At 58.7% G+C, this 56823-nt stretch carries 49 protein-coding genes, 2 tRNA genes and 5 pseudogenes (1 of these 56 only partly in view); 34 read left to right on the top strand and 22 right to left on the bottom strand.

The genetic code is table 11. The features are described from left to right. The 3 genes in view from prmC to hemA are tightly spaced (each overlapping or abutting the next) and all read right to left on the bottom strand, a layout consistent with a single transcriptional unit that may run on beyond the window. Positions 1–740: the 5' portion of a peptide chain release factor N(5)-glutamine methyltransferase gene (gene prmC, locus AC07O1_RS12730; protein ID WP_495089004.1), read on the bottom strand. It extends 91 nt beyond the left edge of the window; the window shows 740 of its 831 coding nt (coding positions 1–740); the start codon lies at positions 738–740; its stop codon lies off the left edge, out of view. Continuing rightward, entirely contained in the window at positions 741–1823 is a 1083-nt protein-coding gene (gene prfA, locus AC07O1_RS12725; protein WP_494991783.1) for a peptide chain release factor 1, read from the bottom strand. It lies immediately after the preceding gene. Further along, on the bottom strand, positions 1820–3109 hold the full coding sequence (gene hemA / locus AC07O1_RS12720; protein WP_494991782.1) for a glutamyl-tRNA reductase: 1290 nt from the start codon (positions 3107–3109) through the stop codon (positions 1820–1822). The genes prfA and hemA overlap by 4 nt, the downstream gene beginning before the upstream one ends. Before the next feature lie 191 nt (positions 3110–3300). Between hemA and AC07O1_RS12715 the strand changes: the two genes are divergently transcribed. The 8 genes from AC07O1_RS12715 (at position 3301) to ychF (ending at position 10219) form a co-directional block, all read left to right on the top strand. Beyond that, positions 3301–5025 carry a tetratricopeptide repeat protein gene (locus tag AC07O1_RS12715; protein WP_495089003.1) on the top strand — a complete coding sequence of 575 codons (1725 nt, stop codon included), beginning with the start codon at positions 3301–3303 and terminating at the stop codon, positions 5023–5025. 4 nt (positions 5026–5029) lie between these two features. Beyond that, complete coding sequence (lolB, locus tag AC07O1_RS12710; RefSeq protein WP_495089002.1) at positions 5030–5647, top strand: lipoprotein insertase outer membrane protein LolB; 618 nt, start codon at positions 5030–5032, stop codon at positions 5645–5647. 1 nt (position 5648) lies between these two features. Then, positions 5649–6500 (top strand): 4-(cytidine 5'-diphospho)-2-C-methyl-D-erythritol kinase, encoded by an 852-nt coding sequence (gene ispE / locus AC07O1_RS12705; RefSeq protein ID WP_495089001.1) that lies wholly within the window; start codon positions 5649–5651, stop codon positions 6498–6500. Positions 6501–6537: 37 nt separating this feature from the next. Continuing rightward, positions 6538–6612 (top strand) — tRNA-Gln (locus AC07O1_RS12700). 47 nt (positions 6613–6659) lie between these two features. Next, positions 6660–7601 (top strand): ribose-phosphate pyrophosphokinase, encoded by a 942-nt coding sequence (locus AC07O1_RS12695; protein ID WP_003208392.1) that lies wholly within the window; start codon positions 6660–6662, stop codon positions 7599–7601. A gap of 141 nt (positions 7602–7742) precedes the next feature. Next, on the top strand, positions 7743–8342 hold the full coding sequence (locus AC07O1_RS12690; protein ID WP_494991778.1) for a 50S ribosomal protein L25/general stress protein Ctc: 600 nt from the start codon (positions 7743–7745) through the stop codon (positions 8340–8342). Positions 8343–8511: 169 nt separating this feature from the next. Continuing rightward, the gene (pth, locus tag AC07O1_RS12685) at positions 8512–9096 is read left to right on the top strand and encodes an aminoacyl-tRNA hydrolase (RefSeq protein ID WP_495089000.1); all 585 of its coding nucleotides are present in this window, start codon (positions 8512–8514) and stop codon (positions 9094–9096) included. 22 nt (positions 9097–9118) lie between these two features. Continuing rightward, positions 9119–10219, top strand: a complete 1101-nt coding sequence (gene ychF, locus AC07O1_RS12680; protein ID WP_494991777.1) for a redox-regulated ATPase YchF — start codon at positions 9119–9121, stop codon at positions 10217–10219. 88 nt (positions 10220–10307) lie between these two features. On the opposite strand, the gene AC07O1_RS12675 is transcribed toward ychF, so the two are convergent. Next, positions 10308–10877 (bottom strand): MarR family winged helix-turn-helix transcriptional regulator, encoded by a 570-nt coding sequence (locus tag AC07O1_RS12675; RefSeq protein WP_495088999.1) that lies wholly within the window; start codon positions 10875–10877, stop codon positions 10308–10310. A gap of 120 nt (positions 10878–10997) precedes the next feature. Between AC07O1_RS12675 and AC07O1_RS12670 the strand changes: the two genes are divergently transcribed. Further along, positions 10998–11228, top strand: a complete 231-nt coding sequence (locus AC07O1_RS12670) for a thioredoxin family protein (protein WP_495088998.1) — start codon at positions 10998–11000, stop codon at positions 11226–11228. Between the two features lie 77 nt (positions 11229–11305). Beyond that, the gene (locus AC07O1_RS12665; protein WP_495088997.1) at positions 11306–11584 is read left to right on the top strand and encodes a Rho-binding antiterminator; all 279 of its coding nucleotides are present in this window, start codon (positions 11306–11308) and stop codon (positions 11582–11584) included. Between the two features lie 49 nt (positions 11585–11633). On the opposite strand, the gene AC07O1_RS12660 is transcribed toward AC07O1_RS12665, so the two are convergent. Further along, entirely contained in the window at positions 11634–12851 is a 1218-nt protein-coding gene (locus AC07O1_RS12660) for an MFS transporter (RefSeq protein WP_495088996.1), read from the bottom strand. 334 nt (positions 12852–13185) lie between these two features. Here AC07O1_RS12660 and AC07O1_RS12655 point away from each other — a divergent pair, with 334 nt between their 5' ends. Continuing rightward, positions 13186–15243: a methyl-accepting chemotaxis protein gene (locus AC07O1_RS12655; RefSeq protein ID WP_495088995.1), complete on the top strand. Its 2058-nt coding sequence runs from the start codon at positions 13186–13188 to the stop codon at positions 15241–15243. Positions 15244–15326: 83 nt separating this feature from the next. On the opposite strand, the gene AC07O1_RS12650 is transcribed toward AC07O1_RS12655, so the two are convergent. Beyond that, the gene (locus tag AC07O1_RS12650) at positions 15327–16232 is read right to left on the bottom strand and encodes a LysR substrate-binding domain-containing protein (protein WP_494991774.1); all 906 of its coding nucleotides are present in this window, start codon (positions 16230–16232) and stop codon (positions 15327–15329) included. 252 nt (positions 16233–16484) lie between these two features. Between AC07O1_RS12650 and AC07O1_RS12645 the strand changes: the two genes are divergently transcribed. The 7 genes from AC07O1_RS12645 to AC07O1_RS12615 all read left to right on the top strand — a co-directional run bounded on the left by AC07O1_RS12645 (position 16485) and on the right by AC07O1_RS12615 (position 24786). After that, positions 16485–17603 (top strand): ABC transporter ATP-binding protein, encoded by a 1119-nt coding sequence (locus AC07O1_RS12645; RefSeq protein WP_495088994.1) that lies wholly within the window; start codon positions 16485–16487, stop codon positions 17601–17603. Positions 17604–17616: 13 nt separating this feature from the next. Beyond that, the gene (locus AC07O1_RS12640; RefSeq protein ID WP_494991772.1) at positions 17617–18537 is read left to right on the top strand and encodes an ABC transporter permease; all 921 of its coding nucleotides are present in this window, start codon (positions 17617–17619) and stop codon (positions 18535–18537) included. After that, entirely contained in the window at positions 18534–19343 is an 810-nt protein-coding gene (locus AC07O1_RS12635; protein WP_495088993.1) for an ABC transporter permease, read from the top strand. Before AC07O1_RS12640 ends, AC07O1_RS12635 begins: the two co-directional genes overlap by 4 nt. Positions 19344–19372: 29 nt before the next feature. Next, positions 19373–20419 (top strand): ABC transporter substrate-binding protein, encoded by a 1047-nt coding sequence (locus AC07O1_RS12630; protein ID WP_495088992.1) that lies wholly within the window; start codon positions 19373–19375, stop codon positions 20417–20419. 60 nt (positions 20420–20479) lie between these two features. Continuing rightward, positions 20480–21943, top strand: a complete 1464-nt coding sequence (locus AC07O1_RS12625; RefSeq protein WP_495088991.1) for an amidase — start codon at positions 20480–20482, stop codon at positions 21941–21943. Between the two features lie 77 nt (positions 21944–22020). Next, positions 22021–22097: transfer RNA gene (locus AC07O1_RS12620), tRNA-Met, on the top strand. A gap of 463 nt (positions 22098–22560) precedes the next feature. Then, positions 22561–24786 carry an autotransporter family protein gene (locus AC07O1_RS12615; protein ID WP_495088990.1) on the top strand — a complete coding sequence of 742 codons (2226 nt, stop codon included), beginning with the start codon at positions 22561–22563 and terminating at the stop codon, positions 24784–24786. A gap of 80 nt (positions 24787–24866) precedes the next feature. Here the strand turns inward: AC07O1_RS12615 and AC07O1_RS12610 are convergent. The 3 genes and pseudogenes from AC07O1_RS12610 to AC07O1_RS12600 all read right to left on the bottom strand — a co-directional run. Then, a pseudogene (locus AC07O1_RS12610) lies at positions 24867–25310 on the bottom strand (N-methyl-L-tryptophan oxidase family protein); the annotation flags it as partial. A 78-nt stretch (positions 25311–25388) separates the two neighbouring features. Further along, the gene (locus AC07O1_RS12605; RefSeq protein WP_495011210.1) at positions 25389–25700 is read right to left on the bottom strand and encodes an isochorismate lyase; all 312 of its coding nucleotides are present in this window, start codon (positions 25698–25700) and stop codon (positions 25389–25391) included. A gap of 111 nt (positions 25701–25811) precedes the next feature. Further along, positions 25812–26699, bottom strand: a complete 888-nt coding sequence (locus AC07O1_RS12600) for an EamA family transporter (protein WP_495088989.1) — start codon at positions 26697–26699, stop codon at positions 25812–25814. Between the two features lie 117 nt (positions 26700–26816). Between AC07O1_RS12600 and AC07O1_RS12595 the strand changes: the two genes are divergently transcribed. From AC07O1_RS12595 to AC07O1_RS12585, 3 genes are all read left to right on the top strand, one after another. Beyond that, a complete protein-coding gene (locus AC07O1_RS12595; RefSeq protein WP_495088988.1) occupies positions 26817–27602 on the top strand; it encodes an AraC family transcriptional regulator in 786 nt (261 codons plus the stop codon). Positions 27603–27758: 156 nt separating this feature from the next. Further along, entirely contained in the window at positions 27759–29603 is a 1845-nt protein-coding gene (gene ggt / locus AC07O1_RS12590) for a gamma-glutamyltransferase (protein WP_495088987.1), read from the top strand. A 152-nt stretch (positions 29604–29755) separates the two neighbouring features. Further along, entirely contained in the window at positions 29756–30208 is a 453-nt protein-coding gene (locus AC07O1_RS12585; protein WP_495088986.1) for a GNAT family N-acetyltransferase, read from the top strand. A 258-nt stretch (positions 30209–30466) separates the two neighbouring features. Here the strand turns inward: AC07O1_RS12585 and AC07O1_RS12580 are convergent. Together AC07O1_RS12580 and AC07O1_RS12575 are read right to left on the bottom strand one after the other, a co-directional pair. After that, a pseudogene (locus tag AC07O1_RS12580) lies at positions 30467–30715 on the bottom strand (D-alanine--D-alanine ligase A); the annotation flags it as partial. A gap of 60 nt (positions 30716–30775) precedes the next feature. After that, positions 30776–31255, bottom strand: coding sequence for a GNAT family N-acetyltransferase (locus AC07O1_RS12575; protein WP_495011212.1), 480 nt, complete (start codon positions 31253–31255; stop codon positions 30776–30778). Between the two features lie 359 nt (positions 31256–31614). Here AC07O1_RS12575 and AC07O1_RS12570 point away from each other — a divergent pair. The 4 genes and pseudogenes from AC07O1_RS12570 to AC07O1_RS12555 all read left to right on the top strand — a co-directional run. Further along, positions 31615–31793 (top strand): annotated as a pseudogene (locus AC07O1_RS12570) (CrcB family protein); the annotation flags it as partial. A gap of 12 nt (positions 31794–31805) precedes the next feature. Beyond that, positions 31806–32150 (top strand): DUF190 domain-containing protein, encoded by a 345-nt coding sequence (locus AC07O1_RS12565; protein WP_495088985.1) that lies wholly within the window; start codon positions 31806–31808, stop codon positions 32148–32150. A gap of 113 nt (positions 32151–32263) precedes the next feature. Further along, positions 32264–33073, top strand: a complete 810-nt coding sequence (locus AC07O1_RS12560) for an AraC family transcriptional regulator (RefSeq protein ID WP_495088984.1) — start codon at positions 32264–32266, stop codon at positions 33071–33073. A gap of 76 nt (positions 33074–33149) precedes the next feature. Continuing rightward, entirely contained in the window at positions 33150–33518 is a 369-nt protein-coding gene (locus AC07O1_RS12555) for a cupin domain-containing protein (RefSeq protein ID WP_494991758.1), read from the top strand. A 48-nt stretch (positions 33519–33566) separates the two neighbouring features. On the opposite strand, the gene AC07O1_RS12550 is transcribed toward AC07O1_RS12555, so the two are convergent. Next, positions 33567–34946: an MFS transporter gene (locus AC07O1_RS12550; protein ID WP_495089049.1), complete on the bottom strand. Its 1380-nt coding sequence runs from the start codon at positions 34944–34946 to the stop codon at positions 33567–33569. Between the two features lie 133 nt (positions 34947–35079). Between AC07O1_RS12550 and AC07O1_RS12545 the strand changes: the two genes are divergently transcribed. Beyond that, positions 35080–35964: a LysR family transcriptional regulator gene (locus tag AC07O1_RS12545; protein WP_495088983.1), complete on the top strand. Its 885-nt coding sequence runs from the start codon at positions 35080–35082 to the stop codon at positions 35962–35964. A 249-nt stretch (positions 35965–36213) separates the two neighbouring features. Here AC07O1_RS12545 and AC07O1_RS12540 read toward each other — a convergent pair whose 3' ends face one another. Further along, positions 36214–36813, bottom strand: coding sequence for a flavin reductase family protein (locus AC07O1_RS12540; RefSeq protein WP_495088982.1), 600 nt, complete (start codon positions 36811–36813; stop codon positions 36214–36216). A 125-nt stretch (positions 36814–36938) separates the two neighbouring features. On the opposite strand from AC07O1_RS12540, the gene AC07O1_RS12535 reads away from it, so the two are divergent. Beyond that, positions 36939–37460 (top strand): GNAT family N-acetyltransferase, encoded by a 522-nt coding sequence (locus tag AC07O1_RS12535; RefSeq protein WP_495088981.1) that lies wholly within the window; start codon positions 36939–36941, stop codon positions 37458–37460. A gap of 136 nt (positions 37461–37596) precedes the next feature. Here AC07O1_RS12535 and AC07O1_RS12530 read toward each other — a convergent pair. The 3 genes and pseudogenes from AC07O1_RS12530 to AC07O1_RS12520 form a co-directional block, all read right to left on the bottom strand. Beyond that, positions 37597–38028 (bottom strand): annotated as a pseudogene (locus tag AC07O1_RS12530) (methyl-accepting chemotaxis protein); the annotation flags it as partial. Positions 38029–38184: 156 nt separating this feature from the next. Further along, positions 38185–38823 (bottom strand): annotated as a pseudogene (locus AC07O1_RS12525) (PAS domain-containing protein); the annotation flags it as partial. A 256-nt stretch (positions 38824–39079) separates the two neighbouring features. Next, entirely contained in the window at positions 39080–40393 is a 1314-nt protein-coding gene (locus tag AC07O1_RS12520) for an MFS transporter (RefSeq protein ID WP_495088980.1), read from the bottom strand. A 369-nt stretch (positions 40394–40762) separates the two neighbouring features. Here AC07O1_RS12520 and AC07O1_RS12515 point away from each other — a divergent pair, with 369 nt between their 5' ends. From AC07O1_RS12515 to AC07O1_RS12505, 3 genes are all read left to right on the top strand, one after another. Beyond that, positions 40763–42181, top strand: coding sequence for a short-chain fatty acid transporter (locus AC07O1_RS12515; RefSeq protein WP_495088979.1), 1419 nt, complete (start codon positions 40763–40765; stop codon positions 42179–42181). 223 nt (positions 42182–42404) lie between these two features. Continuing rightward, positions 42405–44105 carry an acid phosphatase gene (locus AC07O1_RS12510; protein WP_495088978.1) on the top strand — a complete coding sequence of 567 codons (1701 nt, stop codon included), beginning with the start codon at positions 42405–42407 and terminating at the stop codon, positions 44103–44105. Positions 44106–44261: 156 nt separating this feature from the next. Then, entirely contained in the window at positions 44262–45434 is a 1173-nt protein-coding gene (locus tag AC07O1_RS12505; protein WP_495024438.1) for a hypothetical protein, read from the top strand. Positions 45435–45511: 77 nt separating this feature from the next. On the opposite strand, the gene can is transcribed toward AC07O1_RS12505, so the two are convergent. Further along, positions 45512–46156 carry a carbonate dehydratase gene (can, locus tag AC07O1_RS12500; RefSeq protein ID WP_494991750.1) on the bottom strand — a complete coding sequence of 215 codons (645 nt, stop codon included), beginning with the start codon at positions 46154–46156 and terminating at the stop codon, positions 45512–45514. A 150-nt stretch (positions 46157–46306) separates the two neighbouring features. Between can and AC07O1_RS12495 the strand changes: the two genes are divergently transcribed. Continuing rightward, positions 46307–46711 carry a serine kinase/phosphatase gene (locus tag AC07O1_RS12495; protein WP_495011221.1) on the top strand — a complete coding sequence of 135 codons (405 nt, stop codon included), beginning with the start codon at positions 46307–46309 and terminating at the stop codon, positions 46709–46711. Between the two features lie 141 nt (positions 46712–46852). Here the strand turns inward: AC07O1_RS12495 and rimI are convergent, their stop codons facing one another. Both rimI and AC07O1_RS12485 read right to left on the bottom strand, forming a co-directional pair. Next, positions 46853–47305 (bottom strand): ribosomal protein S18-alanine N-acetyltransferase, encoded by a 453-nt coding sequence (rimI, locus tag AC07O1_RS12490; protein WP_494991748.1) that lies wholly within the window; start codon positions 47303–47305, stop codon positions 46853–46855. Further along, positions 47298–48068 carry an energy transducer TonB gene (locus AC07O1_RS12485; RefSeq protein ID WP_495088977.1) on the bottom strand — a complete coding sequence of 257 codons (771 nt, stop codon included), beginning with the start codon at positions 48066–48068 and terminating at the stop codon, positions 47298–47300. The genes rimI and AC07O1_RS12485 overlap by 8 nt, the downstream gene beginning before the upstream one ends. A gap of 178 nt (positions 48069–48246) precedes the next feature. On the opposite strand from AC07O1_RS12485, the gene mksB reads away from it, so the two are divergent. Genes mksB through mksF form a run of 3 tightly spaced genes read left to right on the top strand, consistent with a single transcriptional unit; the run spans position 48247 to position 53052 of the window. Further along, positions 48247–49524: an Mks condensin complex protein MksB gene (gene mksB, locus AC07O1_RS12480; protein ID WP_494991746.1), complete on the top strand. Its 1278-nt coding sequence runs from the start codon at positions 48247–48249 to the stop codon at positions 49522–49524. Then, a complete protein-coding gene (gene mksE, locus AC07O1_RS12475; protein ID WP_494991745.1) occupies positions 49514–50215 on the top strand; it encodes an Mks condensin complex protein MksE in 702 nt (233 codons plus the stop codon). Before mksB ends, mksE begins: the two co-directional genes overlap by 11 nt. Further along, positions 50212–53052, top strand: a complete 2841-nt coding sequence (mksF, locus tag AC07O1_RS12470; RefSeq protein WP_495088976.1) for an Mks condensin complex protein MksF — start codon at positions 50212–50214, stop codon at positions 53050–53052. The genes mksE and mksF overlap by 4 nt, the downstream gene beginning before the upstream one ends. Before the next feature lie 83 nt (positions 53053–53135). Here the strand turns inward: mksF and AC07O1_RS12465 are convergent, their stop codons facing one another. Genes AC07O1_RS12465 through AC07O1_RS12455 form a run of 3 tightly spaced genes read right to left on the bottom strand, consistent with a single transcriptional unit; the run spans position 53136 to position 56701 of the window. Beyond that, the gene (locus tag AC07O1_RS12465) at positions 53136–55439 is read right to left on the bottom strand and encodes a PqiB family protein (protein ID WP_495088975.1); all 2304 of its coding nucleotides are present in this window, start codon (positions 55437–55439) and stop codon (positions 53136–53138) included. Beyond that, entirely contained in the window at positions 55432–56055 is a 624-nt protein-coding gene (locus AC07O1_RS12460) for a paraquat-inducible protein A (protein WP_495088974.1), read from the bottom strand. The genes AC07O1_RS12465 and AC07O1_RS12460 overlap by 8 nt, the downstream gene beginning before the upstream one ends. Further along, positions 56042–56701: a paraquat-inducible protein A gene (locus tag AC07O1_RS12455; RefSeq protein ID WP_495088973.1), complete on the bottom strand. Its 660-nt coding sequence runs from the start codon at positions 56699–56701 to the stop codon at positions 56042–56044. Before AC07O1_RS12455 ends, AC07O1_RS12460 begins: the two co-directional genes overlap by 14 nt. Positions 56702–56823 lie beyond the last annotated feature (122 nt).

Raw genomic sequence — 56823 nt, 5'->3', positions numbered from 1 at the left:
TCACGCACTGCCAGCGCCTGGTCGTAGCCATGTTCAAGCATCAACCAGCCGCCCGCCTCGAGGTGTTGCGGTGCCTGGGCGATGATCAGACGCAGATCGTCGAGTCCGTCCACACCCGCCACCAGCGCACTGGCCGGCTCGAAACGCACATCACCGGCCACCAGATGCGGATCGGCATCGGCAATGTACGGCGGGTTACTGATAATTAGCTGGAAACGATGATCTTGCAGTGCGCTGAACCAGTGACTGTTGAGCACCGTGACATTGTTCAGGTTCAGCCGCTGACGGTTGCGCTCGGCCAGGGCCACGGCTTCGAGCACCCGATCCACCGCCGTGACGTGCCAGGCCGGACGTTCACTGGCCAGGGCCAAGGCAATCGCGCCGCTGCCGGTGCCCAGATCGAGCACCTTGGCAGGTGTGGCCGGCAACAGTTCCAGCGCGGCCTCCACCAGCAGCTCAGTGTCCGGACGCGGAATCAGCGTATGCGGCGCGACTTCCAGGTCCAGCTTCCAGAAACCCTGCTGGCCGAGAATATAGGCCACTGGCTCACCAGCGCGGCGGCGCCGTAAATAATCGGCAAAGGTCAGCGCAGCTTCGCTGCTGACGATCCGCTCTGGCCAGGTGTGCAGAAAACTGCGGGACTTGCCCAGAGCTGCTGCCAGCAATAACTCGGCATCCAGACGGGCCGTGGGCGAATCAGGCAGTTCGGCCGAGCGTAACAAGCTGGCAATAATCGTCATTTACTCACCTATCGATGCCAGTTGATCGGCCTGATATTCGGCCAGCAATGGCTCGATCACCGCTTCGACGCCGCCCGCGAGGATTTCATCAAGGGAATACAGGGTCAGGTTGACCCGATGATCGGTAACCCGGCCTTGAGCAAAGTTATAGGTACGGATCCGCTCGGAACGATCACCCGAACCTACCAGCAACTTACGCTCGCTGGCGATGGCATTGGCCGCGGCGCTGGTCTGCTGGTCGTTCAACTTGGCCGACAGCCAGGACATCGCCCGCGCACGGTTCTTGTGCTGAGAACGTTCTTCCTGACACTCAACCACAATTCCCGAAGGAAGGTGAGTGATGCGGATCGCCGAGTCGGTCTTGTTGACGTGCTGACCACCGGCACCGGAGGAGCGATAGGTATCGACCCGCAGGTCCGCCGGGTTGATCTCGATGGCTTCCTGTTCATCCGGCTCAGGCAATACCGCCACGGTACAGGCCGAGGTGTGAATACGGCCCTGAGACTCTGTCGCTGGAACCCGTTGCACGCGATGGGCACCCGATTCGAATTTCAGTTTGCCATAGACGTTGTCGCCTTCGACCCGGGCAATGACTTCTTTATAGCCGCCGTGCTCGCCTATGTTCTCCGAGAGAATTTCCACCCGCCAGCCGCGACGCTCGGCGTAGCGTGAATACATACGGAACAGGTCGCCGGAGAAAATCGCCGCTTCGTCACCGCCGGTGCCGGCACGTATCTCGAGGAACACGTTGCGCCCGTCGTTGGGATCCTTGGGCAGCAGCATGCGTTGCAGGTCGCCTTCGAGCTCGATCAGCCGCTCTTTGGCTTCGCGCACCTCCTCGACCGCCATTTCGCGCATGTCCGGGTCGCTGTCCTTGAGCAGCGCCTGGGCGCCTTCGAGGTCAGCTTGAACCTTGAGCAGTTGTGCATAGGTGGTGACAATCGGTTCAACTTCCGCGTATTCCTTGGAATAGGTACGGAACTTGTTCTGGTCGGAAATGACTTCGCCATCGCCGAGCAAGGCGGTCAATTCCTCGAAACGGTCCTGGAGGATGTCCAGCTTATTGAGCAGTGACGCTTTCATTGCGGTTTTTTATCCGAAAAGCTATCCGATGGGCCCTCACCGAGGGCAAAGAGTTCCTGAGCCATGGCCAGCGCATCGAGGCGGCCTTCGGCGGAAAGCTTTTTCAACTGCACGCTCGGGGCATGCAGCAATTTGTTGGTCAGGCCGCGGGCCAGATGCACCAACACGTCTTCGGCGTTGCTGCCATTGGCGAGCATGCGCTGGGCCTTGAGCAGCTCTTCATCACGCAGGCGTTCGCTTTGCTGGCGGTAGGCCTTGAGTACATCCACCGCCGCCAGTTCACGCAATCGCACCATGAAGTCGTCGGCGCCGATGGACACCATCTCTTCCGCCGCTTGCGCAGCACCCTGACGACTCTTGAGGTTTTCGGCGACCACTTCGTGGAGATCGTCGACGCTATAGAGGTAAACGTCGTCCAACTCGCCGACTTCCGGCTCGATATCGCGCGGCACGGCGATGTCAACCATGAAGATCGGTTTGTGCTTGCGCAGCTTCAATGCACTCTCGACCGCGCCCTTGCCCAGAATCGGCAACTGGCTGGCAGTGGAGCTGATGACGATGTCGCTGCGAACCAATTCTGCCGGGATATCCGAGAGCAGCACCGCGTGGGCACCGAACTGTTCGGCCAAAATGCTCGCGCGCTCCAGCGTGCGGTTGGCGACCACGATACGCTTGACGCCAAGCTCATGCAGATGTCGGGCGACCAGCGTGATGGTTTCGCCGGCGCCAATCAACAGAGCCTGGCTGCGTTGCAAGTCACTGAAAATCTGTTTCGCCAGGCTGACGGCGGCAAAGGCCACCGACACCGGGTTTTCACCGATGGCGGTGTCGGTACGCACCTGTTTGGCCGCATTGAACGTCGCCTGAAACAAGCGCCCAAGCAGTGGACCAATGGTGCCGGCCTCGCGAGCCACGGCATAGGCCGACTTCATCTGGCCGAGAATCTGCGGTTCACCCAGCACCAGCGAATCCAGCCCTGAAGCCACACGCATCATGTGACGAACGGCCGCATCATCTTCATGCACATAAGCACTCGCACGCAGCTCCTCGAGGCTCAATTGGTGATAATCGGCCAGCCAGCGCAGCACAATGTCAGCCGAAAGGTGATCCTGTTCTATATACAGTTCACTGCGATTGCAGGTGGAGAGGATCGCAGCTTCGCGGCTATCGGTGAGGCGGCAGAGCTGCTGCAAGGCCTCAACCAACTGCTCAGGGGTAAAGGCCACGCGCTCGCGGACGTCTACTGAAGCAGTCTTGTGGTTGATACCGAGTGCAAGAAAGGCCATTCAAGGTCGCTGATGATGTCGAGAAGCCGTCAATTGTCCTACTTCGCCAGATCCAGAACAACCATTGCCGCAACGAATCCCCCTGCACGAAGCGTTCGAGCGCCCTTTAATATGAATTAACGGGGCGGTTATGTTTGGCCGAAGGCTTGTGTCATGATGATCCGACCGCAGGTTAGTCGTCCTCTTCCTATATGAATAGATCCTCCGCGTTGCTCCTCGCTTTTGTCTTCCTAAGCGGCTGCCAGGCCTTGGCACCCGTATCATCGGACGGTACGCCACCGGTCGAAGGCAGCACTCCGGCCCCTGAAAAGCCCAAGGTTTACAGTTCGTTCAGCGAAGATACGATATTCAGTCTGCTGAGTGCGGAACTGGCTGGCCAGCGCAATCGTTTCGACATTGCACTGGACAACTATGTGACCCAGGCCATCAATACTCAGGATCCGGGAATCTCCGAACGGGCGTTCCGCATCGCCGAGTACCTGGGTGCCGATCAGGCAGCGCTGGACACCGCTCTGATCTGGGCGAAAAACGCCCCGGACGATCTGGAGGCGCAACGTGCCGCAGCCGTTCAATTGGCCCGCGGCGGGCGTTATGACGATTCCATGGTCTACATGGAGAAAGTCCTGCAAGGCAAAGGCGACACCCATTTCGACTTTCTTGCCTTGTCTGCCGCCGATACCGACCAGGACACCCGCAACGGCTTGATCAAAAGTTTTGACCGGTTATTGCAGAAACACCCGAAAAACGGTCAATTGATCTTCGGCAAAGCGTTGTTGCTGCAACAGAATGGTGAATCCGGGGCTGCACTGACCCTCCTTGAAAAAAATCCACCGGAAGATGGCGAAGTAGCACCGCTGTTGCTCCACGCCCGCCTGCTGCAAAGCATGGGTCGTGGCAAGGAAGCCTTGCCACTGCTGGAAAAAAGCATCCGTAAATACCCGGACGACAAACGCCTGCGCCTGACTTATGCACGCATGCTGGTCGAACAGGACCGCATGCACGACGCCAAAGTCGAGTTTTCCAGGCTGGTTCAGCAATACCCGGAAGATGACGAGCTGCGTTACTCACTGGCGCTGGTCTGCCTGGAAGCCAAGGCCTGGGAAGAGGCCAAGGGCTATCTGGAAGACCTGATCGCCCGGGAAAGCCACGTCGATTCGGCACACCTGAACCTGGGCCGCATCGCCGAAGAACGCAACGACCCACAAGGTGCACTGATCGAATACGCCCAGGTTGCACCGGGCAATGACTACCTGCCGGCGCAATTGCGTCAGGCCGATATTCTGATGAACAACGGTCGCACCAGCGAAGCCGAAAGCCGTTTGGCCACTGCCCGCGACACTCAACCCGATTACGCGATACAGCTGTATCTGATCGAGGTTGAGACCTTGTCTGCCAACAATCAGGGCGATCGCGCCTGGAAGGTATTGCAGCAAGCCTTGCAGCAGTACCCGGACGATCTGAATCTGCTATATACCCGCGCCATGCAGGCGGAAAAGCGCAATGACCTGGCGCAGATGGAAAAAGACCTGCGGCTGATCATCAAGCACGATCCGAACAATGCGATGGCGCTGAATGCTCTGGGCTACACCTTGTCGGACCGTACAACGCGTTACGCCGAAGCCAAGGCGCTGATCGAACAGGCTCATCAGCTGAATCCGGAAGATCCGGCGGTACTCGACAGCCTCGGCTGGGTGAACTTCCGCCTGGGCAACCTCGATGAAGCCGAACGCTTGCTGCGCCAGGCCCTTGAGCGCTTCCCCGATCAGGAGGTCGCTGCGCACCTGGGCGAAGTCCTGTGGGCCAACGGCAAACAACGCGAGGCCAAGCAAATCTGGGGCAAATTCCTCAAGGATCAGCCCGACAGCCCTACCCTGCGCAGCACCATTAAGCGCCTGACCGGATCCGAGACTTTTTAAGATTATGTTTTTGCGCCACTTTATCGTTTTCAGCTTCATCGCCCTGCTTGCCGGTTGCGCGGGCTTTGGCGCCCGTGAGTCCGTCGAAGGTCACGGCAACCCCGCGCAATGGCGCGTGCACAAACAACAGCTGAGCAGCCTCGATGGCTGGCAGATCAGCGGCAAGGTCGGCATTCGCGCGCCGAAAGATTCGGGTAGCGGCACCTTGTTCTGGCTACAACGTCAGGACTACTACGACATACGCCTGTCCGGCCCATTGGGTCGCGGCGCGGCGCGCCTGACCGGTCGCCCGGGCCGGGTGGCACTGGAAGTCGCCAACCAGGGACGCTATGAAGCGCCTACGCCAGAGGCCCTGCTGGAAGAACAACTCGGCTGGAAGCTGCCGGTCTCGCATCTGGTCTGGTGGGTTCGCGGTCTTCCCGCGCCCGATAGCAAAAGCCGTCTGAACCTCGATGCCGACAGCCGCCTGGCCAACCTCGAGCAGGATGGCTGGCAGGTCGAGTATTTGAGCTACGCCCAAGAGAGCGGTTTCTGGCTACCGGAACGAATCAAGCTGCATGGTCCCGACCTCGACGTCACGCTGGTGATCAAGGACTGGCAACCGCGCAAGCTGGGGCAATGACATGACAACTCCACGCCTGACCCTGCCTGCTCCGGCAAAACTCAATCTGATGCTGCATATCCTCGGTCGCCGTGAAGACGGCTACCACGAGCTGCAGACGTTGTTTCAGTTTCTCGATTATGCCGACGAACTGACCTTTGCCGTTCGCGATGACGGCATCATCAAGCTGCATACCGAATTCGACGGCGTCCCCCACGACAGCAATTTGATCGTGCGCGCGGCGAAAAAGCTTCAGGAACAATCCGGCTCCACGCTGGGAATCGATATCTGGATCAAAAAAATTCTGCCCATGGGCGGCGGAATCGGTGGCGGCAGTTCAAATGCGGCGACCACTCTGCTCGGCCTCAATCACCTCTGGCAAACGGGTTGGGATGAAGATCGATTAGCGGCTTTGGGCCTGACATTGGGCGCGGACGTCCCGGTTTTCGTGCGTGGGCACGCAGCTTTCGCTGAAGGTGTGGGAGAAAAACTCACCCCCGTAGACCCCGAAGAACCGTGGTATCTCGTGCTTGTGCCGCAAGTATCTGTAAGTACAGCAGAAATTTTTTCAGATCCACTGTTGACACGTAACTCTCCGCCCATTAAAGTGCGCCCCGTTCCCAAGGGAAACAGTCGAAATGACTGCTTACCGGTGGTAGCAAGGCGTTATCCAGATGTACGTAACGCATTGAATTTGTTAGGTAAATTTACCGAAGCAAAACTCACCGGAACTGGAAGTTGTGTGTTTGGGGGCTTCCCAAGCAAAGCTGAAGCTGATAAAGTCTCGGCCCTTCTTACAGAGACCCTTACAGGGTTTGTAGCAAAGGGAAGCAACGTTTCGATGTTGCATCGCAAGCTGCAAAGTCTGCTCTAAAAGGAACCGGGTGCTGGGCACTCGTTGCAACAGATACAGGGGCGTCGCCAAGCGGTAAGGCAGCAGGTTTTGATCCTGCCATGCGTTGGTTCGAATCCAGCCGCCCCTGCCATTTTCCTATACTCATCCAGGTATACCCTCAGCCTTCAGGTACTGCGCGTGTCCAAGATGATGGTCTTTACGGGGAACGCTAACCCCGATCTGGCTCGGCGTGTTGTACGTCAGCTGCATATCCCACTCGGTGACATTTCTGTCGGTAAGTTCTCCGACGGCGAAATCACCGCTGAGATTAATGAAAACGTCCGCGGTAAAGACGTCTTCATCATTCAGCCGACGTGTGCTCCGACCAACGATAACCTGATGGAACTCGTCGTGATGGCTGATGCCTTCCGTCGCTCCTCAGCAACTCGAATCACTGCGGTGATCCCCTACTTTGGTTATGCCCGTCAGGATCGCCGTCCGCGTTCCGCACGTGTGGCTATCAGCGCGAAAGTCGTCGCTGACATGCTCACCGTAGTCGGTATCGATCGTGTTCTCACGGTTGATCTGCATGCTGACCAGATCCAGGGCTTCTTCGATATTCCGGTAGATAACATCTACGGCTCCCCGGTATTGGTGGATGACATCGAAGACCAACGCTTCGAAAACCTGATGATCGTGTCCCCGGACATTGGCGGCGTCGTGCGTGCACGTGCTGTTGCCAAATCCCTGGGCGTGGATCTCGGGATCATCGACAAGCGCCGTGAGAAAGCCAATCACTCTGAAGTGATGCATATCATCGGTGATGTTGAAGGGCGTACCTGTATTCTGGTCGATGACATGGTCGATACCGCCGGCACCTTGTGCCACGCGGCTAAAGCCTTGAAAGAGCATGGCGCTGCCAAGGTCTTTGCCTACTGCACACACCCTGTGCTGTCGGGTCGAGCGATCGAAAACATTGAAAATTCCATGCTGGACGAGCTGGTGGTGACTAACACCATCCCGCTGTCCGCTGCAGCACAAGCCTGTTCGCGTATCCGTCAACTGGATATCGCACCGGTAGTTGCCGAAGCGGTTCGCCGTATCAGCAACGAAGAATCGATCAGCGCGATGTTCCGCTAAGGGCCCTGCCCTTCGCACTCATCACGATGACGAAAAGCGCCCCGCCCCGGCATTCTTGTTGGGGCGGGGCTTTTTTGCCCATATCGCCTTTAGCGCTGGTCGCAAACGCTGGGGCGAATGTGGTTATTTTGGAGATACAACATGAACGATTTTACTCTGAATGCTGAAGTGCGTTCCGACCTGGGGAAAGGTGCGAGCCGCCGCCTGCGTCGTCTCGCAAGCCTGGTTCCAGCTGTAGTTTACGGTGGCGAAAAAGCCCCTGAATCCATCAGCATGCTGGCTAAAGAAGTTGCCAAACTGCTCGAAAACGAAGCTGCTTTCAGCCACGTTATCGAACTGAACGTTGGCGGCACCAAGCAAAACGTCGTTATCAAAGCTCTGCAGCGTCACCCGGCCAAAGGCCACGTGATGCACGCTGACTTCGTACGCGTTGTAGCTGGCCAGAAACTGACCGCTCACGTTCCAGTGCACTTCATCAACGAAGAAGCTGCCCTGAAGAAAGGCGGCGAAATTTCGCACGTTGTTGCTGAAGTCGAAGTTTCTTGCCTGCCAAAAGACCTGCCTGAATTCATCGAAGTCGACCTGGCTAGCGCCGTAATCGGTTCGATCATTCACCTGTCCGACCTCAAAGCACCTAAAGGCGTTGAGTTCGTAGCTCTGGCTCACGGTAACGACCTGGCTGTTGCCAACGTTCACGCTCCACGTGTTGCTCCAGAAGCTGCAGAAGGCGCTGCAGAGTAATTCACTCTGTACGCCGGAGTTTGTTGGAAACATCGCGGACTAGAGCGTAGCGAGAAAGCGGGCGAGAACGCGGAGTTTACATAATGGTAAATGAGCATTTTTCGTCCACTTTCGCCGCACAACCTCAACGCGGCGATGCTATCCACAACTCCAAAGAAGGGCCCCTGATGTGACTGCCATACAACTGATCGTTGGCCTGGGAAATCCAGGCACCGAATACGAACAGACCCGGCATAACGCAGGGGCCTTTTTTGTTGAGCGCATCGCATCGGCCCAGCGCATCAATCTGGTGCCCGAGCGCAAATTTTTTGGCCTGACCGGGCGCTTCACGCATCAGGGTCAGGATGTTCGTCTGCTGATTCCCACCACGTTCATGAACCGAAGTGGCCAGGCCGTAGCGGCACTTGCCGGTTTTTACCGCATCCCACCGGAAGCGATACTGGTGGCGCACGACGAACTCGACTTGCCACCCGGCGTAGCCAAGCTCAAACAGGGCGGCGGGCATGGCGGTCATAACGGCCTGCGCGACATCATCGCGCAGCTCGGCAATCAGAATACTTTCCACCGCTTGCGGCTTGGCATCGGCCACCCAGGCGTCGCCAGTATGGTTTCAAATTTTGTCCTGGGTCGTGCGCCACGCGCCGAACAGGAAAAACTCGATGCAAGCATCGACTTTGCCCTCGGCGTGCTGCCGGATATTCTCGCTGGTGAATGGAACCGCGCGATGAAAAACCTGCACAGCCAGAAGGCCTGACTCTTATCCGAGGGGAAACACCATGGGATTCAACTGCGGCATCGTCGGCCTGCCTAACGTCGGCAAGTCCACCCTGTTCAACGCCCTGACCAAATCCGGTATCGCGGCCGAGAACTTTCCCTTCTGCACCATCGAGCCGAACAGCGGCATAGTGCCAATGCCCGATCCGCGTCTGGACGCACTGGCGGAAATCGTCAAACCCAAGCGCATCCTGCCGACCACCATGGAATTCGTCGACATCGCAGGCCTCGTTGCCGGCGCCTCGAAAGGTGAAGGTCTGGGCAACAAGTTCCTGGCCAACATCCGTGAAACCGATGCCATCGCCCACGTGGTCCGCTGCTTCGAAGACGAGAACGTGATTCACGTCTCCAACAGCGTCGACCCGAAACGCGACATCGAGATCATCGACCTCGAACTGATCTTCGCCGACCTCGACAGCTGCGAGAAGCAACTTCAGAAAGTCACCCGCAACGCCAAGGGTGGTGACAAGGACGCCGTGGTTCAGAAAGGCCTGCTGGAGCAGTTGATCGCTCACTTCACCGAAGGCAAGCCTGCGCGCAGCCTGATGAAGAACATGAGCACCGACGAGAAAGCGGTGATCCGTGGCTTCCACCTGCTGACCACCAAACCGGTCATGTACATCGCCAACGTTGCCGAAGACGGCTTCGAAAACAACCCGCTGCTCGACGTGGTCATGGCCATCGCCGAAGAAGAAGGTGCAGTGGTTGTACCGGTCTGCAACAAGATCGAAGCGGAAATCGCCGAGCTTGACGACGGCGAAGAGAAAGACATGTTCCTCGAGGCCCTGGGCCTGGAAGAGCCTGGCCTGAACCGCGTGATCCGCGCAGGCTACGAAATGCTGCACCTGCAAACCTACTTCACCGCCGGTGTTGAGGAAGTCCGCGCCTGGACCGTAAAAGTCGGTGCTACTGCGCCACAAGCGGCCGGGGTGATCCACACCGACTTCGAAAAAGGCTTCATCCGCGCCGAAGTCATCGCCTACAACGACTTCATCCAGTACAAGGGCGAAGCCGGCACCAAAGAAGCCGGTAAATGGCGTCTGGAAGGCAAGGATTACATCGTCAAAGACGGCGACGTGATGCACTTCCGCTTTAACGTGTGATCTTCAAATTAAACACCCCGCTTGTCGGGGTGTTTTTTTATCTGCGCAATTTAGCGGCCGCTCCAGACCGGAGCACGCACTGTCCCGGTCATTGCGCCTCCTGCCCCGTCTCGCTGGCGAACTGGTGTTCCCGGCAAATCAGTTCGATGTCCGTACGCGCCAGTGGCTCCTCGGTCAACCCGCAGAAAGGCCCCCCAGCGATTTGCCGATGATAACGGCAGGTTTTACATAACCCGAAACTGGGCACATCTCCCGTGCGCTGGATATTTCTTAAGAGCTCACCCAGCAGGAACTCCAGCTCAACCGCTTGCCCGCCCATCCGCTCGGTAGCCGCGCGGATGAATTCCGGCGGCATCACCGCGCTTAGCAGCGCTCTGGCCTCTTGCGTTAAATCGAGGTGCACGCTGCGTTTGTCGTGGGCGTCCTGGATTTTGACGATCAGACCTTTGGCCTCCAGCGCCTTGAGCGACTGCGAAACCGTGCCCTTGGTAAGGCCGAGATAGTCAGTCACCGCCAATGGCGTATTGGAGTAGCGGTTGCAACGCGCCAGATACATCAGCGCGCTCAACTGTATCGGCTGGATATCGGCCAGCAGCGGATGCTGGCGAAACCAGACACGCGTCAGGCTGGTAAGTCTTTCGAGTAGATCGAACAGCACAGCGGTAATCCCGGATTAAGCCCTTCCAATATAGTATCGAATAAAAACTAATTTGACAAAGCCAGGCACGCGTGCAGAATAATAGTTGTATCGATTCGATACCAAACTGAGACAACTCAAATGACTACTGCTCGCTATTACCACGCTGGCTGCCCCGTTTGCATCGAAGCAGAACAAACCCTGCTGAACCTGTTGGACCCGAAAGTAAAAGTGGAGGTTGTCCATCTTGGCAAATTGCCTACCCGTATCGCCGAAGCTGAAGCGGTTGGGGTCAAGTCGGTCCCTGCGCTGGTGGTCGAAGGCCAGGTGTTGCACCTGAACTTCGGCGCCGCGATTGCCGACCTGAAATAAGCCGACGCATGAATCGCCACGTCGTGCCCGCGCCGGCGACGTGGCTGACCACGTTTACATCGATGCAGGAGGCTTGAATGGACAGGTATCAGCCGTTGAATTGCGATCTGCACGACTATCTGGAAATCGCCTGCATGCACGGTTATCAGCTGTTGATCGAGTTGATCGATGGCAATCGTTTCGAGGCGAAAGCAGTGACCACACGCACCCGCGCAAGCCGGGAAGAGTTCCTTTGCCTGATGGGGAAAAACGGCAAGCGAGAGGTGCGACTGGATCAATTATCGGCAATCACGCCGCTAGACGCTGAAAGCAGTTTCGATCGAGTCGAGATGAGCACACGGTATTTCGCAACATGATCACAAGCGCTGACAGGATCGTCAGCGCTTTCTTTCACGAGGGTTCAGGTCAGGCCTTTTTGGTTCTCGGCAAAAAGATCGCCAAAACACCGAACAACGGCAGGAACGAGCACAGCAGGTACACGTACTCGATACCGTGTATGTCGGCCAGATGCCCAAGCAGCGCCGCACCAATCCCGCCGAAACCAAACATCAGACCAAAGAACACCCCGGCAATCATCCCGACGTTACCTGGTACCAATTCCTGTGCGTAAACCACAATGGCCGAGAATGCCGAAGCCAGAATGAAGCCGATCACCACGCTCAGCACGCTGGTCCAGAACAGGTCCACGTGGGGCAGCAACAACGTGAACGGCGCCACGCCGAGAATCGAGAACCAGATGACCGCCTTGCGACCGATCCTGTCGCCGATCGGGCCGCCAAAGAACGTCCCCGCCGCGACCGCACCGAGAAACAGGAACAGATGCAACTGCGAGCTGGCCACCGACAGGTCGAATTTCTCGATCAGGTAAAAAGTGAAATAGCTGGTGAAACTGGCCATGTAGAAGTACTTGGAGAACACCAGCAGCCCAAGCACGACTAATGCACTCAGCACCCGCCCTTTCGACAAGCCATGGGTTGCGGCCTGGCCCTGCTTGAGTTTGAACAGGTTCAGGTGATTGCTGTACCAACGGCTGATCGCATACAGCACGCCCAAGGCGAACACCGCGAACACCCCGAACCAGGCCACGTTGCCCTGGCCGAACGGAATGATGATCGCTGCCGCCAGCAACGGCCCGAACGCCGAGCCGGCGTTACCACCGACCTGGAAGGTCGACTGCGCCAAGCCATAACGGCCGCCCGAGGCCAGTCGCGCGACCCGCGAAGCTTCCGGGTGAAAGGTCGAAGAGCCGATACCAATCAACGCCGAGGCCAACAGAATCAGCGGGAAGCTACCGACTTGAGACAGCATCAAAATGCCAATCAACGTGCTGACCATACCCAGCGGCAGCAGATAGGGCTGGGGATGGCGATCGGTGTAATACCCGACCCATGGCTGCAACAGCGAAGCGGTGAGCTGAAAGGTCAATGTGATCAAGCCGACCTGAGTGAAGGTCAGTCCATAGTTGGCCTTGAGCATTGGATAGATCGATGGCAACACCGCCTGAATCAGGTCATTGATCAAATGCGCCAAAGCCACGGCACCGATGATGCGCATGACCAAAGGGCTGGATTGCGGGGCGGTAGAAGCCGGGCTCGCGGAGGTCTGAAGGTTACTGATAGCCATAAGAGTTTCCGTACAACAGATGGGTGCGCATTTGCAGGTGGGTCAATGTGCCATTTTTCAGTGCAGCAAAGCCATCCCCTTAGCCTGCTAACAACTTCAAACCTTACAACGCACAACGTGATAGCTCAAAGCCATGGTCTGAATCTTGCGTTGCTGATCCACTTCAACGCGGCCCCTTACAAAGGGGACCGAGAATGGGAAGTTTCGCTACAGGGCTCACCGCACAGGGCTCGCGATGGCGATTTTCCGAGGTCTTTAACAGCAAGCACAGGTCCAGGCCACACCGCCAGGACTGCACGCAATTGGTGCGTGGTGCTCAGAGGAGTAGTCGGGCATGCAGGTTTTTCTATCACCAGGAATCAGACTGCTTGGGCGCTTCGGCTTTGCCCGCAAGTTTCAGCTGTTGTTTCTGCTGTTCATCCTGCCGCTGATGGGCAGCCTGTGGATAATCGGCCAGGACTACCGCGACAAGTTAAGCCTGATCTCCGGCGAGCGTGCCGGAGTTCGCCAATTGCTGGCCCTCGACAGCCTGGACAACTTGCTGGCCACTCAGCGTGACCGCGCCGCCCGCTGGCGAGCCACAGAAACCAATCGTCAGCCTACACCGGCGACCCTTGCCGCCATGGCTGCGTTCGACTCGGTCCAGCCCGCCGTCACTCAAGCCGTCACCGACCTCGGCACCGCTCTGCAAACCGAAGGTGCCGTCGGCGACACCTTGAGTCGCTATCAAGGGCTGCAAGCGGCTCTAAGCGGATTGGACTCCAAAAGCCTGAGCAGCGTCGGCTGGTGGCCGGACGGCTACGAGCGCTTCACCGCCGCATTGAGCGCGTTGCAAGCCCTGCGCGAGCAGATAGCCATGGACAACCGACTGATCCTCGCCCCATGGCTGGAAACCTGCCTGCTGACGCAGATTTCCACTCAACACGCTCCAGACCTGATCGAACGGGTTGGTCGACTGGCCAGTGTCGGCCAGGCCTCAGTGGTGTCCGGGCAATTCACCCTGCAAAGCCGCCTGCAACTGCGGGACCTGCGCAGCCGCATCGGCGACGCCCGCGAGCAGCTGGTGAAGACCGGCAGCCTGCTCGAAGCCCGGATGCCCAGCGTGTTGCGATCCTGGGCGGGGCAATACCACGACAGCCTGAAGCATCTGGATGACGGCCTCAAAGTGCTCGACGACGGCGTGTTCGGCGGCAGCATCAATCTCAAGCCGCAAGACTTCGAGCGCAGCCTCGACGCCCTCCTCATGGACCTGTCATCGTTGCGCCAACAGTCCCTGGTGTCGCTGGACAGCCGCCTGGATTACTACCAGAGCTCGGCCATCCGCCAATTCATCCTGGTGGCGACGATCTTCGGCGGCCTGCTACTGGCAGCGCTGTACCTGTTCATTTGCTTGCAGGCATCGATCCGTCGCAGTGCCAGCGGCATCACCTTGCTGGCCGAGTCCTTGCGTGACGGCAACCTGTCTTTGCAAGTACCGGTACACGGGCGCGATGAACTGGCCGCCATTAGCAGCGCGCTCAACGTCGCGGTGGTGCAGTTGCGTACCAGTCTGCTCGGGGTTGATCACGAAACCTTGCAGCTGAGTGACGCGGTACGCACCCTCAACGACCACTCCAGCGGCGCCTTGGGCGAAGTCGAAGCACAGCAATTGCAGATCAGCCAGATCGCCGCGGCGGCGACCCAACTGGCCGCCACCTCACAAGGTGTCGCACACAGCTGCGAACAGGCTTCCGGCAGTGCCCGACACACCCAGCGTATTGCCGCTGACAGCAGCCGCGACAGTCAGCGGACCACCGCCAGCATCCAGCAACTCAACCAGCGCCTGAACGAGACTGCCGCAGCACTTGGCCGGGTCAGCGAGCAAGGGCAGCAGATCCAGCTGGTGGTGGATACCATTCGCGGCGTTGCCGAGCAGACCAATCTGCTGGCGTTGAACGCCGCCATCGAGGCGGCCCGGGCCGGGGAGCAAGGTCGTGGGTTTGCCGTGGTGGCCGATGAAGTGCGCAGCCTGTCGCAGCGCACCCAATCCTCCACCGCGCAAATCGCCGGTACCGTCGATAGCCTGCGGGCCACGGTGAGCGAGGCCGTGGCCTTGATGGAAGCTGCCTGCGGTCAGGCACAAACCGATGCCCAGGCAGTGACCGGGCTTGGCGAACGCCTGGTAGAAATTGCCAGTGCGGTGCAAAGCGTCACCGATACCCTGGCGCAGATTGCGACCGCCGTCGAAGAACAGGCCAGTACCGCCGATGAAGTCAGCGGCAATATTCAACAGGTCGATCAAGCGGCCATGCGCCTGCTTGAAGGCGCACGAGCGGTGAACCGCGCGGCGGACACCTTGAGCCAGGGTAGTAAGGCGCTGAGTGAGAACACGGGGAAGTTTCGGTTGAGTTAAACGACAAGCAACTCCTGTAGCAGCTGCCGAAGGCTGCTACAGGTTAGGTGCAGGCCTTCACTTTTGACGTCAAGTCGGGGCCATCAAACCCCGACCACCGCCTCTGGAAACTCTTGCTCCAGCGACGTCGACAACCACTGGATAAACCATTGCACATCTGCCGACAACGCGGCTGATGGCGTCAGTACGCGATAGCTTTCCAGTTTCACCTGGGCCTCAACTGCTCGCACCAGGGTGCCGGCCTCAAGTTCATCGCGTACCAATACTTCGTTGGCCAGAGCAATACCCTGGCCGCTTTCGGCCACCGATAAGGCGTGGTCATTGTTGACGTACAACACGTCGGAAGTCAGGTGAATATCCAGATCATTGGCGGCGAACCACATGTTCCACCATTCGCCGTCGTCAAAGTGGATCAAATTGTGTTTCACCAGATCGACCGGGCTGTGAATCGGCTCGATGCTCGCCAGGTACCCCGGCGTACAAATCGGAAATACCCGCGGGCAGATCAAGGTCGCGCGGGAATTGGCATACTGCCCATCCAGGCCATAAACGATGCCCAAGTCAGCGCTCTTGCCATCTACTTCGGTAAAGGTCGAGTTGGGTTCAATGGCGAACTTCAACCCCGGTCGCAGATGCCGCATCGCCTCAAGCCTGGGCGTCAGCCAGCGCTTGGCGAAGCCCGGCACCACCATGATCCGCAGCCAGCGCTCGGAATCCCTGGGCAGCAACTCCTTCCCGGCCTCAACGATCAACTGCAAAGCCGCGGAGATTTTGTGGTGGTATTTCTGCCCGGCGACTGTCAGCACAACCCCGCGTGAGGTCCGCTCAAATAGCTGCACGCCAAGCCACTCCTCAAGCAACTTCACATGCCGGCCAATCGCTGGCTGGGTCACGTGCAGCGCTTTTGAGGCTTCGACATAGCTGCCCAGACGCGCCGCCGCATCAAAAGCGCGTACGGCATTGAGTGGCGGCAAACGGTGGGTAGGCATTGGGTAGAACCGCCTCTAGCTATTAAATTATTTAACAGCTCCTATGTTAAAATTGAAGTTTCGCACCTGCAACCCCTCACTGATAATCGAGCCACACCAGAACAACAAGAACAGAACAAAGAGCCCGCCGACGCGGCTCGCTGCACACCCGAAAACATCTCGATCCTGCCCAAAAAAATAATATCCATGGCCTGACGACGCAGCTCTTTGCCGAGCAATTCGAACAGGCGATGGGGGAATCGGAGGTAACGCATGAATGCCCTGCATTCGCTGCAAACGCTGGCTGTGTCCATTCGCTCGGTACGCAAGGTTTACGGAGATCCGCAAACCGGTCCGGTGGCGCTGAAAAGCATCGACCTGGATATCCGCGACAACGAGTTCTTCACCCTCCTCGGCCCTTCCGGCTGTGGCAAAACCACCCTTCTGCGGATGATCGCCGGGTTCGAGTTTCCGACCCAGGGCGAGATCCTGCTCTACGGCGAAAACATCGCCGATCGCCCGCCCTTCAAGCGCCCGGTCAATACGGTGTTCCAGCACTACGCGCTGTTCCCACATATGACCATCGCCGAGAACCTGGCCTTCGGCCTCGAATCGCAGCCCATGGGCAAAGTCCTGAGCAAGGTGCAGATCGCCGAGCGCGTGCGGGAAATGCTCGCACTGGTGCAGATGGAACGCTTCGCCACGCGCCGCCCGACACAATTGTCCGGCGGCCAGCAGCAACGGGTTGCCCTGGCCCGGGCACTGGCGCCGCATCCCAAGGTGCTGCTGCTCGACGAGCCGCTTTCGGCCCTTGACCTCAAGCTTCGCCAAGCCATGCGCGAAGAGCTGAAAGCCATCCAGGCCAAGACCGGTATCACCTTCATTTTCGTCACCCACGACCAGGAAGAAGCGCTGACCATGTCCGACCGCATCGCCGTATTGTCCGAAGGCGAAGTGCAGCAGGTCGGTCGTCCGGAAGACATCTATGAGCGCCCGCGCAATCGCTTCGTCGCCGACTTTATTGGCGAGACCAACTTCATCGAAGGCCGGGTCTCACGAGTCGAGGCCGGGCTGGCCTGGTTCGATGGCCCGGCCGGTCACCCCTTGCCGGCTCAGCCCTGCAGCGACGTAGCCATCGGCGACAGCGTTGCGCTCTCGGTGCGCCCGGAACGCCTGCACCTGGTGCCAGACGGCGCCACCGGTGCCCTGCCCTGCAGGATCGACGCGCAGATCTACCTGGGCACCGACCTGCAATACCAGGTCAGCCTGGCCGACGGTTCGCGCCTCACCGTGCGCACGCCCAACAGCGTCGACCAAAGCCAGCGCTTCCCGGTCAACAGTCGGGCCGGCCTGCTGTTCGATCGAGGCAGCGCCAGCGTTTTGCTGGATTGAGCGAGGGACTCCCATGCACGCTTCACCGATATCCACCACTCTGGCACGGCGCAAGGCCTTCGGCAGCTTCCTCGGGGTGACTCCCGCGCTACTCGCCATCGGCCTGTTTCTGATCGTGCCGATTCTGATCGTGATCGGCTATTCACTGATGGAAGCCAACCCCTATGGCGGGGTGAACAAGGTCTTCAGCAGCGACGCCTACACCTCGTTGCTGTTCGAACGGCAACTGGACGACAGCCTGGCCTTTGCCGACTCGTACCTGATCATCGCCCTGCGCTCCATCGGCATCGCCGGGCTGACCACGGTCATCACGCTGTTAATCGGTTTTCCAGTGGCGGTCTGGCTGGCCATGCAGCCGGCCCATCGTCGCGGGCTGCTGATATTCCTGATCACCGTGCCGTTCTGGGCCAATCTGCTGATCCGCACCTACGCCTGGATTCTGTTGCTACGTAACACCGGGGTGATCAACAACAGCCTGATGGGGCTCGGCGTGATCGATCAACCATTGCAACTGCTCTATACCGATGGCGCGGTGCTGCTGGGGCTGGTTTACACCTATGCACCGTTCGTGGTGCTGCCGATTTACGCGACCCTGGAAAAGATGGATATCCGCCTGCTGGAGGCCGCGCAGGACTTGTATGCCGGACGTTGGCGGACGCTGATCAAAGTCGTGCTACCGATCGCCAAACCGGGGATTTTCGCCGGCGCGATTCTGACCTTCGTCCCTTGCCTGGGCGCGATGATCGCCCCGGAGCTGCTCGGCGGCGGGACCAAAATGATGCTCGGAAACCTGATTTTCCGGCAGTTCAGCGATGCCCGTAACTGGCCGTTCGGCGCGGCCCTGTCTCTAGTGCTGATGGCGGCAGTGATGCTGGTATTGACCGTTTACGCCCTGCGCGCCGAACACCAGCGCATCGCCAAAGGAGGTGAATGATGTTGCGTCTGCTCAAACGAAACGGGCTCAGCGTGCAGGACTTCCCGGGCTTCGGTGGCTTCAGCTTGCTGTTCTACCTGTACCTCTACGCGCCGATCGTGGTGCTGGTGGTGTTCTCCTTCAACGCCAATCAGTCGGCCACGGTCTGGACCGGTTTCAGCCTCGACTGGTACCGCGCGGCGTTTGCCAATCAGGCGTTGCGACAGGCCGCCGGTAACAGCCTGCTGATCGCTGTGTGCGCCAGCATGATCGCCACCGCGATTGCCACACTCGCGGCACTCGGTACCTCGCGGGGTGCCAAATTCAAGGGGATGCAACTGTCCATGGGCGCAATCATGTTGCCGCTGGTGCTGCCGGAAATCGTCGTTGGCGTGGCCACTCTGGCGCTGTTCTCCACCATCGGCCTGTCGCTCGGTTACGGCAACCTGATCATCGCCCACACGGTGTTCTGCATCCCCTTCGCCTACCTGCCGATCCGCGCGCGGCTCAACGACATGGACCTGTCCCTGGAACACGCTTCGGCCGACCTCTATGCAGGTCCCTGGCGAACCTTTCGCAAGATCACCCTGCCGCTGCTGATGCCGGGAATCGTCTCCGGGCTGATGCTGGCCTTCATCGTCTCGCTGGATAACTTCGTGATCTCGATGATGGTCTCCCAAGCCGGCACCACCACCCTGCCGATCTTCATCTTCGGCTTGCTGCGAATGGGCGTAACACCCGACGTCAATGCCGTCTCGACCTTGATCCTCGGGGTCTCGGTGCTGTTCGTCAGCCTCTCCTGGCTGCTGGGTAAAAAGAAAGTCTGAACCTGCCAATTCCACCTTGAGGAAATACCATGAGCAAGTTGATCGCACGCTTCGGCACCTCTTTGTTACTGACATTGCCTCTGACCCTGTTCAGCAGCGTTCAGGCGGCCGAAAAGTTGAATGTAGTGAGTTGGAGCGGCTATTTCTCGCCGCAGATTCTCGCCAAGTTCCAGAAACAGACCGGCATCGAAGTCACCGTGGACTCCTACGACTCCAACGAGACACTGTTGGCCAAGCTCAAACAGGGCGGCGCGGGCTACGACGTGGCGATTCCGTCGCACCAGTTCATTCCGATCCTGATCAAGGAGCAACTGCTCGAGCGCTTTGACCCAGTCAACCAGCCCTACTACGCCAGCGTCGCCGACAATCTGAAAAAGCCCACCTGGGACCCGGAAGGCGCTTACTCCGTGCCGTTCATCTGGGGCACCACCAGCGTGGTGCTGAACACCGAGCGCTACAAAGGCCCGACGGACAGCTACAAAGTCCTTTACGAGCCGCCAGCCGAACTGCAAGGGCGGATCAACATGTTCGACTCGGTAAGCGATGTGGTCGACATGGCCAGCCTGTATCTGAACATTCCGCTGTGCAGCGAAGACCCGAAACAGATGCAGCAAGTGCTGACCCTGCTCAAAGCGCAAAAGCCCTTCGTCAAAACCTACAGCTCCAAGGCCGGCTCGATCCGCGAGAACCTGGCCTCGGGTGAAGTCGACATGTCGACCTTCTGGGGCGGATCGTCGATGCGCGCCCGTGAGATGAAACCCAGCCTGCGCTACCTCTACCCGAAAGAAGGCGTACTGGCCTGGGTCGACAACATGGTCATCCCCAAGGGCAGCAAAAACCCGGCTAACGCCAAGGCTTTCATCGCCTTCCTCAGCCAGCCTGAAAATGCCGCGATGACCCAGAACTTCCTCAAGCATCAGAGCCCGATCAAGGGCGTGGAACCCTTCCTCGATGCTGGCCTCAAGGACGCGCCCGAGCTGCACATCCCGGAGGGCACCCAAGTGGTGTTCAGCAAGACCTGCGGCGAAGGCGCTATCCGCCTTGCCGACCGTCTGTGGACCAGCCTGATGCGCTGACCCGACCGCCCCGACAGGGCGTCGGGGCGTTTTCCCAGTCTTCTACAAGGCAGCGTTTTAATGACCTCCAATAACATCAGCGAACTGGTCCTGCTGCAGGCCCACGAACTCGCCGAACGCATTCGCCTGCGCCAGGTGTCGTGTCGGGAAGTGATGCAGACTTACCTGGCCCACATCGAGCGCTTCAACCCATTGGTCAACGCGTTGATCAGCCTGCAACCGGCTGACCAATTGCTGGCCCAGGCAGACCTGCGCGACGCAGAACTGGCTCGCGGTCTCTACCGTGGCTGGATGCACGGTTTGCCCCATGCCATCAAGGATCTGTCGCTGACCCGTGGCATCCGCACCACGCTCGGCTCACCGCTGTACAAGGATTTCGTGCCAGAGCGCGACGGCATCATGACCGAGCGGATCAAGGCCGCTGGCGCGATCATTATCGGCAAGACCAACACCCCGGAATTCGGCCTCGGCTCACAGACCTACAACCCATTGTTCGGCGCCACCGGCTGCGCTTACGACCCGAGCAAAACCGCAGGCGGTAGCAGCGGTGGTGCCGCCGCAGCGCTGGCCATGCACCTGGTGCCGGTGGCCGACGGCAGTGACATGATGGGTTCACTGCGCAACCCGGCAGCGTTCAACAACGTGTTCGGCTTTCGCCCATCCCAGGGCCGGGTGCCGTTCGATGACAGCGCCGACCTGTTCATCGACCAACTCGGCTACGAAGGCCCTATGGGCCGTAGCGTACGCGACGCCGCGCTGCTGCTCTCGGTACAGGCCGGCACGGATGTGCGAGCACCGCTGTCCATCGCCGAATCCGGCAACGCCTTCGCCGCACCACTGGAGCGCGACTTCAAAGGCACCCGCCTCGGCTGGCTCGGCGACTTCAATGGCTATCTGCCGATGGAGAAAGGCATTCTCGAGCTTTGCCAAAGCGCCTTCGCCGACTTTGAAGCCATTGGCTGCAGCATTGAAGCCACGCAACCGGACTTCGCTGCGCAACAGCTCTGGAACAGTTGGCGCAGCCTGCGTCACTGGATGGTCGCCGGCTCCCTGGGCGCTGCCTATGCCGACCCGCAAAAGCGCACACAGTTGAAACCGGAGGCCTGCTGGGAAATCGAAAATGGCCTGAAGCTCTCTGCCAGCGACGTCTTCGCTGCGTCAGTGACCCGCAGCAACTGGTATCGCGCCATCAGCAAACTGTTCGAACGTTACGATTACCTGCTGCTGCCCAGCGCCCAGGTCTTCCCGTTCGATAAAACCACTCCCTGGCCGACCTCCATCGAAGGTGTGACCATGGACACCTATCACCGCTGGATGGAAGTGGTCATCCCCGGCACCCTCTGCGGATGCCCGGTGGCGAACGTGCAGGTCGGCTTCAGCCAGAACGGCCTGCCGATGGGTCTGCAAATCATCGGCCGGCACCAGGCCGACTTCGCCGTACTGCAGCTGGCCCACGCTTATGAACAGGCCAGTCAGTGGTTCCAACGTTGCCCGGCGCCCCTGCTGACAGAGGTATTTCGATAAACAATTGATAGCGTAGATAAATTTTCAATAAAAACGCTTGACGCTTTTCCCTTCTCGGCGAATAATGCGCGCCACTTGGCTACATAGCTCAGTTGGTTAGAGCATAGCATTCATAATGCTGGGGTCCGGGGTTCAAGTCCCTGTGTAGCCACCAAGTACCTGTTTATAGACCTCTACCGAGGCCTATAAACAAATCAAAAAGCCCGCCTAGTGCGGGCTTTCTTGTTTCTGGCTATCTGTCCTTGCATCCCCCCATACCTTCCTTCCATATGTCCCCCCCTGTGACTCCTTGCAAGAAAACTGAACCAAGGGGATACAAGGAAATGAAACGCTCCAACATCAAACGTTGCCCTTATCAGCCCGCCCTTTTGGGACTGAAGCCGAACGCCTGGGAGTACCGCGAGCTGGATCCCGGCGGCCTGCATTCAGAGTAAAACCTGACGGCCAGACGCACGCTCAATGCCCCCTCTCCGTAAAGCTCCGCACAATCGCGCAAGAACCTTACTAGACTGCCAACCAGGGAGTGAATCACGGGCCTGCGCTGTTCTGCATGGCTGATTCCGAAGGTCTCAACGAGACTTTTACGAAAATAACAGGAATATTACAGGGAGTACCTCATGCACTCTTTTACACGCCAGCCCTCACAGACACCAAGCCGATTGACAGTCCTGGCCATCGCCATCGCTTCGGCACTGGCAGCTGGCGAGGTCAGTGTCGCTCGGGCCAATGAGTATGGCATTGACAACAGCGGCACGGTCACGTTGCTGAACAACCCGGCGGGCAACATTATCAGTGGAAACAGTGCAGGTATCAGGAACTCGGGCAGAATCGGTACGCTAAGCAACAGCGGCACCATCTCTGGTGGCAATGCCGGTATTCGCAGCTACGGCATCGATACGTTGAGCAATAGTGGCACCATCAGTGGTGGCACCTTTGGCATTCACAACATCAACACCCTCAACACACTGAACAACAGTGGCACTGTCACAAGTAATGGGTTCGCCATTTATACCGGTCCACACTCGATGCTGGGCACCATAACCAACTCCGGAACCATCGCCGGCACGATCCGCAATGACTCCGCGTCGAACATGACGATCAATGGTGGTCCAGGATCGGTGTTTGGCATCCTGACCGGCGCAGGCACGGGCGGTGTGAGCGCCACCAACATCGGCCTGATCAGCAGTATCGGCTCGAACGTGGTGTTCGGGCCGGGCAACCAGTTGCTCAATGACCACATCAACGTCGGCACTCAAACTGCCGCCAATGACACTACCGGCACGCTGCAGGTCAACAATACGATCAATATCACCGGCCATTACTACCAAGGCAGCGACGCCAGCCTGATCCTCGGTGTGGCCGACAATGCCGTGACCACCGGTGATATCAGCACCGACAGCGGCTATGGGCGCCTGGTGGTGTCCGGTAAGGCGAACATCGCTGCGGGCTCCACGGTCGGTTTGCAGAAGCTTGGCAGCTATGGTTTTGCCCAAGGCCAGCGATACATCGTGATTCAGGCCAACACCGCTGGCACGACCTACAATGCCAGCAGCCTTCACTACACGGTCCCGGGTTATAACGCAGTGGGCACCAGTGTGACCGATGGCTCCCATGCCGACTTGCTGGTGACCCTGGGTGCGGCCATACCTGCGACGCCTCCGGTTGGTCCGGTCACACCTTCTTATGCGCCGATCAATCGGGCCTCCAGTGCCAACAGTGTCGCCCCGCTGGCCGGGCTGTTCAATTACGGCGGTTACGATGCCGGCCTGATGAACCTGTTCAACACCGCCGCAGCCCTCGACTCCCCGACCGCCGGCAACCACGCCGGGGCCCAATTGAGTCCGACCGCGAACCTTACGGCTGCCACTCAGGCGTCTACCGCGTCTACGGTGCAAGTGCTCAATGTCACCACGGCGCACCTCGAAGGTCTGCGCACCGCGCAGAACGACAATCTCGGCAGCGGCGTCGCCACCGGTGAAAGCGCCAGCAACACCGGGCTCTGGGGCCAGGCCTTTGGCGGCAGTTCCCGACTGGGTGAACGCGACGATGTGGCCGGCTACCACGCCCACTACAGCGGCCTGCTGCTGGGGGCCGATGCCGCGCTCAACGACAGCTGGCGCGCCGGCGGTCTGTTCAGCTACACCAAAACCACGGTGAACAACGACGGCGACAACACCGGCAGCTCCACCGACGTGAAGTCCTACGGCCTGTTCGGCTATGCCAGCTACCAAGGCCAGCCGTGGTACCTGGACCTGTCGGCCGGTGCCGTTCAGCACCAATACGACACCACGCGTGAAATCGACTTCACCGGCTTTAGCGGTTCGGCCAAAGGCCAGCACGACGGGATGCAGTACATTGCCTCCGCACAGGCCGGTTACCCGATCGACCTCGGCGCGGCGCTGGCCCACACCGTCCTCACGCCAATTGCCGGCTTGACCTACAGCACCTTGCGCCAGGACAGCTTCACCGAAACCGGCGGCAACGGCGCGGCACTGCATGTCGATTCCACCAGCACCAGTTCGCTCAAAAGCGACCTGGGCGCCAAGCTGGAACGCTCCTTCGCCACGTCCTACGGCAGCGTAGTACCGTCGGCACAACTGACCTGGCGTCATGAGTACCACGACACCAGCCTGCAATCGGTCGCCAACTATGCCGCCGATACCTCGGGCGCCACCAGCTTCACCAGCCCGGGGGCGAAACCGGTCAATGACACCGGGGTCCTGGCACTGGGCGTCACGCTGCTGCACAGCGAAAACCTCAGCCTGGGGGCGAAGTACACCCTGGAAGCGGCGAACGGTTACACCGCCAATACCGGTGACGTGCAGGTGCGCTGGCAATTCTGATCCGTTAGATTCAGCTGACCTGATAACGCCCATTTTTCAGTCATGAAAAATGGGCGTTTAACCTTCAAATGATCTCGGAATCAGTTTTCCAACAGTCGCGCAAACCGCCCGACTGAAAACGCCAGAAGATCTACGTCGCTTTGCCCATAAGCGAATCGCTGCGCCAATGCCTCATCAACTCCTTCCGAGTGCTTGAAGCCATGTCCGGAGCAGGCGCTGACTACCGTTACATTCCGAAGCTCAGGATGCTCGTCGATGATAAAGCCGAAATCCGGAGTCACCGTGTAAGCGCAAACGCTGGATTTGAGTAAATCCGCTGATGCGCCAGCGAACCGGCCCTTCATGTGCGCACGATAAAAAATCTCTGCCTGCGTCAGGCTAGTGGTTCGGTCGATCGATTGCGCAGAGGTGCTGACGTCGAACTGCTCGGTGGCGATTTTCATGCTGCCCTCACCCGGTATGGGTGGGAAATCGTACCAGGCGTCGCTCTCGTTCGGGCCGTGGGTCAGGATGAAGCACCGGGATGCCCAGTTTTGCCAGTTGATAGAGCGTCGCCGCTCCCATAGCGCCCAAGCCGATGACGACGTCGTATTGGTTTTCCATCAACGATGGGCCTTCCAGTGTTTCATCTCTTCTTCGATGAAATGATTGACCAGGTCGGTGTAGAGCTTTTCGATCGCCTCGGGGCTCAGACCTTCGGTTTCCGCCCATTCACGACGCTTGGCCAGCATCGCGCGGAAACGCTCCGGGGCCCGCACAGAGGTTTCAGAGGTTTTGAATTTCGACGCGGCCTGAACGTATTTGAAGCGCGCGCCAAGCATCTTGATGACTGCCCGATCGAGGAGATCGATCTCGCGCCGGATGTCTTCCATGCCTTGACACTCGTCAGGGCGCATTTGATTAATCACTTCCATGTAGCTAACTCCGACTTATCGAGAAAAAGTGTGGGCTGATGCTGCTTGCCCGATTAAACACGCAAAATCAGGCTCCGTCATTGCCGATGAACAACACCGCGTAGGCTCTCACTATTCGCCCGACCGGGCATCGCGCACGAACAGGGGCCGGCCTTTTATCAAGCCAACAGCGAGTGCTGACAGGATAAGCGCGATGGAAAAACCTTCACGGACGTCAACCCTGTGTCCGAGAATCAATATGGAGCCAAGCACTCCAAACACCGGAATCAATAACGACAGCGGTGCCACTCGGGAAACCGGATATTCACGTAACAGCAGGTTCCAGCCCCAATAGCACAAGTGCGTGGCGGCATAGACCTGGAACAGGAGCGAGAACACTGCCACTCGATCAAGGTGCGTTACCAGGGTCATGAACGGCGCTGCCCCGTGAGCTAACCAGGTGAGCAGCAACAGCGGGATCGGCGGGAACAGGCTGGCCCATACCACAAAGGCAAACATTTCCCGCACCCTGGACTGCTTGATAATGACGTTACCGATGCTCCAGCTGAATGCGCTCACCATCAACAGAACAAAGCCCGCAGTTGTGGCCTCGCCCGGGCTGCCTTGAACGATACTGAAAAACCCCAGTGCCGCCAGCACCATGCCCACGACCTGTCCCACACTCAGACCCTCACGAAACAGCAATACCCCCCAGCCCAGGGTGAAGAAAGCGCTGAACTGGATCAACAGTGCCGCGGTTCCGGGAGGCACGCCCAACTCGATCCCCAAATTGATCAGGGCCCACATCGCAACACCGAAAATCAGGCCGTAAGCCACCAACCAATGAATGGCGACCTGCGGGCGCCTGACAAAGAATACCCAGGGCAACGCCGCCAGCGTAAAGCGAAGTGCTGTCAGCAGCAGCGGATCGATGTTGGCCAGACCAAGCTTGGTGATGGGGAAATTCACCCCCCAGACAGCCGTCACCAACACGGCCAGGATCAGGTGTTTCTTCTGCATGATGTATCGTTCCAGGGGCAGTGCCGGCGAGCAGATGCTCCGGCGAAGGCGCCACTATGACCAGACCTGGGATTGGCCTGCTTGCAATACCAGGTCATAAATAATTAAATTCGGGCCATGAGCCAAATCCATCATGTAGATCCCTGCGAGAACACCCCACGTGACGCTGTGGTCACTGCATATGACTACCCCGACAGGCTGCGCTTCGCTCTGCACACACACCGACGCGGGCAGTTCGCCTATGCAGCCAAAGGCGTCATCAGTGTCTTCACCAGCGAAGGCAACTGGGTCGTACCGCCGCATAGGGCCATATGGGTACCGGCAGGCGTACCTCACGAAATGCTGATGAGCGGACCTGTGACCATGCTCAACACTTACATTCACAGTCACGCGATAACGCGACTCGGCCTGCCTGCGAACTGCCAGGTGCTCGGTGTGTCGGAGCTGCTTCGCCACCTCCTGACACGAGCTCTGGACGTCCCTGCGCTATATGCCGAAGAGAACCGGGACGGCCATTTGATGGCGCTGTTGTTGCACGAAATCGCGGCAATGCCGGTACTCTCACTTAATGCACCGCTACCCGCTGAACCCCGACTGGCGAAAGCTTGCGGTGATCTGCTGAACCAGCCTTCGCTGGAAATGAGCATCGACGACATGGCCAATCAGGTCGCAATGAGTCGTCGTTCTTTCACCCGGCTATTTCGCCAGCAAACCGGCATCAGCTTTGTTGAGTGGCGTCAACAGGCCTGCTTGCTGGCGGCCGTGGTTCGCTTGGGTAACGGAGAACCTGTTACTCGAGTGGCGATGGATCTGGGCTACAGCAGTCCCAGCGCGTTCACTAACGTATTTCGCAGGGTGCTGGGTGAGACACCCAGTCGATACTTTTCCAAAACCCTGCTCTGAAACGATAAGAGCAGCATCGAAGACGCTCGCCTGAGCAGCCAGCAAAATCGCCCAACGCGTTGCGCCTACCGCTGTCGGCCGATACATTCCCCCGCACGCGGCCGCATCTATCGGCTGCGCTCGATACCTCATCTACCCACGGACGGAGTGCCCCGCGTGTTCTCAGCCTTCAACTTGAGCCACTACCGCCTATCTGCCCTTTCGCTGATAGCCACCGCTTTAACCCTCGCGGCCTGCAATACCCCGCCGTCTGCACCCTCCGTCAGCACTCTACCGGTCGCCCCGGAAATCGCCTCGGGTTACCGCACCGACATGCGCACCCAATACGCCGCGCGGCACATGGCGGCGGCAGCCAACCCGCTGGCAGCCGAGGCCGGGCGTGAGATGTTGCGTCAGGGGGGCTCGGCGATCGATGCCGCGATCGCGATGCAAGCGGTACTGACGTTGGTGGAACCACAATCCTCAGGCATTGGCGGCGGCGCGCTGATCATGCTCTGGGATGGCAAAACAGTGCGCGCCTACGACGGACGCGAAACCGCGCCGGCAGGTGCTACCGAAAAGCTCTTCCTGCAACCTGACGGCAAGCCGATGCCGTTCAGCCAGGCACAGATTGGCGGTCGTTCGGTGGGCACACCAGGTGCATTGCGTGCGCTTGAACTGGCCCATAAGACACAAGGTCGTCTGCCGTGGGCGCAATTGTTCGAACCGGCCATTCGCCTGGCAGAGCAAGGTTTCCCGATCTCGCCGCGGCTTCACGCGATGATTGCGTCTGACCCGTTTCTGCCGCGCTCGCCGGACATGGCCGAGTATTTCCTGAATGCCGACGGCAGCCCGAAAGCCGTCGGTACCTTGCTGAAAAACCCAAACCTGGCCGGCGTTCTGAAACGGATTGCCAAAGAAGGTCCGGATGCCCTTTATCGAGGCTCGATCGCCCACGAGATCGTCACCAAGGTTCAGGGCAACGCCAACCCCGGCAGCCTGTCGATGACCGATCTGCAAGGCTATACCGCCAAAGAGCGCACGCCGCTGTGCACCGACTACAAACGCTGGCAAGTCTGCGGCATGCCGCCGCCATCCTCGGGCGGGATAGCCGTCGCGCAAATCCTCGGCACCTTGCAGGCGCTGGAAGTACGGGATAGCCGCTTTGCCCTGCCGCCGCTCAAGCCGGTCAAAACCAACGCCCCGGCCGGAACAGAACCTGCACTTGAAGCCGTGCACCTGATTGCCGAAGCCGAGCGTCTGGCCTATGCCGACCGCGGGCTCTATGTGGCTGATTCAGACTTCGTCCCCGTCCCGATCGCAGGCCTGGTCGCCCCCAGCTATCTGGCAGGTCGAGCAGACTTGATCAGTGAGCACAGCATGGGTACGGCCAAGCCCGGCCACCCCGCCGGCATCCAGGTGGCGTACGCTCTAGACCGTTCGCCGATGCGGATATCCACCTCGCAGGTAGTGGCGGTAGACGACCAGGGCGGTGCCGTGTCGATGACCACCACGGTGGAAGCGGCCTTTGGCTCTCACCTCATGGTTCAGGGTTTCATGCTCAATAACCAGATGACCGACTTCTCCTTCGTCCCTGAGGAAAACAGCCAACCCGTCGCCAATCGCGTCGAACCCGGAAAACGTCCGCGCTCCTCCATGGCTCCGACACTGATCTTCGACCGCCAGAGCGGTGAACTGGTAGCCACAGTCGGCTCTCCCGGCGGCTCGCAAATCATCGAATACGTGGCCAAGTCAGTGGTGGCCATGCTCGACTGGAACATGGACCCGCAAGCCGCCATCAGCCTGCCCAACTTTGGCAGCCGCAACGGCCCGACCGAATTGGAGCAAGGGCAATTCACACCCACACTGGTGCAAGCCCTCAAAGATAAAGGGCATACCGTGAACGAGATCGATATGACCAGCGGCACCCAAGCCATCGTCCGTGTCCGCGATGTTCAAGGCAAAGCTTCATGGGCTGGCGGCGCCGATCCGCGGCGTGAGGGTGAAGCGCTGGGGGATTGATCGAGGTTAGGCTGCTGACATCCAAAAAGAGCAGAAGATATCAGCGAACTGCGTACTTACAGCTCAATGCCTGAATTTGCCAGTTATCGACGAAGCACTCATCGCGGTGAGGCGAAGTCATTTCAGTACTCATGGATTGAACGGAGGTCACCATGGACATCGCATTTGAGGCCACCACGCAGGACGACGCCGAAGTCCTTGTCCTGATGCGGATTGCGTCGATGCAAGAGAGTCTTGAGCGCATTGGTCGCTTTGATCCGCAAAGGGCGCGCGTCAGGTTCCTCGCCACGTTTGAACCAGCATTGTGCAGCTTCATCGTCAGTGATGGTCAACGGGCAGGCTTTCTGCAGATCAGGCGAAAAGCTGATCACTTGCTCCTGGAGCATCTGTACGTCATGCCAGAACATCAAGGCAAAGGCCTTGGCTCGGCAGCCTTGTGTTCCGTTCTCGACAATGCCGCCTGGGAAGGACTCCCGATCCGTCTGGGCGCATTGCGCGGCAGTGACTCGAATCGCTTTTATCAACGTCATGGATTTGTGCGAGTCGACGAAAGCGAGTGGGATATCAATTACATTCGCGAACCTGTTCGGTGGCCCAAACCATGAAAGCATCCATCCTCACCGAGGGTGCCGTGAACGATGGGGAAGATCATGTCGACATGCCCCAGCAGCTCCTGGCTGGAAGTCTCGACCAGTTGCTGGCTAGTGGCCTGTGTGGTTAGTTCTGTTAGTCAACTTCGGCGCCACAAGCCCCTATCCTGCGTTGCTGTTACTCGCCATAGCGGGCTATGACTCGTCACAGCGCCTTGGCCAGGGATTTCTGGCATCCGAATTTGAACTAACGAACTAACCGTACAGGCCACTAGACTTGCCTGGCACCACGGCGAGCTCGCGGTTCGACGGGTTGAGGGCGGATCAGCGCCGGGTTTTCCTGGTTTATCAGGTAGTTCGAGGTGTCATTCAGGTGCCAGCTTCCTTGCTTGTCGATGCCGATCAGCATCGGCTCGAAGCGCGAGCGGTCCAGCGCGTCGACGATGTTCTTCACCGACTGCAGCGAAACTTCATGTTCTGCCGAGCGGCCACCAAAAATAACCCGACCCGCAACTTGCTCATCATCCAGCCTCATTTTGAAAATACGGTTTCTTGACCCGGCAATCGCATCCAGCAAAAGACTCAGGCCTGTGCCAAGCGCATATGAATCAGCGCCACCCGCGCGCCTTTTTTGTCTTTGCGCTCTTCGATGGCGTAAGGCGTAAACCCGAGTTTGGGATAGAACAGCAGTCCTGCAAGGTTCTGGTGGAAGCAAGACAGCGTCACCTCCTTGGCGCGGTGCTTGGTCAGCGCAATCTCGATCATGTGCTTGATGAGGTGCCCGCCAATCCCGCCCGCACGCATTTCGGGATCGACGATGACATTGCCGATGGTGCAGGCTCCCCCGGTTTCCCAACGGTAGAAGTTGGCGAAACCGACCACTTGCCCGTCCTGCTCAATCACCGTCGAATCTGATCGCTGGGCAATCGAGTTGCGCAGTTGCTCATGGGTCAACGGCCAGGTGGCCGCGGGAAAGAAGAAAAACAACTCCTCCTCGTTCCGGGCAAAGCTGCAAATCCGTGGGACGTCCTGTTCCTCTACCGGTCGGTAGCCAAATTTCATTTTTTAGTCTCCTGACATTTTGCGTGTGTCGTCGCGGTTATTCGCTGCGATCCTGCTCTTCAGCGATTGAGCTGCAAACGCCCTCAACCCGACTGCTGACAAAGAGCCTGGCCACGCTTCAATACCCGCAACGACAACGGACCTGCGTGCCTCAGATGTAGTAGCTTCATCGAACAAACCATCCTTGTGTTGTTGCGGTGAAGTCATGGCGCCGTGGGTAACCGCGCTCGTTTGGGTAGTTCTACTCGAATTCAGACGTATGGATCAACAGCCGTTTTAGAAGGCTCTGCACCTTAAAACAACCTCTTCCCCGCGATTGTCGGCTCCGGCCTCTAACGAGGAAGTTGGCAGCTATGCTGAAATTACGGGTCATCTCCGGCTTCTGCGGGGGCCTGACCACGTTCTCGGCACAAACCCCAGGCTTGATCCAGGAAGGGAGACTCAGCAGGCAACGGGCGCCATGTTGCTCCACGTCGCAGGCTCGCTGGCGATGATCGCTGGGGGCCTTCTTTCGTTCCAACTGATAAGCGCACGCTAAGGGGGATTGATCATGAGCGGTTTCCTGGTGATTTTCTTTACTCAGCAGAATCGTCGCTACCACGGCAAAATGCTGGGTGACTGGATCGTCGATTTAGCGAAAGAAATGGGGCTGCGCGGAGCCACACTGGCAACCGCCATCGAGGGTTTTGGGCATACGGGACGCCTGCATTCCGCGCATTTTTTTGAGCTGGCCGACCAGCCCATCGAGATTCGACTGGCGATTACCGAAGATGAGTGCGTGCGCTTGTTTGAGCGTCTGGAGACCGAGGACTTTTCCTTGTTCTACACCAAGACCCCGATTGAGTTTGGAACGGTCGGCAAAAAAGCCGAGAAGTCCTCTCACCCATCCGAATGACCGCGCAATGAGAAGAAGGCACCTCGAAAGAAGCCTTCGGGTCCGATGACGACAACCGGTTCGCAGTGCGTTACCGTATTTTCGTTGCGCACACAGAGCAAGGACCGCCATCCATGGGCAAACACAACAGTCACACCGACTGGCTCCACCGCGCGCCCCGCACCAGTGGCCTGGAGCGCATCGAAGCGTACTTCTCGGGGTACGGGTATGACCTGCACCGTCACGACACCTATGCGATAGGCCGCACGCTTGCTGGCGTGCAAAGCTTTCAGTATCGCGGCGCGTGGCGTCATAGCCTGCCGGGCGGGACCATGGTGCTGCACCCGGATGAAGTCCACGACGGCGAGGCGGGCACCGAGGATGGTTTCAAGTACCGGATGATGTACATCGAGCCGGCGCTGATCCAGCAGGTGCTCGGTGGCAAGCCTTTGCCCTTTATCAAGACTGGCCTGTCTGACGACCCACGGCTGTACGCGGCAACCAATGTGTTGCTGCAGAGCCTGGACTGCCCCCTTGATCCACTGGAAGAACAGGACGCGCTGTTCGACCTGGCGAATGCATTGAGTGCCGTATCAGGTGTGACAGCGCCCCGTCAGAGCTTCGACTACCTGGCGGCAGAACGGGCTCGGGAATTCATGCACGGCGCACTGGATCGCACCGTGACACTGGAGGAACTGGCCGAGCACAGCGGCCGGGATCGCTGGGGCCTGTCGCGGGACTTTCGCCTGCTGTTCGGTACCAGCCCTTACCGCTACCTGACCATGCGCCGCCTGGATCTGGTCCGCTCATTGCTGATGCAGGGCCAGCCACTGGTCAGCGCGGCACTGATCGCCGGTTTCACCGATCAAAGCCACATGACCCGACAGTTCAGCAAAACCTACGGCCTGTCGCCAGCGCGCTGGTTGAAAATGCACGCACGCTGATGGCTGCACAATCGTACAAGAAACACGCTGCCGCCTTGGCTATCGTGGATTCACGATCAGTCAGCGGACAAACCTCATGAACCATTATCGAAGTCTGAACTTTGCGCAAAAACTCAACCTGTTCAGCGAGCAATGGACGCCCAAGGTCATCGCCGAAATGAACGACTACCAATTCAAGGTGGTGAAGCTGCAAGGGGACTTCATCTGGCATGACCACGCCGATACTGACGAGACCTTCATCGTGCTCGAAGGTCAACTGCGCATCGACTTTCGCGACGGCCAGGTGTCTGTCTCCCAGGGTGAGATGTTTGTCGTGCCCAAAGGCGTCGAGCACAAACCCTTTGCCGAGCACGAGGTCAAGCTGCTGCTGATCGAGCCCAAGGGAGTGCTGAACACCGGGCACGAAGGTGGCGAGCGGACAGCAGTGAATGATGTGTGGATCTGAAACCACTGGATGTGACCGGGGCTGTTTTAATCAGCCCCTCTCCAACCATCAGCCGTGTTCCCCTATCGTCACCAATCCAGCCTGCAATCGGCTGCGCAGTCGCGACGCTAACGCCGCGCCCACCAAGGCAATCACCGCACTGGCACCTATCGCCAGCTCGATCCCTCTCGCCAGCGTTGCATTGCCCTCGCCGCTCAATCCGGTGTTGGCCAAAGAAACCAACAGCGCCAATCCCATAGCGCCACCGATCTGCTGACTGGTAGAGGCCATACCTGCCGCAACACCTTGTTCACCCGGCGCGATACCTTGCCCCGCAGACACCCACATGGCGGTCCAGGTCATGCCCTGGCCAATGCTGAGGATGATGATCCCGGGCAGTAACCGCCAATAGCCCGCGCCGTCAGGCAGCGCGAAATACACCTGCGCAATTCCGACAGCGCCAGCCAGCAAGCCGCTGACCAGAGTAGTGCGCAGCCCCAGTTTCAACAGCGAACGTTCGGCCAACCATATGCCCAGGGTGCAGAGCAGGGTCGGCAGCAGGAACGCCAACCCGGACTGCAACACGCTGTAGCCGTAAACCTGTTGGTAGTACAGCGTCAAGAAGTAGTACTGCACGCCGAAGCTGCTCATGAATATGGCCGTGAGCAGCATCGCCATGCGCAACTCGCTATAGCTGAACAGGCGCAGCGGCATCAATGGGTCGTGGCCTTTGTGCTCGATCCAGACGAACAGCCCCAGCAACGCGACCGCCAACGCCATACAACCGAGGGTAGCGGGGGCCGTCCAGCCCCACTCCGGGCCCTGAACGATGGCGAACACCAACAGCGTACCGCCGACAGTAACGGTCAATGCACCACTTAGGTCGAAGTGGCGCCCGCGTTGCCGTTCTCCATCGGCCGGTATCCAGCGCCGTGCCGCCAAGGCACAGGCTCCAGCCAACGGGACATTGACCAGAAACACCGCTTCCCAGCCCCACCACTGAGTCAACACGCCACCCAACAACGCGCCCAGGGCCAGACCTGCCGCCGAAGCGCCGCTCCATATCGCGAAGGCACGGTTACGCGCCGGCCCTTCTGCATAGTAGGTGTTGATCAACGCCAACGTCGCCGGGAACAACATCGCCCCGCCCACGCCCTGTACCGCTCGTGCCAATACCAACAGCAATGCGCTGCCACCCAACCCGCCGGCCAGCGACGCCAACGCATACAGCACTTGTCCCACCACGTAGAAGCGGCGCTTGCCCAACAGATCAGCTGCGCGCCCGCCCAACAGCAGGAAACCACCGAAGGCCACGCTGTAAGCGCTGACCACCCACTGCAATTGCTGCGCGGAAAAACCCAGATGGCTGCCGATCTCAGGCAACGCAACAAACACTATGGTCGCGTCCAGGGCGATGATCAGCTGCGCAGCGGCCAGCAGCAAAAGCATCCAGCCTGAGGGCTTGGGTAAACGGTTGAAGGGCATCTTTGCGCGTCCTTTCCAGAAATGAAGAGGCGCCAGTGTCTTTGATGCCGATTAAATGATAAATACCAAGCCAGCTCTTTCAGTGATGACTTTAATCATGGATCTAAACGCCGTCCGCTTGCTGGTCCGGGTCGCAGAGACTCGCAGTTTTACCCGCGCCGCCGGTGATCTGGGGATCACGCAATCAGGTCTGTCCCGAGCCATCTCGCGGTTGGAAAGCGAGCTGGGTGTGCGCTTGCTGCAACGCAATACCCGCAGCGTCAGCCTCACGCCCGACGGCCAGGTGCTCTATGAACGCAGCGCACCACTGCTCGCCGAACTTGCTGAAGCCGAGAAGCTGCTGCTGGACCGTCGTTGCTCGCCGTCCGGGTTGCTGAAGATCAGCACTCCCTCGTTGTTCGGGCGCAAAGTGGTGATGCCGGTCATCGGCGAATTGACTCAGCGTTACCCCGACCTGTGCATCGAGGCGGTGATGTCCGACCGCTTGGTGGACATCGTCGATGAGGGCTTCGATGCGGTGCTGCGCACCGGAGAAATCCAGGACCAGCGCTTGATCGCCCGCCCACTGCAACCGTTACGCTGGGTCACAGTGGCATCACCGGATTACCTCGCACGCCATGGCACGCCGCAGACGGTCGACGATCTACAGCAGCACAACTGCCTGAGCGTGCGCAATCTGCGCAGTGGCCGTTTGGTGGACTGGCAGTTCATGCTGGACCGCAAAGTGCGCGACATCAGCGTCAGTAGCCGGCTGATCTTCGATATCGGCGACGCCTTGGTGGATGCTGTGCTCGGCGGCTACGGTATTGCCCAACTGATGACGTTCGCCGTCAAGGACGCGATAGGTGATGGCCGCCTGGTGCCGCTGCTGGAGGACTATGCCGGCCGCAGCCGTGCACTTTCTCTGGTCTACCCGCCGTCACGGCAATACTCGCCGAAGCTGATGGCATTTGCCGATGCATTGGGGCAAGCCCGTTGGTGAGCCAAGCCTGAAATGATCTCGCCTTGAGCTTGTGTCAAGATGAAATGCCGTGGTCTTTTCAAATGCCCCAGGACCTCCCGACCAACGAATAAGGACATTCATTGAACGACTTCCCCACGCTCGAAACTGATCGCCTGTTTATGCGTGAAATCGTCATGAGCGACGCGCCGATGCTGCTTGATATGCACGGCGATGCTGAAGCCATGAAGTAGTTCGGAGTCGACCCCGCCTGGATCAGAATCACTGTGTTCAATCCTGCAACGTCTTCCCATCCACAGGGTCGCCAATCTTCAGAAAATGCCCGCCTGCGACATGGTGCAGGGTGCGTAGCGCATCCTGCCCTTCGAAGTGCCAGCGGCCGTCGCTGAAGACTCGCTCGTCTGCCTGGGCGGATATCACCTCGGCCAGGAACAGATCGTACTGTTGATGGTTGTGGGGCTCCGGCAACAGCCGGCATTCCAGCCAGGCGACGCAACCTTCCAGCATCGGCGCTTCGACGATATTGCTGGCAAAAGTTTGCAGGCCATAGGTCTGGAATTTATCGCAACCTTCGCCCTGAGACAGTTCGAGCCCGGAGGTCGAACCTACGGTCTGCACGATATCGGCCTGAGCGGCACAAGGAACGTTGAGTACGAAGGTGCCCGAGGCTTCGAGCAGTTGTCGGGTCCAGGTGGATTTATCGAGGACCACGGCAACTTTCGGCGGTTCGAAATCCAGCGGCATGGCCCAAGCGGCGGCCATGATATTGCGCTGCCCGGCGTGGGCAGCGCTGACCAGTACGGTCGGTCCGTGGTTGAGCAGACGGTAGGCTTTGGACAAGGGAACCGGACGACGGTGGGAAACGCTCATGGCTGTCTGCTCCTGAGAAAAGAGCCGATTGTAACGGTATACGGCAGGCGTGGATTACGGGCTTGAATCCGATTGCCGATCGTGAGATGAAAGCCCTTCGCACAATGGATTGAGGCGCTGACGTCATGCCAATACTGAATATCGCAGCCCCCCACGAAAACGACGCAGATGAATTGCTCGGGTTCGAACTCGGCAACCGGGCGTTTTTCGAGAGCTGGATCAATGCCCGACCTGCGGACTATTACTCTCGGGAAGGTGTGGCGAGAGCAATCGAAACAGCAGCTCAGGACGCCGCTCAAGACCTCGCGTACCAATTTCTTGTTCGCGAGAATGACATTCTCGTGGGACGACTCAATCTGACCCAAATCAAGCGGCCGCATTTTCACTCAGCGGCGCTGGGATACCGGATTGGCTCCAAATACACCGGACGCGGTCTCGCTAAAGAAGCGGTTCGTCTGGGATTGGAAATCGCCTTTAGTGAGCTGTCGCTGATGCGGGTCGAGGCAACGGCCCGACCGCAAAACGCCGGATCGATCCGAGTCCTTGAGGTCAGTGGCTTCGAGCAGTTTGGCCACTCGCGCAAGAGTTTTCTGCTGCACGGCGAATGGTTTGACCTGCTGCACTATGAAATTCACCAGAAAGACTAAGTGCTTCCAGGAAAGCAAAAATCCGGGTTTCGTCTGGCACATGGCATGAGATTGCCGGTCGTTACGCGGTCCGTAGCAGCTGGCGGAGCCTGCTGCTACAGGGATAGCCCACTCTTCACAGTTCCGCGTAAAGCATTTACGCGGACAGTTGATTCGCAAACTGCCCCACCGCACTGACCACTTTCTGCGCACCGTCCTGAATCTCGACAATCACCGTGCCCGCTTCGGCGGCCAGCGCCAGGCCTTGTTCGGCCTGGAGTTTGCCATCGCTCATCAAGGCCACGGCGTCACGAGCCATGTCCTGGTTCTGGCGCACCACCCCGACGATTTCGTCGGTGGCTTTGCTGGTACGCGAGGCCAGCTGTCGAACCTCGTCCGCGACCACAGCGAAACCTCGACCTTGCTCGCCAGCACGGGCCGCCTCGATCGCGGCGTTGAGCGCCAGCAAGTTGGTCTGCTCGGCGATGCCGCTGATGGTTTTGACGATGGTGCCAATCACCAGTGATTGCTCATTCAGCGCTTCGATACCTTCGCCGGCCTGTTGCATATGCCTGGCCAGATCGCGCATCACATTCACGGCCTGAGTGACCACCGTGGTGCCGCGCTGGGCGCTGCTGTCGGTCTGCAACGAAGTGCTGTAGGCGATATTCGCAGCTTCGGCGACGGCTTGTTCCTGATTTACCTGATCAGTTATCACCGTGGCAAATTTGACGACTTTGTAGAGTTTGTCATTAGCATCGGTCACCGGGTTATAGGAGGCCTCCAGCCAGACCACTCGACCATGGCTGTCGATGCGTTTGAAGCGGTCGGCAACAAACTCGCCAGCATTCAAGCGTTTCCAGAACCCCTGATATGCCTCGCTGTTGTATTCCTCCGGCGCGCAGAACGTACGGTGATGTTTACCTTGGATCTGCGCCAGGCTGTAACCCATCCCGTTGAGAAACCGGTCGTTGGCCGTCAGCACGTTACCGCTCATATCGAACTCAATCACCGCCGTTGAACGCACCAACGCACCGATCAGGTTTTCGTGCTCACGGGAAGCTTCAATGGTGCGGGTCAGGTCGCTGGCGTAAATCGAAAAATTCTTTATCCGCCCGTCCGAGCCTCTGACAGGCTGCACGATCGAGCGCAGCCAGGCTTCCTCGCCGTTGCCTCTGAGCAAGCGAACCGCCCCGGCAAAGTGCTCACCGCGGGTCAGCGCGGCCTTGAAACGATGGTGAAATTCATCCGTTTTCACATGGGCCGGGACGATGTCTTCGATGTGCCGCCCGAGCAAATCACTGCTCTTATAGAGCATCTCGGTAATGAAATTCTGATTGGCTGATTGAACCCGTCCATCGGGGTCAAGGTTGATGACGAGCATCTCGCTCTCCAGGCTTTCTTTCACTTGTACAAGGCTGGAGAGTTCTTCGCGAAGAGCCGACAGCTCCTGCTTCAAGCGTTTGTTAAACATGGGAAAATGTACCGATGGGCAGGGTTAAGAGCGGCATTCAGCCAAGCCATCGGCCACGCAAAACTTTTCTGAAGAGCGGCTCGAGGTTGCCCTGCAAAAATAGTGGCAGTTTGCCGCGTCGGCTGCGAAGCCCGTGTGGAAGCGGGCTTGCCCGTGAATGACGTTTCTAAATGCCAGAAACCACCGCGCCACAATTAACCCGCTGCACACGCGAACCGAAATACGCCGCGCTAGCCATTCCGAGCGCGCCCATCACTGCGCAATAAATCACGCACACCCATGGGCTCCAGGGCATCAAACCGATCAACAACAGCGGAGTGATACTTGCCCACAGCGCATAGGCGATGTTGTAGGTGAAGGAGATCCCGGAGACGCGGATCCGCGCCGGAAACAGGCTGACCATCACCGACGGCACCGCGCCGACCACCCCGCAACTCAGGCCGGCGATAGCGTAGGCGACGCCGATCCAGCTGCCACCGGCGATCAGACAGGTATAAAGCACGCCAATGCCCAGCGGCAGCAGCAGGCTGTAGAGCATCACCGTGCGCCAGGCACCGATGCGGTCGACGATCAGCCCGGCCAGAACACAGCCGATGTTCAGGAAAACGATGCCCAGGCTGCTCAGGGCAAAGGTATGGCTGGCAGTCATGCCGAAGGTTTTTTGCATCATGGTCGGGGTGATCACCACAAACACCACCACCGCCGAGGTCAAGACGCAGGTCAGGATCATCGCCGGCAGCATGGCCTGACGATGGTTACGCAGCACGGTACGCAGCGGCAGTTCGGCGTCGGCTTCGCGGCGGGCCTGCATAGCCATGAACACGGGTGTCTCGCTCAACCAGCGACGCAACCAAACGCCCACCACGCCAAACACCCCGCCCAGCAGAAATGGATAGCGCCAGGCGTAATCGAGGATTTCTGTCGGGGAGTAGGCCTGCGCCAGAAACGTCGCGGTCAGCGCTCCGATGAGATAACCGAAAGTCAGCCCGGCCTGCAGAAAACCCAAGGCATAGCCGCGATGGCCGACCGGTGCATGCTCGGCGACAAACACCCAGGCGCTCGGCACCTCACCGCCCACCGCCGCGCCTTGCAGCACCCTCAGCGCCAGCAACAGCAACGGTGCGAAATAGCCGATCTGGGCGTAGGTCGGCATGATCCCGATCAGCAGACACGGCAGTGCCATCAGTAAAATGCTCAGGCTGAAAACCCGCTTGCGCCCCAGCTGATCGGCGAAATGCGCCATCAGAATCCCACCCAGTGGCCTCGCCAGATATCCGGTGACGAAGATCCCGAAGCTTTGCAGCAAGCGCAGCCATTCTGGCATTTGCGGTGGGAAAAACAGCTGGCTGAGGGTCAGCGCGAAAAATACGAAAATGATGAAATCGTAAATTTCCAGCGCGCCACCGAGGGCCGCCAGCCCTAGGGTTTTGTAGTCAGACCGGGAGAACGGCGCCGGTCGTAAATCGGTAATGGCAGTCATAAAACAAACCCTGAATAGGCAAAACCACGGCGCCAATGGTCTACGCAAAAGCCCTCAGGAACAACCCGACCAGGTCACCGGGTTAGTTTTTAGCGATTTTCTGTGCATTGAATTCAACCGGGCGAAACCAATAATCGGGCACTTTCCAACCCGCAGCACAATCAGGAAAGTCGCCATAGGCAGGCTCGCATGAATGTCAAAGCCGGGATCCCCCCACATAAAGCACGTCAATCAGACAAAGGTCGTTGCAAAAAACCCAAATAGCTTCGGCAACAAAAGTCGGATTGATCTACTGTTCGCTCACGACCAAAAGAGCCACTGCTGCTCTGCGGACACCACAATAAACATAAAAATCCTTGAGGTATTTTCATGGCCGCTGATATCGAAGATAGCCGCTATGCCCGCTTTGCCCTGCATTGCTCAAGCTTTGCCGAGCGCTGGTTTCCTGACTCCTGGGTGTTTGCTGCGCTGGCAGTCATCATTGTCTCTGTGGCGACCATGACCATCGGCGCCAAACCGACCGAGGCCGCCATGGCCTTCGGCGAGGGATTCTGGAGCCTGATTCCGTTCACTATGCAAATGGCCTTTGTGGTCATCGGCGGCTACGTGGTTGCCAGTTCGCCGCCAGCGGTGAAGCTGATCGATCGTCTGGCGAACATCCCGAAGAACGGCCGTTCCGCCGTGGCCTGGGTGGCGCTGATTTCCATGGTCGCATCGCTGTTGAATTGGGGCCTGTCGCTGGTGTTTGGCGGATTGCTGGTTCGCGCACTGGCCCGTCGCACCAATTTACACATGGACTACCGCGCCGCGGGTGCCGCAGCCTATCTGGGGCTGGGCGCAGTCTGGGCACTGGGGCTTTCTTCATCCGCCGCGCAGTTGCAAGCCAACCCCGCCAGCCTGCCGCCGTCGATTCTGTCGATCACAGGTGTGATTCCGTTCACCCAAACCATTTTTCTCTGGCAGTCCGGCGTGTTGCTGCTGGCGTTGATCGTGGTCTCGCTGACCATCGCCTACGCCACCGCGCCCGGCCCGGCTACCGCACGGGACGCCAAGGCTTGCGGTGTCGACCCGGGTTTCAGCATCCCTGAACCGCAACCACGCACACGCCCTGGCGAATGGCTGGAATACAGTCCGGTGCTGACGATTTTGCTGGTGCTGTTAGCGCTAGGCTGGCTGTTCCATGAGTTTTCGACCAAACCTGCAATCAGTGCGATCTCCGGTCTGAACACCTACAACTTCCTGTTTCTGATGCTCGGCGCACTCCTGCACTGGCGTCCGCGCAGCTTCCTCGATGCAGTGGCCCGTGCGGTACCCACCACCACCGGCGTGCTGATCCAGTTTCCGCTTTACGGCTCCATCGCCGCGCTGATGACCGTGGTCAAAGGCTCTGACGGCCAAGCCCTGGCGCACCATATCTCGACCTTCTTCGTACAGATCGCCTCCCACGATACCTACGCCCTGCTGATGGGCGTGTATTCGGCGGTGCTGGGCTTCTTCATCCCCTCAGGCGGCGGTAAATGGATCATCGAAGCGCCCTATGTCATGCAAGTCGCCAACGACCTGAAGTACCACCTGGGCTGGGCCGTGCAGATCTATAACGCTGCCGAAGCGTTGCCAAACCTGATCAACCCGTTCTACATGCTGCCACTGCTGGGCGTGCTCGGGATGAAGGCACGAGACTTGATCGGCTTTTCGTTTGTGCAGTTGCTGGTACACGCACCTCTGGTGCTGTTTCTGCTGTGGGCACTTGGGACGACGCTGACGCATGTGCCACCGGTGATGCCGTAGGTCAATCGAGACCGCTTCGCGACCTTTCGCGGGCTTGCCCGCGAAGGCGTATCTGTAATCAACCTGAAAGCTGATGAAACATCTGCGAAACCAAAAGTTCCGCTGTTTCATCCAGACTGCCCCCCTGACCTAGAGCCCCCGTGTAGCCTTTCGGTCATGTTTCATTGCTACCTTTCGACCGAAAAACTTTGTAACTATTTAACGAACCAGCGAGCAAAACCGAATGACTGACGAAAAAGAAGGCAACGGCGCGCAATCTCTTGAAGTGGACAACCCCACCGACACCAGCCGCCGTCGCTTCCTTGGCGGCGTTGCGGTTTTAGGTGTCGGCGCGACGCTGAGCGCCTGCGGCAGCAATGGCGATGAGGGAGGTAAACCTGCCGAGCGTCCGCTGTCGCCTGCCGAGTTGGACAAGGCACTGCACGATCAGGTGAAAACCGTGGTAGTGATCTTTGCCGAGAACCGCAGTTTCAACAATTTGTTCGGCGACTTTCCCGGTGTGGAAAAGCCACTGTCATCACTCAAACCTGCCGATTATCAGCAACACGACCGTGACGGCAGTCTGCTGGAAACTTTGCCACCGGCCTGGGGCGGAGTGCTGCAAATCGGCCCGCAAACCCTCGATGGTGTGACTTACCCAAACGAAACCCAATTTCAGGAACACCTGCCCAATGCCCCGTTCGCCCTCAAAGGCCCGAACGGTGAGGATTTGCCATTCGGACTGGTCACCCGCGACCTGTGGCATGTGTTCTATCAAAATCAGATGCAGATCAACGGTGGCAAGAACGACCGTTTCGTCGCCTGGGCTGACTCCGGTGGCTTGACCATGGGGCATTACGCCCAAAGCCGGTATTCATTGCGTTTGTGGGATGTGGCCAAAGAGTTTGTGCTCTGCGACAACTTTTTCCAGGGCGCTTTCGGCGGTTCATTTCTCAACCATCAGTATCTGATCAGCGCCACCGTGCCGTTTTATCCGGACGCCGCAAACTCGGTGGCCAAAGCGCAGATCGCCTCCTTGCAGAGCGATGACCCGCTGGACACTCGCCTCAAGCCATTGGAGAAATCACCGGCCAGCGCCATGACCGGCCCGCCGCAGTTCGGCCCCAGCGCTCTGACGCCCGACGGCTACGCGGTCAATACCCTGGCTCCGCCGTATTGGCCGACATGGATCCGCGATCCCGAACGCCCTGAATACTCCAAACCCGACTTGCCCAATGTCCTGGTCCCGCAGACTCACGAGCACATCGGCGACAAACTCTCAAAGAACAACATCGACTGGGCCTGGTACGCCGGTGCCTGGCAAGCGACTCTGGATGCGTACAAGGACTCGGGCGGTATTCCGAAGATTCCGAACTTTCAGTACCACCATCAGCCGTTCAACTATTTCAAACGACAGGGTCCGGAGAATCCCGGAGAGCGCAGCAAGCGCTTGCGGGACGCTGGCCTGGGCGATGAATCAGGCACCAACAAATTCTTCGCCGATGCCGAGGCAGGAAAACTGCCGGCCGTGAGTTTCTATAAACCTCAGGGCAATCTGAACATGCACGCCGGTTACGCCGATGTCGCATCCGGCGACCGGCACATTGTCCGCGCCCTGAAGGTGCTGCGCGAAAGTCCGCAATGGAAAAACATGGTGGTCGTGGTCACAGTCGACGAAAACGGCGGTTGGTGGGATCACGTTGCGCCTCCACAAGGTGATCGTTGGGGCCCTGGAACGCGGGTGCCAGCGCTGGTGGTCTCGCCGTTCGCCCGCAAAGGCACGGTGGATCATACGGTCTATGACACCGCTTCGATTCTGCGGTTGATTACTCGGGTATTTCAGCTGGAGAAACTCGACGGGCTCAAGCAGCGAGATGAGGCGATGGTAGCCCGCGGGCAGAAGCCAATGGGCGATATGAGCAATGCGTTGCACTTTGCGGTTTGATTGAAACCTGGCATTTGACCGCTCCAGACCCGTTTTGTGAGCGGTCGCCAGCATCTTGAAAAAAGATTCTCCCACCTACTTCTTTGTCACCCGTTACTGCTCCAGTATGGACGTCCGCCCCGTACAAACGGGGTCTTTGCTGACAAGGAGCCAAGCATGTTGAAAGTCGCTGGACTCGCCCTGACCCTCACCGCCCTCACCTTGAGTGCAACCGTACATGCCAACGCCGACCTGAAGCTGGGCAGCACCGAGCGTGTCACCCGACTGTTCGCCTACCCCAACAACTGCGATGTGATTTGTTTCCGTAACTGGACGCTTGAGCAGACCGTCGAGCACTACCTGACCCAAAGCGTGCAACGCGATGGCTACAGCGCGGCGAAAGTCAGCGTCAAAACCGACAACGATCAGCTTTATGCGGCGATCAGCGGTGTGCCTGCCGGTTATGAGAAACCTCTTGCGGCGCTGCTCAATGCCGGAGATTTGGCCTACAACGGCGCGAGCAAACTGAATGCCGACGGCAAGTGGGCTTATAGTTGGTATCTGTTCCTGCCGCTGGGAATGGCGCTGGAGAACCGCAAGAGTGTCGAGTTGCTGCACTTCCCGCCGGACTACTCGCTGACCCAGGCGCAGGACTATCTGGAATCCAAGACCACCGATCGCTGGGCCACGTTGTTGACGGCCAACGACATTCCCGCCGAACAGACGCCGGGCTACCAGACCATCATCGACATCGCGCCGATTGCAGCGCCCTCCACCGCAGGCAAGGACCTGGAAGGCGTCTACGACTACTTCAAGGACTACCAGACCACCATGGTCAAGGAAGTCAGCCTGAACGCCAGTGGCGCAGCCTTGCCAATGGTTGCCTTCGGCGCACCGGTGCGTAACTGGATCAAGCAGCAATATGGTGCGACCGTAAGTGTGCTGGGCCTGGCAGAGATCAGCCCGACCGAAGGCGTGAAGGTGCCGGTTCTAGGCTCCAATCACCCAAGCTACATCTGGTATGCGGCAGACCCTGCGACTTATAACGGCGATGAAGCCAAGGCAGATGCCGCCGGCTTGAAAGTCATGGGGCAGGATTTGAGTGCCGCGTGCTGGCAGGCCGGGATGGGCAGCAAACCAGGAAGTAATCCGGATGCGCAGTTGAAAAGCTGTACGCAAACCTGGCAAGTCACCCAGAAAGAAAAAACCTGTGAGTTGTTCTACACCTCAATCCGCAATCTGACACCCGAACAAGCTCAGGCCAAATGCTCTACAACCCCAATCAAATCTCAGCTGGACCAGCTGAAAGCCCCCGCACCGGCGCCTTCGGTGGCCACCTCGCACCTGTAAAACCAGCCGCCTATCCTGCGTCAGACGTTGCTGACGCAGGATAGAGCACTGGCACAGACTCTTTTGAGCAGCGAACGTTAAATCGCCCCGACCGGGCGCAATCGATATTGCGGCGGTAGTTGTTCAAAGCCACTGATAGTCGCGTTCAGGCTTTTCCAGCGGCCGTCCTTGATGCCATAGATGCAACCGTGGACCGACAGGCTCTGTCCGCGATGCCAGGCGTTTTGCACAATGCTGGTATGACCGACGTTGGCCACTTGCTGAATCACGTTCAGCTCGCAGAGACGATCAACCCGCTCTTCTTCCGTAGCCAACAGGGCCAGCGGCTCACGGTGTTCGTAATAAAGATCGCGAATCGAACGCAGCCAGCCGTCGATCAGACCCAACTGACGATCCTGCATCGAGGCGCGCACACCGCCGCAGCCATAGTGACCGGTGACGAGGATATGTTTGACCTTGAGCACATCCACCGCGTACTGGATGACCGACAGGCAGTTGAGATCAGTGTGCAGCACCACGTTGGCCACGTTGCGGTGGACGAACAGGTCACCAGGCAGCATGCCAACGATCTCGTTGGCCGGTACGCGAGCATCTGAACAGCCGATCCATAGATATTCAGGGGTTTGCTGGCGAGCCAGTTTGGCGAAAAAGTCAGGATCTTCCTGCTTGATCGCATCGGCCCAGCGCTCGTTGTTATCAATCAGATCTTGTAGTTCGTTCATCTTTGAAGCCTCAAGAATGATGCGCTGTTTTGACAGACGACCGCCGGTCGAGGTCACGCTCAGAATGCAACTAGCCAAGCGGGGAATACCGTGGAATCTTAAAGGGTAGGGCCTGTCCATCCTATAGGCCCCACATTATGAGGAATTGCCATGACCGAATCACGACGTCCCTACGGCGCTCCGCAACCCGAGCCCATTGATGACAACGACGATCGCATGGGCACGATGGAGGAGCTGCACTTCGATGATGAAGAAACCAGTGGCCGCATCTCTGAGCTGACGCCCGAGAGCGAACGCTATCAAGAACAACCGCCCAAACGTGGCCACGAAGCTGGCATGACTGGCGCCACGACACCTGACCATGAGTCAACCGACGACGACCTCAGCCAGGAAACCATGATACTTGAAGACGGAGCGCGCGACGCCCATGAAGCCGGTGACGATGAACCGGCCGACTGGGACCTGAGCATCGTCGATGAAGACGAAATCGGTGGCGGCAATGGCCTGGATGAAGCCGAAATGGCGGAAACTGACCCCGTGGATGGTAATCGGTAGCGCATCCGTATCACTGGAAAAGCGCCAAACCCACAGGAGCTGCCGCAGGTCTTTGACGTTATGACGTCGGTCCTGAATCTGCAGCGCGGCGCAGCCCGCTAAAGATCGCAGTCTGCGGCAGCTCCTATGGGAGCTTCTTATCTAGTCGACCAACGTGCAAGCCATAACCACCGCGTCTTCGCGCCCGCCCACTGCCGGGTAGTAATCGCGGCGGCGGCCGATTTCGTTGAAACCATAGCGCTCATACAACCGAAAGGCCGCTCGGTTGCTGTCACGCACTTCCAGGAAACATTCCCGTGCCTTTACTTCATAGGCGCGAGACATCAAGTGTTCCAGCAGGCGCAAACCGAGGCCGCGGCCCTGGTTCTCCGGCTTGACCGTGATGTTCAGCAGATGCGCTTCATCAAGGATTATCTGAACGACACCGTGCCCCACCTGTTGCTCGCCTTCGAACATCAGCCAGATTTGATACTTGCCCAGGCCATCCAGAAAAATGCCGCGGGTCCAGGGATGGCTGAACGCCGCGTATTCAATTTTCAGTACAGCATCGAGATCCGCCTCGGTCATCGGGCGGAAAGTTACAGCATCACTCATCGTTACGTTTCCAGCGCGCCATCAGCCGACGCATGGCTTGCCAGACATCAGCCTTACGCTGTGGCTCTTCCATTAATAGTTCCAGGCCAGGTAGCGCCCAGACCGAGCCCAGACCTTCGACCTGCAGTTCCAGATTGTAGGATTGCGCATTCGCTTCACCAGCAAAACGTATTGCTGGCAGGCCGATCAGCCATAGACAGACGCAGGGCGCGTCCTCAAGACGTGCCGAAACAAAACCCTGCACGAAGTCGCGGGCCGCTTCAGGGCCTTGATCCATCGTGCCGCGCACCAGCAATGGCCAGCGCACTGGCTCGCCAACGATTTGCGGGCTGTCCGGCAGACCGGCGGCGCGCAGCAGGTCTTTAAGCAATAAATAGGCAGGATCGCGGGTCTGGAAGGCTTCGCCTGTGGGTAACTCTACCAGCAGCAGGCAAGCACCGGCCCGCAGCAGTTGCAAGGCAAAACGCGGCGGGGGCACTTGCGGCGCCTTGGCCACCGGGGCTGGAGCCTCTTGGGCCTGGACCGCCGGCTTGCTCACGCTCGTCGGACGCGGCACTTCGATCTTCGCCCGCTCGGCAGGCCTGACCACAGGCTCGGCAGCCGTTTTGGCGACTGGAGCATGCGCAACCGGCTCGACCAGCGGCTCAGGCATCACCAACAACTCTGGTCGCGATGGTGCAGCAAACGGCAATTCGGTGCGCGGCAGCCAATTGACCACCTGCATGGCGGTCAGATAAGCGCGGCGACGGGACTCGATAAGCAAAGGTCGGCCACTTGTGGATAACTAAAGAGTGGGGATTCTACCGCCCTTCGCCCAAGATCGCCCGCAGTTGATCAATAGAAAACCGGCAGCCCGTCTCATCAAACGCCCTGGTGTGAATCGCAACCCGTCTGATGCAGTACAATCGCCGCTTTTAATCGCCAACCAGCCGGCCTTTCCCATGATCGAACCCAAGCGCGTCTTGCGCGCCCTCGCCGAACACTGGGCACTCCTGGAGCCACTGTGCGAGCACTTCGACCAAGGCACTTTGAGCCTCAACGAACTGCGTTCACAACTGGCCGCTCAGCAACTGGACAGCACGCCACAGGACATCACCAGCCTGCTGGACGTGTGGATCCGCCTGGATATTCTGGTTCCTGTGGCGAAAAGCCCGAACCGTTTCGAGCTGAATGCGCAGATCCACGACTTCCTCGCCTACCTGCGACGTGAACACCGTCTTGGCCTGTGCCTGGAAATCGAAGCCTATCTGCGACATCTGGAGCGGTTGGCCGGTTATATCCAGGATGCCTTCGACATTCGCGACGGCAGTGACCTGGCGCGCCAGTTGCGCTTGCTCGACATGCGGGTACGGGATGTCCTGAAGAAACTCGCCAACGACGAACAGGCCCTGGTGGCTGTAGCCGAGCGAGCCAAGACCAGCGACCGGCAGATCCCGCTGCGTCAGCGCTACGCCGAAGTTCTGGCGACCTGGGACGAATACGTTGAGCCGATGATCCAGTTGGTCAACGCTGACGGCGCTTTCGAGCAAGGCGTGCGCAAAGTCGAGAACGTGCTGCTGCGCATGCTCAGCGAACAGCAGCGCCTCGGCCACCTGGTCGATGACGACATGCTGCTGCGTACCCACGCGCGCATCCTCGAGATGCAGACCAGCGCCCAATTGACGCTGCGTCACGCCCGGGAACTGCTGCTGCCGCTGCGCGAAGAAGCCCGCCGGCACAATGCCGTGACCCGTGGCGCAGCACTCGCATTGTCGGCCATTCGTCGCAAAGGTATCGATGCGGTGCCGCAAGCGGCGATGCCCATGTTCACCCGGCCGCAAAGTACGTTTCTGGGCAGTGCCAGCCAGGTCGAGGCCTATGTTTACGCCCTGGCTCGTTTCGAGCCGAAACCGGCGCGTTTCCCCAAAGCCCACAACACCCAAAAAGGCGAGGCCCCACGTGCGCCGCGCACCGTTCGCGAAATGCTTGAACGCTGCGAAGACGCCCTGCCAATGCCAGATCTCATGACCTGGTTGCTGGCGCAAGAACCGGACGGCGCCACCGACGAGTTGCTGTACTGGTTCTCGCGCCTCTCGCGGGACAAACGCTTCAAACGCGAGCGTCTCGAGCGTCGCAACTACCACACACACGAGCACCAGGTCAGCCTGCGCTCCTTCGCCCTGCTCTCGGCCCGCGATGACGCGCCTGAGAATTCTGCGAGCACTCCCCATGCATCTTGATCTTTCCGAACTGTCCCAGCTGGCGCCGATCTTTCGCGAGCTGTTCAAGGGCTACCACGTCAGCCGCCGGGACCCGGAGCTGTACGCGCAACTGTCGAACTTCCAGGATCAATACCGCACGCTGTTCAAGGCGTTGGGCTTTGAGCTGGTCTGCGACACCCGTGGTTTCTACTACTTCGTTCCGGAGCTGGCCGCCGCCGCGGTGAACAAGACCGCGCAACGTCTGGCGCTGTTCACCTTCATCATCGTCGAGCATCTGGCTGATCAGGGTCGCGATCCGGTTGCGGTCCTTGATGGCGGCAGCCTTGGCCGCGATGAACTGCCATCGCTGCTGGAAAAGTACCGCGACCTGTTTATCCAGGCCGAAGTGCAGACTCAGGAAGAGCTGGAAGAAAAAATCATGCGCCGCATGACCCAGCTCGGCTTTGCCAGCGAAGAAAACGGCATCTACCGGTTCCTGCCACCGATGCACCGCTTCCTCGATGTTTGCCTGTCTGTGCAGCAGGACCGTGACCTGGCAGCGAGCCTGCATAGCGTGTTGCCGTTGCCGGCACCGGTGCTGATCGATGACGACAGCGACGAAAAACTGCTGGAAACCGATGACCCGCTGGACCTCAGTGAATTCAAGATAGAGAGCGAGGAAGACGCATTGGCTCGCGCCATTGCCGATGAACAGGAGATCGACGCATGAGCCAGGAACGCTACGGCATTCGCCGCTTTGCCCTGCTGAACACCGCCGGTTACAGTCTCGGGCTGTTCCCGCTGGAACATCCATTGTCGGTGTACGGCGCGAACAACCTCGGTAAATCTGCCTCGATCAACGCCTTGCAGTTCCCGATCCTGGCGCGCATGTCCGACATGAGCTTCGGCAAGTACAGCCTGGAGCAATCGCGGCGCTTCTACTTTGCTTCGGACACCAGCTACATCCTCGTCGAAGTCTCCCTGCCCCACGGTCCGCACGTCATCGGCGTGGTCGGCCGTGGTCCGGGCGGCGGCTTCGGTCACCAGTTCTTTGCCTACGCCGGAAAACTGGACCTGGCGCACTACCAGAAAGACGAGACCTGCCTGCGGCAGAAAGAGTTGTTCGCCAATCTTGAGCGCCAGGGTCTTAAAGCCTACGAGCTCAAGCCCGAGGAACTGCGTCGTTTGCTGGTAGGCGGTCACACATCGATTCCGCTGGACCTGACACTGATCCCGTTGCGCTCCACCAGCGAACAGAGCCTGAAAACCTTCCGCGCACTGTTCATCAACCTGCTGCACATGCGTGAAATTACCGCGGCCAAGCTCAAGCAACTGTTCCTCGATGCCTTCGAGCACAGCCTGCGTTCCGGCAGCGTCGACTACATCGCTGCCTGCGAAGAAGCCTTCCGCGACGTTCGCCGGATGGAGCAAGACTACAATTCGCTGGTCACCGCAGGTCCCCTGGTCGAAGCCCTGGCCGCCGGGGTCACGCAGCGCAACATCCTGCGCGGCAAGTTGCACCGGCTATCGCCGCTGCTCGACTCATTGCTCGGAACCTGGTCGGACTACGCCAGCGCGCGCAAGGAAGAGTTGCTGATTCAATCCGAGCATTACTGCAATGAACAGGACGCCCTGCAAAACGACCAACGCGGTGGCACCCAGGAACTGATGCGCCTGGAGCGGGAAATCAGCGGCATCCAGCGCTGGCTCGGCGAATTGTCGGTGCTCAAGCATCGTTTCGCCCTGATCGACGACGTCAAAGTCCTCGAACAGCAATTGCTGGCTGCCAAGGATGCTCACGATGAGCTGGCCGGCGCCCTCGCGCAGTCCCGACAGTTCAGCGCCGAAGATCTGGAAGAACGTCTTCGCGATCTGGAAAAACGCCTGAAGTCGGTCAAGCAGCAACTCGACCACGCCGACAACAACAGCTATGCCCGTCTGCGTGAAGAGTTCTCGCAACAGGACGTCGAGCGCCTGATGCGCCTGTTCAACAGCGCGCTGTTCAGCTTGCCGCTGGGCGAGCACGGCATTGCGCTGGACGAGAACGGCGAGTGGGTCAAATCCATGGAGCTGATTCTCGATGGCTTCAAGGGCGAGCGCTTCGAAGTACCGGGCCTGTCCATAGATCTGTCGCACATCGAGCCGCCGGCGCTGCAAGCCCTGGCCGACCGCGCCGCGCTACGGGATCAGAAAGAGCGTCTGGAAAAAGAACTCAAGCAACTGAAAACTCAAGCGGCCGTCGCGGCAGACCGTGCAGCCAGCAAGACCCAGACCGAAGCGTTGTATCAGCAAGTGCTGGATGCACAGAAAGCTCTGGAAGACTTCCGTCGCTCGCAAACCCTGAGCGCCGAGGAAGACGACAAGCTTGAGCAACTGGCACAGATGGAAGCCGCTCAGGATGAATTGAAACGCTCCAGCGATGCCTTCACCGAACGTGTCCAGCAACTGTCGGCCAAACTTCAACTCGTCGGTCGGCAGATCGGTGACATGGAAGCCAAGCAACGCACGCTCGACGATGCCCTGCGTCGCCGTCAGCTGTTACCAGCCGACCTGCCGTTCGGCACGCCGTTCATGGAACCGGTCGACGATTCCATGGACAACCTGCTGCCATTGCTCAATGACTATCAGGACAGCTGGCAAGGCCTGCTGCGCAGCGATGGACAGATCGAAGCGCTGTATGCTCAGGTTCGCCTCAAGGGCGTGGCCAAGTTCGACAGTGAAGACGATATGGAGCGTCGCCTGCAACTGCTGATCAACGCGTACGCGCACCGTACCGACGAAGCACTGACCCTGGGCAAAGCCCGCCGTGCGGCTGTCACCGATATCGCCCGGACCCTGCGCAACATCCGCAGCGACTACGACAGCCTCGAACACCAGTTGGCCTTGTTCAACCGCGAGATCAACAAGCGTCAGGTGTCCAACCTGCAAAGCTTCCGCATTGTCCTGGCGCCGAACAAGGAAGCCCTCAAGCATATCGACCAGATCATCCACAGCGCCGGTCAGTATGAAGAAGGCGAAACCCTCTCGGTATTCGACTTGAGCCAAAGCGCCGATCAGGACAACAAGAACGAAGAGGCCAAGGAATACCTGGCGCGTCTGGTAGCGGCGAACCATAACCAGCTGGGCCTCAAGGACCTGTTCGAACTGGCGTTCGAGATCACCAAGGTCAACGGCCAGCCGGTCATCCACACCGATATCGATGGTGCGGCGTCCAACGGCACAACCATGACCATCAAGGCGCTGACCAACATGTACTTGTTGCTGCACTTGATGGACCGCGATCAGGCCGGGCGTGTGCGTCTGCCGTACTACCTCGACGAGGCCGCAGACATCGACGAGAAAAACCAGGCGGCGTTGCTGGAAACCAGCTTGCAGCTGGGCTTCGTGCCGATTCTGGCCAGTGTGAAGCCGCAGGTTTCCGCCCATGTTGCCATCGACCTGGAAGGCGGTAGCGGGCCGAACGGGATCTACATCGATGAGGCGGACTGGAAGTACATCCGTCGGCATGACGAGGTGAAGGCAATGGTTAACGTTGAATCGACCGAGCCGGAGCTCGACGAGGTTTAAGCGCTCACTGGCGCAGAGACGAAAAAGGCCGCGATCCATTGGATCGCGGCCTTTTTTGTTACCCGTTTTTTTTGCAGGGGACGTTATTTACCAAGGGAAATCTTCGGCGCCCACGCCAGCCACTCTTCCTCAAACCTGTCGAACAACGGAAAGGTCTGCTCAGGCCGGGCCGGGTTGCCCATATGCTCGTCATCCGGTGTGGCAAAGGCAATGCCGCCCTGGATCAACGTCTCCAGGGACTCGGTGCGCACTGTCGCCCCCTTGAACAGGCCAAAGTCCACACCGAAACCGCTGCTGTTCCAGAATCGGCTGCCGCTGCGCACCAATGGCGCATACTTCGGCTCGATCAGGATATGAATCAGAACCCTGTCCGCAGTCTGGCCCAACTCATAGCCGGTAACCTTACCCACGGTCACTTCTCGGTACGTCACCGGCACACCAATCTTCAGCGAACCACGGCGAGCGGCACTCAGTACCAGACTCAGACCCGCCTCGGGCACTGCCGACTCCGGCGGCTGGGCCAACGCTACAAAGCTTTTTTGTGGACCAAGATTTTTCGCGGCCGGCTGAACTTCCAGGTATTGCCCGGTGACCAGCGTTTCAAGATTGGAGGTCTTGATCAGACCAAGCTCCGGCTTGACCACCCAGAACTGGCTCCCAATACGGGCAATACGTTCCGGCACCTCGGTGATGCGCGCCGTCAGCAACACCGATTGCAGGTCATCGCTGAGGTCGACATCCTCAACCTTGCCGACATCCAGCCCCTTGAAGCGAATTGGCGTGCCACTTCGCAATCCGTCGGCACGATCGACCTTGATCGTCACGAGCGTGCCCTTCTGCAGCGCCTCTTCATGGTTCGCGTACAGACGAAAGCGTGGAATACGCTTGCTCAGAGGAACTTTCGCCTCGGGGGTTTCGAAGGCGATACCACCGGCCATCAGACTTTGCAGCGATTCGCTCTTGACCTGAATACCGCCAGTCAAACCGCCCGACAGCGTGATCCCGCTGGCATTCCAGAATCGAGTCGAGCCGTTGACCAGCCCTTCGTATTCTTTCTCGATATGCACACCGATGACCAACTGTTTACGAGTGCGCGAGAACTGATAGCTCTGCACAGAACCGACTTTGACCTGCTTGTAGAGAATCGGGCTACCGACCTCCAGCGAGCCCAGATTGTCGGTCAACAACACCATATGCAGGCCAGGGGAGCGCAAATCCAGCGGCGGAGCCTTGGCACGCGCCTCGAACTCGCGTTGCGGTGCACCGCCCTTGTCACCCGGCCGGATCGCGATGTAGTTACCTTTGACCAACGCTTCCAGCCCGGTGATACCAGCCAGCGAAATCGACGGTTTGACCACCCAGAATTGGGTGCCATTCACCAGATAATCTTCGGCCAGCGGATCCAGGGTCAGTTCGGCGCTCGCACTGGATAGATCAGAATCGACCTTCAAGGCTTTTAAGCTACCGACCTGAATGCCTTTGTACATGACCGGCGTGCGACCAGCCTGCAAACCTTCGAAGTCACTGAGTTTCACCTTGACCCGAATACCGGCCTGAGCGGCCTCGAAGTCTTCATAGAGGCGAAACGGCAGGCTCGGATCAGTGGGGGGGCTGTCTTTGCGGTTATCCGGAGTGGCGAACGCGATACCACCCGCCACGATACTGGCCAGAGACTCACTGCGTACTTTTACCCCGGATAAGTTGGCATCGATACTGATCCCGCTGGCATTCCAGAAACGCGTGTATTTGCGCACCAGGCTGGCATAGGTTGGCTCAATAAAAACTTTAATCTCGACGGTATTCTGATCTCCAGACAACTGATAGCTTTTAACCTGACCGACCTGAATCTGCTTGTAGAACACCGGACTACCGCGATTCAGCGAACCCAGGCGCTCAGCCTTGATGGTCAGGTGCAGGCCTGGCTTGGAATCCGATAACGGCGGCTCTTTCGCCAGGGCCTTGAACTTTCGGGTCGGCTCGCCCTCACCCGGACTAACCGCAATGTAGTTACCCGAAACCAGCGTTTCGAGCCCGGTAATCCCCGCCAGAGTCACGCTCGGTTTGACCAGCCAGAAGCGAGTGCTGGTCCTCAGGTATTGCTCGACATCCTTGTTCATCTCGACGGTGGCAATCACCCCTTTGGTATCACCTTCGTCATCGAGGGCCAGGGCTTTGACCTTACCGACCGGCATGCCTTTGTAGACCACTTCAGTCTTTTTTGCCTGAATGCCTTCGCCGCTTTCAAAGTGGACCTGAACTTCTATTCCGGTCTCATTGTAAGCACGCCAGCCCAGCCAACCGCCGATCACCAAGGCTATCAGCGGTAGAACCCAAATGGCCGACCAATTGGAAGCCGGTCGGGTTTTAGCTTCAGGCAAATCAGTCATGGTCGCCGTCCGATTCCGTGTTATCCCAAATCAGTCGGGGATCAAAAGTTACTGCTGCAAGCATCGTCAAAATCACCACACTGGAAAAGGCTATAGCGCCGAGATTAGCCTCGATGCTGGCAAGCCGACCAAAATTCACCACCGCCACCAGAATGGCGATCACGAAGATATCCAACATCGACCAGCGGCCAATGAACTCGATAAACCGATACATGACGATGCGCTGGCGGGCCGAAAGCGGCTGGTGGCGCTGCACTGAGAACAACAGCAAACTGATTCCCACCAACTTGAAGGTGGGAACCAGGATGCTGGCGATAAATACTACGGCGGCGATCGGGAACATCCCATGCTGAACCAGCTGAATCACGCCCGACATAATGGTGCTGGGATCACCTTGGCCTAAAGAGCTGACCGTCATAATCGGCAATACGTTCGCCGGTACATAGAGAATCGCAGCAGTAATCAGCAATGCCCAGGTGCGCATCAAACTATTCGGGCGGCGCGCATGAACCAGCGCACCGCAGCGAGTGCAGACCTGCTCATCGCGGTCCGCTTCCTGCCTGTTCAACTCATGGCATTCGGCACAAATCAGAATGCCTGCATCAATCGCCCGCATGAGCATCCTCTCCTGACAATGCTTGCCAGATTTGATGAGGCGACATCACCACCTCCAGCCAGACCTGAACCAATAGCAAACTGATAAAACACGCCAAGCCAAGGCTGACAGCGATCGCGGCCATGTCTGCCAACTTCACGATGGCCACCAATACGCCCATCAGGTAGACCTCAAGCATCCCCCAATCGCGCAAATGGTGATAAATGCGATAGAGCAACAGGCCGTAGCTGCGCCCAATATTCCAGCGAATACTCAGCAGCACGACTAACTGACAGATCAGCTTGAGCAGCGGAATCCCCATACTGCAAAGAAACACCACGACGGCCACACCTTGCATGCCGGTATTGAACAAACCGACAACGCCAGTCCAAACAGTATCTTCTGACGACTGCCCCAAGAGATTGAGCCGCATGATGGGTAAAAAGTTCGCAGGGACATATAACAGCAGTGCGGCGATAACCAATGCCAGACTACGATCCACCACATTGTGTCGATGGGCGTACAACTCATAACCACAGCGCGGACATTGGGCTTTCTCGCCATGAGCGAGCCGTGGTTTACGCATCAGCAAATCACACTCATGGCACGCTACCAAGTCGTCCAGCGGCAAATCTGACACCCTGGAGGCGTCAACCGGATCAGGCATAAAAGGCTCTGGCTCGGAAAAAGATTGAGTCTATTCTGTAGGAGCCAGCCGGTCGACACTCGAGTGCGCGCCATGGCGTCTTCGAAATCGCCATCGCGAGCACGCCCGCGCCGACAAATCGC

It is taken from the genome of Pseudomonas sp. GW821-FHT07G10 (genome assembly GCF_059418545.1).
Note: the sequence above shows the minus strand (reverse complement) of the source record. Positions and strands in the feature narration are given on the sequence as shown.

Bases quoted from the DNA above. Each gene is read 5' to 3' on its own strand.
- prfA (WP_494991783.1), bottom strand. From the start codon at position 1,823: ATGAAAGCGTCACTGCTCAATAAGCTGGACATCCTCCAGGACCGTTTC.
- hemA (WP_494991782.1), bottom strand. From the start codon at position 3,109: ATGGCCTTTCTTGCACTCGGTATCAACCACAAGACTGCTTCAGTAGAC.
- AC07O1_RS12715 (WP_495089003.1), top strand. From the start codon at position 3,301: ATGAATAGATCCTCCGCGTTGCTCCTCGCTTTTGTCTTCCTAAGCGGC.
- lolB (WP_495089002.1), top strand. From the start codon at position 5,030: ATGTTTTTGCGCCACTTTATCGTTTTCAGCTTCATCGCCCTGCTTGCC.
- ispE (WP_495089001.1), top strand. From the start codon at position 5,649: ATGACAACTCCACGCCTGACCCTGCCTGCTCCGGCAAAACTCAATCTG.
- AC07O1_RS12690 (WP_494991778.1), top strand. From the start codon at position 7,743: ATGAACGATTTTACTCTGAATGCTGAAGTGCGTTCCGACCTGGGGAAA.
- ychF (WP_494991777.1), top strand. From the start codon at position 9,119: ATGGGATTCAACTGCGGCATCGTCGGCCTGCCTAACGTCGGCAAGTCC.
- AC07O1_RS12670 (WP_495088998.1), top strand. From the start codon at position 10,998: ATGACTACTGCTCGCTATTACCACGCTGGCTGCCCCGTTTGCATCGAA.
- AC07O1_RS12665 (WP_495088997.1), top strand. From the start codon at position 11,306: ATGGACAGGTATCAGCCGTTGAATTGCGATCTGCACGACTATCTGGAA.
- AC07O1_RS12660 (WP_495088996.1), bottom strand. From the start codon at position 12,851: ATGGCTATCAGTAACCTTCAGACCTCCGCGAGCCCGGCTTCTACCGCC.
- AC07O1_RS12655 (WP_495088995.1), top strand. From the start codon at position 13,186: ATGCAGGTTTTTCTATCACCAGGAATCAGACTGCTTGGGCGCTTCGGC.
- AC07O1_RS12650 (WP_494991774.1), bottom strand. From the start codon at position 16,232: ATGCCTACCCACCGTTTGCCGCCACTCAATGCCGTACGCGCTTTTGAT.
- AC07O1_RS12645 (WP_495088994.1), top strand. From the start codon at position 16,485: ATGAATGCCCTGCATTCGCTGCAAACGCTGGCTGTGTCCATTCGCTCG.
- AC07O1_RS12640 (WP_494991772.1), top strand. From the start codon at position 17,617: ATGCACGCTTCACCGATATCCACCACTCTGGCACGGCGCAAGGCCTTC.
- AC07O1_RS12635 (WP_495088993.1), top strand. From the start codon at position 18,534: ATGATGTTGCGTCTGCTCAAACGAAACGGGCTCAGCGTGCAGGACTTC.
- AC07O1_RS12630 (WP_495088992.1), top strand. From the start codon at position 19,373: ATGAGCAAGTTGATCGCACGCTTCGGCACCTCTTTGTTACTGACATTG.
- AC07O1_RS12625 (WP_495088991.1), top strand. From the start codon at position 20,480: ATGACCTCCAATAACATCAGCGAACTGGTCCTGCTGCAGGCCCACGAA.
- AC07O1_RS12615 (WP_495088990.1), top strand. From the start codon at position 22,561: ATGCACTCTTTTACACGCCAGCCCTCACAGACACCAAGCCGATTGACA.
- AC07O1_RS12605 (WP_495011210.1), bottom strand. From the start codon at position 25,700: ATGGAAGTGATTAATCAAATGCGCCCTGACGAGTGTCAAGGCATGGAA.
- AC07O1_RS12600 (WP_495088989.1), bottom strand. From the start codon at position 26,699: ATGCAGAAGAAACACCTGATCCTGGCCGTGTTGGTGACGGCTGTCTGG.
- AC07O1_RS12595 (WP_495088988.1), top strand. From the start codon at position 26,817: ATGAGCCAAATCCATCATGTAGATCCCTGCGAGAACACCCCACGTGAC.
- AC07O1_RS12585 (WP_495088986.1), top strand. From the start codon at position 29,756: ATGGACATCGCATTTGAGGCCACCACGCAGGACGACGCCGAAGTCCTT.
- AC07O1_RS12575 (WP_495011212.1), bottom strand. From the start codon at position 31,255: ATGAAATTTGGCTACCGACCGGTAGAGGAACAGGACGTCCCACGGATT.
- AC07O1_RS12565 (WP_495088985.1), top strand. From the start codon at position 31,806: ATGAGCGGTTTCCTGGTGATTTTCTTTACTCAGCAGAATCGTCGCTAC.
- AC07O1_RS12560 (WP_495088984.1), top strand. From the start codon at position 32,264: ATGGGCAAACACAACAGTCACACCGACTGGCTCCACCGCGCGCCCCGC.
- AC07O1_RS12555 (WP_494991758.1), top strand. From the start codon at position 33,150: ATGAACCATTATCGAAGTCTGAACTTTGCGCAAAAACTCAACCTGTTC.
- AC07O1_RS12550 (WP_495089049.1), bottom strand. From the start codon at position 34,946: ATGCTTTTGCTGCTGGCCGCTGCGCAGCTGATCATCGCCCTGGACGCG.
- AC07O1_RS12545 (WP_495088983.1), top strand. From the start codon at position 35,080: ATGGATCTAAACGCCGTCCGCTTGCTGGTCCGGGTCGCAGAGACTCGC.
- AC07O1_RS12540 (WP_495088982.1), bottom strand. From the start codon at position 36,813: ATGAGCGTTTCCCACCGTCGTCCGGTTCCCTTGTCCAAAGCCTACCGT.
- AC07O1_RS12535 (WP_495088981.1), top strand. From the start codon at position 36,939: ATGCCAATACTGAATATCGCAGCCCCCCACGAAAACGACGCAGATGAA.
- AC07O1_RS12520 (WP_495088980.1), bottom strand. From the start codon at position 40,393: ATGACTGCCATTACCGATTTACGACCGGCGCCGTTCTCCCGGTCTGAC.
- AC07O1_RS12515 (WP_495088979.1), top strand. From the start codon at position 40,763: ATGGCCGCTGATATCGAAGATAGCCGCTATGCCCGCTTTGCCCTGCAT.
- AC07O1_RS12510 (WP_495088978.1), top strand. From the start codon at position 42,405: ATGACTGACGAAAAAGAAGGCAACGGCGCGCAATCTCTTGAAGTGGAC.
- AC07O1_RS12505 (WP_495024438.1), top strand. From the start codon at position 44,262: ATGTTGAAAGTCGCTGGACTCGCCCTGACCCTCACCGCCCTCACCTTG.
- can (WP_494991750.1), bottom strand. From the start codon at position 46,156: ATGAACGAACTACAAGATCTGATTGATAACAACGAGCGCTGGGCCGAT.
- AC07O1_RS12495 (WP_495011221.1), top strand. From the start codon at position 46,307: ATGACCGAATCACGACGTCCCTACGGCGCTCCGCAACCCGAGCCCATT.
- rimI (WP_494991748.1), bottom strand. From the start codon at position 47,305: ATGAGTGATGCTGTAACTTTCCGCCCGATGACCGAGGCGGATCTCGAT.
- mksB (WP_494991746.1), top strand. From the start codon at position 48,247: ATGATCGAACCCAAGCGCGTCTTGCGCGCCCTCGCCGAACACTGGGCA.
- mksE (WP_494991745.1), top strand. From the start codon at position 49,514: ATGCATCTTGATCTTTCCGAACTGTCCCAGCTGGCGCCGATCTTTCGC.
- mksF (WP_495088976.1), top strand. From the start codon at position 50,212: ATGAGCCAGGAACGCTACGGCATTCGCCGCTTTGCCCTGCTGAACACC.
- AC07O1_RS12465 (WP_495088975.1), bottom strand. From the start codon at position 55,439: ATGACTGATTTGCCTGAAGCTAAAACCCGACCGGCTTCCAATTGGTCG.
- AC07O1_RS12460 (WP_495088974.1), bottom strand. From the start codon at position 56,055: ATGCGGGCGATTGATGCAGGCATTCTGATTTGTGCCGAATGCCATGAG.
- AC07O1_RS12455 (WP_495088973.1), bottom strand. From the start codon at position 56,701: ATGCCTGATCCGGTTGACGCCTCCAGGGTGTCAGATTTGCCGCTGGAC.